This is a genomic window from Andreprevotia sp. IGB-42, assembly GCF_009848685.1.
GTDB lineage: Bacteria > Pseudomonadota > Gammaproteobacteria > Burkholderiales > Chitinibacteraceae > Andreprevotia.
The window spans coordinates 169721-214019 of the sequence record NZ_WXTX01000009.1 but is presented as its reverse complement, the minus strand read 5'-3'; the positions used below and the strand labels follow the sequence as shown (position 1 = coordinate 214019).

The following is a 44299-nucleotide window of genomic DNA, read 5'->3' as shown; positions in this document are numbered from 1 at the left end:
AGACCTGACCCCGGACATTTCCAGACATTTCTTGAGACCTGATTCCAGGCACGCATATTGATGCTGATTTTCAATCAATCCACAAAGAAAGTCTCGAGGAACTTCCTAGATATTTTAAAGCGTTCGCAGCGTGCAATTTGCCATTGCAGAGTAGCCTTTTCTTTACAGAAAGCGACTGAACCTTTTTGCAGAGCAGCCTTGGATTTTTCTACATCTCCCAACAAAATATAGATCGCGGCTGCATAAACGAAGGGATCGGCCGAGACAGGCTCGCCACCCATCTTGGTTTTTCTTGGGTAAGCTTCTATTTCAAGAAGAAATTGCGCGAGTTTTGGCAAGGGCACACAGCTTTCCAAGTAGTGAAAACCAACCGTATCCAAATCATGCAGCACACGTTGCGTGCCCAAATCGGACTTCAGTACGTAATCATCTTCATACTGCTTTTTCTTTTCAGGCTCTGCATTAATACGTAACCAGTTCAAATCCACAGATGAGACACATATACCGTCTTCCCCTTTCTCTACAGGCTCCAAGCCTGCAAAGGGCCCAACATTCTTTACCTTTATCAAAAGAGACGCTTGAAATGAACCATTAACCCAAGGGGAAAGAAGCAGTACCAAATCCAAAAATTCGCTTAACGGCTTCGTAGCGGCAAATCGTAAATCCAGCACCTTCCAGATAACTGTAAAACCTCTTTCCTCCAAAACAGAAATCAGATCCGCTTTGTTCTTCAAAAACTCTTTCTTGAAAGTCATTTCCAGACCATTTTAGTCAAGCGCTCATCATGAATCGCATCAGCATCTTGTATGTGAGCAGTGGATACCATAAGAGCGACACCCACCAAGAACTGGACTATAGAGCAGCATTTCCGCAGCAAGATTAAAACGACCCAACAATTCCATTCACATAAAACCTGCCCACAAAAAATAAGGGGATATTCCCGCCCACCGGCCTCAGCACCCAGTGCACTTCGTTTTTGGCCAGAATCCAGATCATTTTTTCTAGCATATCAAACCTTTCATGTACTCATTACCAGCAAGAACATCGCACTTTCATTTTTCATTTCTATCAAGCAATGGAGACAAATCATCAATTACACCGTCAACGATGCTTTCAATTTCTTGTCTTAGCAGTGAAAAAACCATCAAATGTGCATTCAACGCATTTAGAAACTCACCGCCATCCCTAAAAACAGAGTAGGCTTCTCCAAGATAGGGTGCAACCAAATGATATGAAATCGGAAAACCGGCTTTAAATTGACGCGGAAGTGACGCTTTGTCAAAAAATTTATTTGACAACAAAAAAGAAAGAGAAAATCCATAAACGCCCCCCGAACTATGCATACCTGCTTCAGCAAAGTCGAAACGCCAAAGCAGAGTCCAGTCATGTCTTAGACTTTTCTTCCACGTCGCATAATTCTTACTTACGCCAGCAGACTTAAAGCCAAATTGGGCCAATGCCGGATCAAGTACGTCAACCACCTCTTTCTTTCCCCACACCTCTTCAATTGGAAAGTTTCTTTTTGCTTCATTCGCCAGCTCAAAATGCCAGCGACTCAAATGCTTGTTCCTTTCCTGGTGGTATCGTGCGGCATTTTCATGCAGGACTCTCCATTGCCGCACGTGCCAAGGCAGTGGCGAAAACCAGAAACCCATTTCCTCTCGCCAAACTTCCGACCTTAATTCATTCAATAATTTCGAAGAAAAATACCCTCCCCAACAATTCAATGAAGAATGAAAATTGCCAACAGATGAAGAGATAAGCTCCTTTGAATAAGCATCATAAATCTCTGCATCACCGCTCTCAAAAAAGCGTTCGTCATTTTCAATAAAAATCTGGCATACATTGTGCTGGCCGAGCAGCAACGATGCTCTCGCCTCAGAAAAATAGCGAGCCAAGGTAGACAAATCACTGCCAAGTCGATTTATCAAGCAGATATTTTGATTCATTCATTCCCCCTCACATCGCAGCAAGAGCCAAACCAATTGCTCCCAAAACAGCGGCAGCGGCAGCTGTGGAAGTGGAATTTGAAGTTGCCGTTGTCGTCGAAGTCGATGGCTCAGACTTTTCTTTTTTTAAAGTTGCTCTGTAAGCCAATTGACCTGGCTGTCCATACTGGGAAAAAAACTGTATGTCATACTCTTTTCCCCAATGTGTCATGCTTAGATTAATCGAAAGTTCTCCGCCCAAAAACAGACTAGCATCTGCCGCGATACTCACGGGTTTTCCATTTTCAATTGATTGTTGAACATAACCCAACAATTGTTCTGCTGCCTTTTTTGCCTCACTTGCCGAAGCAAGCGAAGCCGCGGACTTAATTTCGGCAATAGTTCTCGTTTTAGGATCCATTAAATCCACCCGCCCATCAAAAGTACCTTGAGCGGTAGTATTGGCTAAAAAGCCCTTTTCTCGAGCGTACGCAAAAAACCTTTCATGTACCGCTGTGCCAAACAAGCATGCCCAACACTGCCCAGGGGATCTGCCATCCGGATCGATATACTTAAAGGGATTATTGTTTGCATATACCAAAGCGTTAAAACTGTGGATGGGATTTTTCTCGTTCCAATCTACGGGGTCCATGCCACCAAAACGGCCTAGCACAGGATCGTACCAACGGGCACCAAAGTAGCTCAGGCCAGTCTGGTCTTCATATGGCTTGCCGGTGAACCACTGCTTGTTCTTGCTGCCGTCGCCGTCCACCACCTTGTCGCCATACGGGCGATAGTTGGCACGCCACAGCAGGTTGCCATTGACATCGAATGCGCCGATCGGGCTGCCCAGCAGATCGTTATGGAACAGCGTGGTGCCGGTGCTGCTGTCGATATCCGCCACCTTGGCACGGCCCAAGTACAGGTGGCTGGTGGCCACGCCGGTCGCCAGATTCTGTTCGTAGTACAGCAGACCGTTTTGGCCGGTGAACTCCACCTTGCTCAGCGTGCTGCTTTCGCTAGCCACCCGGGTGCCGCTGCCATCGTAGTAATAGTGGATCTGGCTGCCCTGGGCTTTGTTCACATAGCCCAGGTTGCCGGCGGCATCGTAGGTAAAGGTCTGGCCATCGCCACGGCTGGTGACGTTGCCCCAGCCATCGTAGCTGAGTGTGTAGGCCTTGCTGCCACTCACACTGGTGAGCTTTTGCGTGGCGGTGTTGTAGCTTTGCGTGATGCCGAAGCTGCCGAATGACTGGCCGGTGATGTTGCCATTGCCATCGTAGGCGATGCTGCCATTGCCCCAGCTATTGGGGGCGTTGGCGGTAATCAGCCGGTCCAGGCCGTCATAAGCCAGCACGCGGTTCAGTCCCGGGTAGCTGCTGTCACTGATCGAGGTGATGTTATTGGCGCTGTCATAGCCATAGGCGGTATTGAGCGGATCGACCGTGCTGTTGCTGGTGGCGCAAGTGCTGCTATCCAGGTGGTTGGTTTCCTGGCCGCGCAGCGTGGCCAACTGGCTGTTGAAGGTCTGCCAGGTGGTGCTGTTGCGGTTGGTCACTTCCTTGGGCAGGTTCAGCATCGGCACAATGCCTTCTTCATCCCCCAGGCTGACATAGCCCACGTTTTGCCGCACCAGGTTGCCGGAGGCATCGCGCACCATCACGTAGCTGCCGGCGGCATCGCTCAGGATTTTGCTGGGCGGGTTAGCGGCATAGGCTTCGGCGGCGCTGCAGCTGCCAGCGCTGGCATTGTTGCCTACACGCACGTTTTTTGGCCGTAGGCGGCTATCCAGCGTTTGCGACATGCCCAGGCCGTTGCTGTAGGTGGCGTTGCTGATCAGGCCATTCGGGTGGTACCAGACGCCGGTAATGGCATCGCCTGCCTTGGTGGGGCGGCCAGCGCGATCCGGCGCATACGCCACACTGCGGCCATCCGGGTAGACGATGCTGTCCAGTGCGTCGTTGCTGTTGTAGTTGTAACCCAGCGTCAGCGTTTTGCCGGCGGCGACCAGTGCTTCCTGCTTGAGGTTGCCGTTCTGGTCGTAGCTGTAGCTGCGTGCTGCACTACCGTTGGTGTTGGACTTGAGTTGTCCTGCAGCATCGAAGCGCACGCAGACGTCCCCCGCACTGCCGTCGTTGTAGTGCGAGTACAGCAAACGGTTTTGCGCATCGTAGCCGTAGAGGGTGGCGGCCTGGCTACCAACCTGGCGGCTGGTCAGGTTGCCTTCGGCATCACGGCCATATTGCGTCAAGCCGATTTCCGGATCGGTACGGCTGGTGAGGAAGAAGCGGCTGTCATAACCCCAGTAGCGGGTTACGCCATTTTGCGTAACGCTCTTTACATTACCCAGCAGATCACGGTCTATGGTGGTGGTGGCAGTGGCAACCGACTGCGGTGCCTCCACCTTGGTCAGCATTTTGTTGCCCGGATTGCCATACGCCAGGAACCGGTAGATGGTTGTATAGCCGCGCTCACTGGTCACGTAGTAATCGGCATTGGTATAGCCATATACCAATGCCGAGCTATCGCTGTGGGTAACCCGGGTTGGCCGGCTCAGTGCATCATAATCGGTGGTATCACCCAGGCCGGTATTGACATAGCTCTGGAAGGTTTGCCGGCCCAGCGCATCGTAGCTTCTGATGACTGTGCTGCCATTGCTGCTACTGCTGATGGTGCGGCCAAAGCCGTCGTATTGATCATCTTCAGTATATGCATTGCCGTATGGGCCACGCGTCAGGCTGCGGCTGTTGGCAGCCCAGCTGATAGTGGTCTGATTGCCGATAGCCGGGGTGATCGTGATCAGCCGGCCCATATTGTCATAGGCAAAGCGGGTAACCCGTTGCAGCGGATCGGTGCTGTTTTCCACCTGACCATAGGCATTGATGCCGAGCGTCCAGGTGCCGCTGACATCGGTGGGCTTGCAACTGGCTGGGTCAGTGCTGCTCTGGATCGGTTTGACGATCGTACCCGGCGTACCGCGGGTGTAGTTACTGAAGGTGGTGACTGCGCCGCGTGGCGACGTCACACTGGCCAGGTTGCCGGCGGCATCGTAGCTGAAGCCGACAGTAACGCCATTTTGCGTTCTGCTGGTGGCGTTGCCGTAGATATCGAAGATGGTGCTGGAAGAACTGCCCTGCGCTTGGCCAGTAGCAGTGATTTGTTGGGTCTTCTGCAGGTCCAGCCGCCAGTATTGCGCCAGCGTTTCATAGGTATTGACGGTAGTGCGGGTTTTACCAGTGTTGAGCACGCCACCTTCCGTGGCGGTTTCCACCACCTGCAACGGGCGCAGGTAGGCATCCACGCTGCTGATATCGGTGACGTAAGTGCCGTTGCCGAGCACCACCTTGTGTTGCGATTGCCACGGGAAGTTGACACCACTTGTGCCGTCACAGCCGTTCCAGCCCACATGACTGGAATACTGGAAACCGGTAGGCACTACGAGGCGTGGCTGCCACTGGCTGGTTTCCACCTGCATATCGGCACCGCTGCCGTTCTTGATGCGCTTTTCCTTCAGCAAGCCCACGCGCCAGCGGTCGTAATTGCAATTGAGGGTATCGCCAGTACCAACAAAACTGGATACCTCGCTACTGACCAAGGTACTGCCGATGCGCACATCCATCTGGCGTGTACTGACCGGAGTGGTCAATGCCAAAATGCCGTAGCCATCAATGTTTTCATTGTCTGCCAACGTCCAGCTGCCGTTGTCGGATGTGGCCTTTTTCCAGAACACCGGGCCATTCACGTTGCGGTTGGCAAAAAACAGATCCCGGTTGGCGGCTTGGCTGCACTCGGTAGAACTAGTGCCGTGCGAACACAGATTGCGGTCTACTTCGCCGTTCTGCCAGGCAAAACGATAGGTGATCCAGCCGCCCCACGGCGTGGTGATCTGCGTGGGGATACCGCCCATATAGCGGGTGGCCGCCAGTTGGGTATTCTTCATCGACTGGCTGGGGTCCATCAGGATCTGCCAGTAGGTACCATCTGGCCGGGTAATGCGCACCGTGCGCGATGTGCCCAGGTACACTGCTGCGGTGGTTTCGCTGATTGTCCAGGTACGGCTACCGGCGGCGATGGTGGCGTTAGCGCCATTCCAGGTGCAAATAGTTACTGAAACGGTCGCAAACCAGGAGGGAAAGACTGCGGACTATAGAGCGAGTGGATTTAGGCATCAGGGGTGCAAACATCAAGGAGTATGACTTGCCTGCGCGAGCTGCGCTGACAGGCGTATGGGATTTTCGGGCGCCACACTAACACAGGCATGCCACATCGCACGAATAAGCCATAGACTGTTAGGAACAAAAGCCAACACTCTGATAGCGCGCTGGTTTCATTTCTGCTAGCCGGCCGCCCGGCATGAACGCGCCGGGCCCTTGCTGCATCGCCAGCCAAGCCAGTTGCACCCTCCCCTCTCCATAAGGAACACCGATGAAAATCCTGCTGTTCGGCGCCACCGGCATGGTGGGCCAGGGCGTGTTGCGCATGTGCCTGCAGGCGCCGGATGTGCGCATGGTACAAACGGTGGGGCGCACCGCATTGGGCCTGCAGCAGGCCAGGCTGCACGAAGTGGTTCTGCAAAACATGCTGGACTACAGCCAGATCGAGTCCGAACTGACCGGCTTTGATGCCTGCTTCTTTTGCCTGGGCGTATCGTCCGCCGGCAAGAGCGAGGCGGACTATAGCCGCCTGACTTACGACATCACGCTGGCTGCGGCAAGCACGCTGGCGCGGCTGAACCCGCAGATGACTTTTATCTATGTATCCGGCGCGGGCACGGATAGCAGCGAGCAAGGCAGCAGCATGTGGGCACGGGCAAAGGGCCGCACCGAGAATGCGCTACAGCACCTGCCGTTCAAGGCGGTGTACCTGTTCCGCCCCGGCGTAATCCAGCCCACGCATGGCGTGCGCTCCAAAACCACTGCTTACCGGGTGTTCTACGCGCTGAGCAAACCGCTGCTGCCGCTGTTGCGCGCACTGCTGCCCAATACCATATTGACCACCGATGTGATGGGTGCAGCCATGCTGGCTGCCGCCCGCCATGGTGCGCCCAAGGCGGTACTGGAGGCGGCGGATATCAATGCGCTGGCCAGCCGGGGTGGAGGCAAGGCGGGTTGAGCGGTTTACCGGCTGCAGGTGGGCGCATGCCGTCATGCAAACATTGCAAGCAGGTCTGTGATCAACCCGGCATGCCAATCCTCCGGGGTGTGCTGCAATGCGGCTTCAAGCGCATTGAAACCGGCAAGCACCTGATCTGTACCCAGCGTATCGATGGCTTGCAGCACGCCAAAGGCTTCGTGCGCGGTTTCCCAGTTACCGGCAATTACCAGATCGACCAGCTTGCTGAAATGGGGGCGGCAATCAAAGTACCCCAAGCAATGCACCAGCGTACCGCGATGGTGCTGCAGATCCGGCCGCTCTATCAGCGCCAGCAATACCGGTAAAACCTCGGGCACGCCGGATTCGGCCAGTTTGATCGCCAGCGCATTTCTGCTTGGATGATCCGTTGCCTGCAGCAAAGCAGCGATCAATGCAGACGTATCAGGCACACAACATCCTTGCTCAAGAGGGCATGACTTGCAGCCAAGGTGGCCGGGCGCTGGGCGTGAGCACGCCGCATGGGGCAATCAGTGTATGACCTTCGACGCCGCCAGCCACGGGTCTACCGCGGTCTCGATCACGTTGCCGGTGCCGGATACATCATCCACCTGGAAGGAAAAGCGCCAGATTTTTTCCAGGCCGTTGAGCGGGGCCATGAAGTTTTCGTTGAGGCTGGCGCGCAATTCGGCCAGCACATAGATATCCAGCCCTTCGATATGGTTTCTGGCCATCAGTTGCTCGCACCATACTTTTGCCGCCTCCAGCTCGGAAGGCGCACGCACTTGCGACGCATACGTGCTGTCTTCGAATTCCAGCAAAAACGTGTAGAGCTTCATGCCTGCCTTGCCAAGTAACCAGTAAGGCTGCTTGCAGTCCGGGGCCGGCCGCATGTCAGCGCAATCCTGCATTATTGCAAAGCAGCACGGCGTAACCAAGTGGCCGCGCACACGCCGGGCGTGGATGAAACACTGTTGTCACTGACAACCTGCCACGTGCTGCTTTCAGTGCTGTGCCGCAACAGCCTTGCCTGGCAACGCAAGCGGTTACCGCGCCGGCAGGAACAATGCGCGCAGCGGTTCGGCCTGACCGTCGCCGGTACCTGCCACAACCGCCTGTACGCACTCATCGTTGTGCAACAGCCAGCCGCACCAACCCGACCACCCGCTCGATCTCATCAGCGGTAGCGAAGCGCACCTCGATCCACGCCGAACCTGCCGCGCGCTTGGGGTGATGCACCGAACCAGCCGGGTGTGTGAGGCCCAGCTGCCTGATCACGGTTTTGGTCAGGCGCAGATCGAGCTCGTTGGCATTGTGGAAATGCGCGAACTCCTTGCCGAAGTAGAACAATGCAGAACCGCCCGCAACAGGTGACGGGCGATCCTCTACCCCTTCGATTTTGGCCAGCTCGGCCAGCAGTCGGGCTTTCAGGTGTGCCATCAGGACTGTACACCACGGTGAAGGCATTCCAGCTTTCAAGAAACGCAAAACAGGAGCGTGAACGCTGGCCCGGTCCGGCCGCAGGCAGCAGGCAGCAGGCAGCAGGTGCAATCGCACCGCTCGTGCAAACCGGGTGCAGACCGCACTGAATCAGCTCAGGCCTTGGATTTTTTCGCCGGCTTGGCAGCATTGAGCGCCACCGCCTGCAACACCAGCAGCTTGAACGCAGCCTCGTCCACTTGCTGCCCTTCCAGAATATCGATGGCGCGGCGGGTGTTGCCGTCCAGGCTGGAATTGAACACGTGATCGGGGTCGTCCAGCGCGGCGCCCTTGGCAAAGGTCAGCTTCACCTTGGCTTTGTAGGTTTCGCCGGTGCAAATGATGCCGTCGTGCGACCACACCGGGATATCCCATTTCCATTCTTCCTGCACATCCGGATCGGCCTCGTGGATGAGCTGGCGCACACGGGCCAGCGTGGCGCCGCGCCAGCCGCCCAGCTCGGCAATTTTGGCCGAGATGCGCTGCGTGGCGGATGGGTCTTCTTGTGTAGCCGGTGTAGTCATGTTTGCTCCATGGCGGCGCCCATTCCCGGGCATGCAGGTGCCAGCATAACGCTGGATTGCGCCACGCTGCCACATGCAGCCCGGATACAGGGCAAGGCACCCCGCTATATTAGATAGAGGGGCTTGGCCAATGCTTGCGGCGTCGGCCAGCTCGCTGGCGCAGTCGGCAGCGCCCCTTGCCCTTCAGGTGCCGAAGAAATTCACTGCATAAATCTGCTGCCATTCCTCCGGCTGCGCGTAGTCAGTGATCAGTACGCCATAGATTTTCCGTTGCAGCGTGTAGCGGAAGTCCAGCTGCTCTTTTAGCCACGGATTGATCTTCTCTGCCGCGCGCAGCGGGCCCGGGTTGGCGGTGGACGCAAAGTTGAAGAACCATGCCTGATTCAGCGGTGCCCCCAGATAACTGCCGTAGTGGGCCATTTCAACCAGCATGGCATCGATCGCGGGCTCTTTGTCGTCGCTGGCAAACGTGTACTGGTCCTGATATACGCAGTACACGGTGGTTTGCAGATCGCCTAGCTGCAAGGAAATCAGTGATGGGGAAACCTGAAAACGGCCCTGCGGCGCGCCGTTGATCGGCGCCAGGTTGAAGCCGCCAAAGAAGATGTCTGCCGGTGTGCGGACAACCGGGGCCGCATAGCGGCGCAGCAGCACGATGCGCCCGCTGGCCTGCGCCACGGTAGGAATGGCGCTGTCGTCGGTATACCAGAGGTCTGCCTTCCAGTCGCCGGCAGCGGCGTGCTGCCTGTGCCACGCGGTCAGCTCCTGGCCGAATGCATCGTCTCCACCGGGCGCTGCCCCCTCCTGCTTGATGCTCATCAGGATGGTTTCACCGGGGTTCTGCAACAGGAAGTCGGCACACCACTTCACCACGGTATCGAAGTTGAGCGATGAATCCACGTCACTTGCATGCACCACATGGAAATTGCCTTCGACGGCGTTATAGGCCAGCCGCAAATCCAGAAAGCGCACGCCGCCAGCCAGTTGCTCGTTGATCTTGTAATACTGGGTGCGCGATGGCGATCCCGCCGGAAACCCTTCCGTGCCGGAATCGTGCGTGCCGGGTATCAGTATCTCGTGCAGCTGGCGCTGCTGGATCTGTGGCTGGGACATCCAGTTCTGCGGGGTGTATGACATGGCGAGGCTCCTGGCTCTGATTTGCTTGCAAATTACTTGCGATATTAACCACTTTTCAGTCAGCAATCCATGCCAATAGCATGACGGGTGGTCGGGGCGGAAAGTGGTGTTGCCACCAGCCCGGTGGAGCGGGCCTGTTCAGGCGGTGCATGGGTCGAACACACAACGCTTTCGAGTCACGCACCACGCGTGCAACGATGCATGGTCACTTCACCGTCAGGTTGCCCAGCGAGCCATCGGGACGGCGCCATTCAGTCAACGCGCTCCAGAAACAGCACAGGCCATAGCTTGGCCAGACATGCGAGATCGGCATGCCGACGAGTAAATCAAGACGGGCTTGAAAATCGATGATGGTGTATTCCTAGCAGCGCCGCTGCTGCAATACACCAGGAGCAGGCCGCTTGCCTGCCTGCTGCCTGACGTTTCACCCGGCCTGCCGATCAAGAAGCCTCTCAAGTTCCTGCACGTGGCACATGCGGGCCAGCCCTTCACTGCCAGACGTTGCCGCGCTGGCACACCAGCGCGCACGTGCCAATGCAAATGCCAGTGCGGCGCGCCGCAATGCGCCCGGCAATAGTGCAGATGCCTTCACCTGGATGAGCAAGGCAGCGAAATCCCTATCAAACGGCCAATCCAGCTGGTTTGCTTCCGGTTCCAGCTGTGCCAGCGCGATTTGCAGCTCGTGCATTGTCTGACTGCGTAGCGCGGCAGCAACCAGCGCTTCAACCACAGCGGTATCGAATCCCGCCAGCTTCAGCGCAGCGCGCTGATGATCGATGTCATTCATCGCATCTGGCCGCCGGCAAAAGCGGCTTGAACCGGTTCAGGCCCATCAAGGTTGGCATGCGCTTTCCTCCATGGTGATCAGCATATCCAGCGTGGGCATTTCTTCCCGCAAGTGGATCGCTGCTGTTGCGCTGCCCCACCCTTCATCCCTGCAGCAAACCGGATGGCATGATGGCAATGGCAAACCCCACCGCCAGTTGCAGGAAAATGGCGATGAAAAAGAAACCGAACACGCTGCCCGCCGGTACTTTCAGGATCAGCATCTGCAACAGGTTCATCATCGCAAACGCCAGCAAGACACCCAGCCCACCGCCCACCACCGTATCCACCACGCCGGCAGCTACCGCGCCAAGCGCGACGGCCACAAAGCTGGAAATGAAATCACTGCACCCGGCATCGACAAAGCCTGCGGCCCATTTGACCGGCAGCACGATGATGGCGGAATAAAATGGCCAGGGTTTGAAAGAGGCCATTCGCTTCGATATTCAGCGCCATTGCAATCCTTGAAAAGGAACGTGGTACGGCAAAAGCCGCTTTATGCAGCCGAATCTGGGTTACCCGCCGGGATCATCATTCGGCTCCCTCGATGATCACCATATCCAGCGTTGAGACGTGTTCACGCAGGCGGATCGTCGCCTGGTATTGCGGCGAGTGATAACAATCGAGCGCCGCCTGATAGCTGGGAAATTCCACCACCGCATTACGGCTGCGGCTGCTGCCTTCGGGGTTTTCGAACTGCCCGGCGCGCACCAGGAAGCGGGCGCCGTATTGCTGTATCGGCGCGGCGTTGGCGGCAACGTATTCCTTGTATTGCTCGGCGTCGGCAATATCGACACGAACAATCCAGTAACCTTTGGGCATGTGTTCTCCTGTTTAGCCGGGGTGGTTGATAGCAGCCGGATCAGCGGCATCTTCAGCGCGCAGACAATTTAACAGAAAGAAAATGCTTGCGGCATGCGCGCATGCCTGCCTGCAACAACATGGCCGGGCAGCGTTCGGGACGACAATCATTGTGAATACCGCCCGATACCGGGGCGGCAATGCGTTGCACATGCGCCGGACATCAGCGCCAAACAGCGCAAACCAGCAGGCCGGCAGATCAGCCCACGGCAGCAGCGCCATCCAGCCGTTTTAGCGGCGCCGCATCCGGATCGTGGCCGGCATTCCGCGCTGCGAACCGGCACCAGCACGCCACGCAGGCCCGAATGGGGCTGCCCGGCGCCCCCGCCAGCCACTTATCACTCGCGCTGCAGCGCCTGCAGATACGCGCAGAACATATCCGCCATCGCATCCGCATACGCGGCGATTTCCACGGCGGTGCGCGGCGTTTCCGAAAACTGCTTGCCTACGCTACTGAGCGTGGTGGTGACCAGCTCGCCCGCCAGCGCGCGCGTGGCGTCGGTAGCAGCCGGCAATATTTCCTGCATGAACAGCGCGATGGTGCGCTCGCCCGAGGCCCTGGCTTGGTGAGCCTCCGGCGCATCGCGGTATAGCGGCGCGCTGTCGTTGAGGGCCACGCGCATTTCGGCTTCTTCGCACTCCGAGTGGATGAACGCATGCACCAGCGTGCGCAGCCGCGCCAGCGGCGGCTGGTCCATCTGCTGCAGGATGCCGCGCAGCAGCGCATTGGTTTGCTGCCATTCATCGCTCTGCAAACGGAACAGGATGGCTGCCTTATTAGGGAAGTACTGGTACACCGATCCGATGCTCACGCCGGCACGCTCCGCCACCCTGGCGGTAGTGAAACGCTGCGCGCCTTCCTTGGCCAAAACCTGAATAGCCGCCGTGAGGATGGTAGCCACCAGCTCGGTCGAACGGGCCTGTTTGGGCTGTTTGCGCGAGGAAATCTGCGGGCGGGCATGTTCGGTCATCGGTGCCTGGCAATGCGAATAGTGAAATGTGAATGATTAGTCGTATTCTAATCCGGCACTGCAATGCATTCAATTTTTCACCGGAGCACCACCCATGAACACCCTCACCACCACTCCGCTGGCCCCTTTGCTGGCCAGCCTGTTTGCCGCTGCAGATGCGGCAGCGCCAGCTACCCACGCGGCCGTTGCCGACCTGACCAGCGATACCCTGGCCCGCATGATGCAAAGCAAAACCGAATACGCCGAGCTGTATGCGCGGCTGAAGGATGTGCCGCTGGCCGTCTCGCCGCAAACCGGCCAGTTGCTGTACATGCTGGCGCGCAGCAGCGGCGCGCAACACATCGTCGAGTTCGGTACCTCGTTCGGTATCTCCACGCTGCACCTGGCCGCGGCGCTGCGCGACAACGGTGGCGGCAAGCTGATCAGCAGCGAGTTCGAACCCGCCAAGGTGGCGCGTGCGCAGCAGAACCTGGCAGACGGCGGCCTCGCCGATCTGGTGGAAATCCGCGTGGGCGATGCATTGCAAACGCTCAGCCGCGATCTGCCGTCCCGCATCGATCTGGTGTTGCTGGACGGCGCCAAGGCGCTCTATCCGGAGATACTGGCACTGCTGGCACCACACCTGCGGCCCGGTGCGCTGATCATTGCCGACAACGCGGACGACAGCCCGGAATACCTGGCACAGGTACGCGCGGTGGGCGGTGGTTATCTGTCGGTGCCGTTTGCGGCGGATGTGGAGCTGTCGATGCGGCTGGGTTGACGCGTGCACGGAAGGCCGGCGGGTGCGGTGGGGAACCGTGCGGGTGTGCGCGGTACAGTCAGCGCGCTATCAGGCGCGCCGCAAGCAATGCGCCACAGGTCGTCCATCACGCCCACTGCCGGCTTCCACGCACACGCCCCCCGCAGGGCAGATACATTTGCAACCACGTTTGCAGTGCCTGGCAGATCCGATTTCGCTCAAAAAAAACCGTCGTTACCCTGATCTGTTTCAAAGGTAAAACGACGGTTTTTCCGGATGATGCGGCGATCCATGGTCTGCACCTTCATAACGCCATCCTTGACCGAACCGCCTTGCGAACATTGGCCGAATGCGCTCCTTCAATGTCCAGCGCGGCTTCAGCGTTTCCCGGCTGCAGTGGACTTTGCCGCAGCGCTTTCTGCCATGCATTTCGCAATGATCGGCCGAAGAATTTTGCTGATTTCCGCTTTCAATGCGGGAGAAGAAACGGTCATCTTCTGCCCCAATGGAGAAGCAATAAAAGCATTGACTACCTTTGCGTCATCTGCGGTGATCTCGACGGCTGGTTTGCTCGGAGGAAAACCTGCCTGGGATTCGATCCCGCGGAATGAGTATGCAATGAATTTCTTTCCGGGCGACGTATCAAACAACTGCACGCCCTCTTTGAGTGCTGTCACTGAAATGTCTTCAGAGAACAAGGATATGAATACTGGCGTGAACAATTTTGCATCAAGCGCTGATATGCACTGAAAATAAACGGGCGACTCCTTGCCATCCGCTACAGCGCGTTTTGCCCCCAGAATCACCCCATATGCAGTCTGCTCGTTGAGCTGGGCCTTTTCTATCAATTTTCCTATCAGCCGTAATTTCTCTGCATCCTGTGCCGGTGCAGACACGGATACAAAAACCATCGGGGCAACGATGGTCGGCAACATGAGGAAAGAACGCAGCTTTTTCATGTGGCTGATTCTAGAGCAAGTGAACGGCAGCAACCATGCCTTCGTCATGTGAAAGCCGGTGGCCATGATCAGCAAACCCGCTAAACCAGTACCTGCCGCGTTTCGCGGAAAAAACGGTGTATCTGTGCCACCACATCGGGCTCGGTCATCTCTTCTGGCCCGCAGCCATTCGGGCATGGCAGTGCCGGGGTGGTGCCGAACAGCCGGCAGATCAGCGGGCGCTCGCCATACACTTCGCAGCCGTGCGGCCCCAGGTGCGGGCAGCTCAGATCATCCAGCGCCTGTGCGTGTTCCGCTGCGGTTTTCACCGGCAGGCGGGCCATTTCCTCGCTGGAGGTGGTCACCGGCCCGCAGCAATCATGGCAGCCCGGCTTGCAGGCAAACGCGGGAATGCGCGAGCGGAAGAAGCGGATTTTCTGGCTATCGGGGCTCATGGTGTCCTTGCCGGGTTCGCCGGCCACATGCTGCATTGTGCAGCAAAGCGCCAGCCATGCGCTGCCGACCGGGCAATCCTTCTGCGGTGTTGCACTGGCTCTCGGCAAGCAAGTGCGGCTTCAAAGCACCACCCGATCCCGGGATGGTGCGCCTGCAGACACAACACTACCAGCACGCTCATTGACAGCAAATGCAAGCAAAATGCTAAGATGAATCAGACTATAGCTGAGTACTAAATTACCAGCCAAGTCATGGATATTGCCCAGCAGGGTGATATCCGATCAAGGCCATAGCGCATCATCACCACAATCATTTATTTCACAGGACGAGTCATGAAAAAATTGTTTGCATTGGGTGTAGTGTTGTTCAGCGTCATGCAGAGTGCTTCTGCTCAAACTTATGCTTTCTCGCTTGCGAATAACGCGCAGGATCCGAATGGCCAGGACTACTGCTTGCGGCATGTGCCGGGCTCGCAATTCCGTGGTTTCCAACCAGGTAATAGTGATTATCACTATATCTTGTGCGTGCTTTGATGCCGGCCATGTGCATGCGGCCTGAACGAAAAGGTTGCTGACTTCATACGTTGAACGCACATGCGGCATCCCCGGATAGCCCAGCCCTGCTGGGCTATCTGTTTTTCTGCCTCTGTTCCAGCCACCTGCGGATGCCCGCGTCCGCGGTGGCCCACCAAGCCACGCATTTGCAGCCTGCCGGGTCATACCGGATCTTGGCGGGCGCTCGGGAACCCAAGCCTGCAACCGGTATCGCCGTCGGCATCATATCCGGTGCAAATCGGTATTCTTCCTACAGGATGTCCGGCCGGTATCGCTGATAATTGCACCCATTACACCAGTGATAAAACACCCGGCCTGCGTGCCGGGCAATCAGGCAGCGCACAAAGGCATGGGAGCAACACGGTGAGCGATGATCAAACCGCAGTGATGTCGGCAGCAGAGGCGTGGTGCGCGCAGGAGCCTATCCGCGTGCCCGGCAGCGTGCAGCCGCATGGTTTCCTGCTGGTGATCGACGATACCGAGCTGCGCATCCGCCAGTTGAGCCAGAGCGTGCAAACCTGGCTGGGGCATGCTGCCGAAGCGCTGCTCGGCACACCGCTGGTGGCATTGCTGGGTAGCGATACGCCACTGGCCGCCAGGCTGACGGGCGACTATGGCGAGCCGCACCACCTGGGTGTGATCACACTGCGCCATGCCGATGGCACGCTGCGGCCATTCGAATGGGTGGTGCACCGCCAGGCGCAGCTGCTGGTGCTGGAGTTCGAGCCGGCCGATGGCAGCAGCGAGCAGGCATTCAGCGGCATGTATCCACTGGTGCGCACCTTCGTCAACCGCATCCACGAGGCGGTGGATGTGCAAACCATGTGCGCGCTGGCAGTCAGCGAGGTCAAGCGCATTACCGGCTACGGCCGTGTGGTGGCCTACCGTTTCGATGCCGATGGCCACGGCCACGTGATTGCCGAAGAAGTGGATGACGGCTACGACCGTTACCTGGGCCTGCACTTCCCTGCCAGCGATATCCCGGCGCAGGCACGCGCACTGTATGTCCTCAACCGCATCCGCGTGATCCAGGATGCGGACTACACCCCATCGCCGTTGCTGCCCCCAGTCAACCCGGAAAACGGCGCACCGCTGGACCTGAGCCTGGCCATGCTGCGCAGCGTCTCGCCGGTGCATCTGCAATACATGAAGAACATGGGCACGCAGGCATCGATGTCGGTTTCCATCGTCATCGACAATGCACTGTGGGGGCTGATTTCCTGCCACGATCATGCGCCATCGCCGGTGCGCTTCCACACCCGCACCGCGTGCGAGCTGCTGGGCAATATCCTGTCGCTGCAGATCGAAGCCAAAGAGGCGCACGAGGTTGCCACCCACATGCTCAGTCTGCGCCAGCAAGTGGTGCATATGCTGTCCGCGATGGCAGATCGCGATAGCGTGCACGAAGGGCTGCTGGCCATGCCCGGCGTGCTGCTGGGCTTTGCGCGCGCCAGCGGTGCGGCCATCGTCACCGCCAGCGGCATCGAGCGCGTGGGCGTGGTGCCGCCACTGCACAGCGTGGCGCAACTGGTGGCATGGCTGGCCGCCAACCATGCGGCAGAGGTGTTTACCAGCGACTGCATCAGCCGCGATCTGCCGCATATCGATGGCTTGGCCGAATTCGCCGGCGGCGTGCTGGCGGTATCGATTTCCGAGCTGCACCCGCACTACCTGATCTGGCTCCGCCCGGAAACGGTGCGAACCGTATCGTGGGCGGGCGAACCGGTGAAAGTGCAGGCGGAATCCGATGGCCAGCTGCGACTGAACCCGCGCGCCAGCTTTGCCAGCTGGCAGCAAACGCTGCGTGGCTTCTGCATCCCGTGGTTGCCGGCAGAGATCGATGGCGCGCTGGAACTGCGCGGCGCGGTGCTGGGCATCGTGCTGCGCAAGGCGGAAGAGCTGGCGCAGCTGGCGGACGAGCTGAAAAAGAGCAACCGCGAGCTGGAATCATTTTCCTACAGCGTATCGCACGATCTGCGCGCGCCGCTGCGGCATATCGCCAGCTATGCCGAACTGCTGGTGGATACCGAACAGCAGGCATTGACCGAACGCGGCCAGCACTTCCTCGACAACATCAGCGAATCGGCACGCTTTGCCGGGCAGCTGGTGGATAACCTGCTGACGTTCTCGCAGATGGGCCGCTCGGAAATCCGCCCGACACGTGTGGACGTGGGCGAGCTGATCGCCACCATCCAGCGCGAAATGCTGCCCGACTATGCAGACCGCCAGATCGAATGGCAGATACACCCCATGCCCAGCGTGTGGGCGGACAACACCTTCCTGCACCTGGCGCTGCGCAACCTGATCGCCAACGCCATCAAGTACACGCGCCTGCGCGAGGTGGCGCAGATCGAGATCGGCGCGCAACAGGAAGGCGACGAAGATGTGATCTCCATCCGCGACAACGGCGTGGGTTTCGATCCGCAATACGCCAGCAAGCTGTATGGCGTCTTCCAGCGGCTGCACCGCATGGAAGAGTTCGAAGGCACCGGCATCGGCCTGGCCAATGTACGGCGCATCGTGGAGCGGCACCACGGCAGGACCTGGGCTGAAGGCCAGCCGGGCGCAGGCGCAACGTTCCATATCGCCTTGCCGCGCCGCATTACCAACAATACGAAAAACAACAGGTGAACCATGCTCAAGCCTATTTTCCTCGTCGAGGACAACCCCAAGGATCTGGAGCTGACGCTGATCGCGCTGGAGCGCAGCCAGCTGGCCAACGAAGTGATCGTGCTGCGCGATGGCGCAGAGGCGCTCGATTGCCTGTTCCGCCGTGGCAACTATGCCAACTGGCAGGACGGCAACCCGGCGGTGATCCTGCTGGACCTGAAGCTGCCCAAGGTGGACGGGCTGGAAGTGCTCAAGGCCATCCGCGAGACGCCGGAGCTGCGCAGCATCCCCATCGTGATGCTGACCTCATCCAAGGAAGAACCCGACCTGATGCGTGCCTACGAACTGGGCGTGAACGCCTACGTGGTGAAGCCGGTGGAGTTCAAGGACTTCGTGTCCGCGATCACCGAGCTGGGCATCTTCTGGGCGGTGGTGAACGAACCACCGCCGGGCTCCACCCGCTACCGCGCCATCGGCCAGCCGCACCGGCACGAGCGGCTGCGCACCGGGCGCAACGATGAGTGAGGCCACAGATACAAACTGTGACAGCCGCAACCTGCAGGTGCTGCTGATCGAAGACAGCCCGCTGGATGCGGAGCTGACGCAGATCATGCTGGAGCGCGCCGGCTACCGGGCCAGCTATGTGGTGGTGGACAGCGAAGCCGGCATGCGCGCGGCATTGCAGGGGCAGCCTTTCGAGCTGATCCTGTCCGACTTCGTGTTGCCGGGTTTTTCCGGCTTGGCGGCGCTGGAGATTGCCCGCCTGCACTGCCCGGATGTGCCGTTCATTTTTGTATCCGGCGTAACCGGTGAGGAAACCGCTGTCGACATGATGCGCCGCGGCGCCACCGATTACATCCTCAAGCAGCGGCTGGCGTTGCTGCCGAAATCGGTGGAACGCGCGCTGACGCTGGTATGCGAGCGGTCACGGCGTTACCAGGCGGAGCGCGCGCTGGCCGCCAGCCAGATCAATGTGCAACTGGCGGTGGCTTCCGGCCAGTTCGGCATGTGGGATTACCGCCCACCCACCGGCGAGCTGATCTGGGATGCGCGCTGCAAGGAGATGTTCGGGCTGCCGGCGGATGCCCATGTCGATCTCGACGTGTTCACGCACGGCGTGCACCCGGACGACCGCGCGCGCATGGCGCAGGTGGTGGCCGATACCACGCGCTCGCCCGAGCAATCGGAATGCAATACCGATTACCGCGTGCAGTTGCCCAACGGGCAGATTCGCTGGGTGAATACCTGCGGCAAGGCCTTCTTCGACCGGGGCATCTGCACGCATTTCGTTGGCCTGCTGATGGATGTGACCGAGCGCCATGCGGCCAGCGCGGCCATGGTGCGGCTGAACGACGTACTGGAAGAACTGGTGCTGATCCGCACCCGCGAGCGCGACCGCATCTGGGCGCTGTCGCACGACATGCTGGCGGTGATGCGCGATGACCTCACGCCGATCACGCTCAACCCGGCTTGGTCCGATACGCTGGATGTGCCGCACGATACGCTGCTGGCAGGCTCCATCTACCGCTTCATCGACGACGAAGACATCCCGGGCACGCAAGACTGGCTACGCAGCCTGGCGGAAGGCCATGCGGCGGTGCGCTTCAAGACCCGCGTGCACGGCGGGAAGGGTGAGAAGGGCCGGCAATACTGGCTGGCATGGACGGTGGTGCGTGCCGACGGACTGCTGTATTGCGTGGTGCGCGACGATACGCAGGAACGTGCGCGACTGGAAGAACTGGCCGCCAGTAACCAGCAGTTGCTGAGCCAGATCGAGCAACGCGAACGCGTGGAAGCCACGCTGCAGAAAATGCAGCGGCTGGAGGCAGTGGGCCAGCTGACCGCCGGTGTGGCGCACGATTTCAACAACCTGTTGACCGTGGTGCTGAGCAACGCGCGCTTTACCGAACGCGAATTGCGCGCGTTCGAGATTCCGGACAAGACGCTGCAGCGGCTGGCTACCATCAGCAGCGCTGCGCAGCGTGGCGGCAAGCTCACCACGCAGTTGCTCACCTTCTCGCGCCAGCAACAGCTGGCGCCCAAGGCGGTCAATCTCAACCGGATGGTGGACACCATGCTGGAGCTGCTGCGCAGCACCATGGGTGGCAGCGTGCAGCTGGACACCGCGCTGGCAGACAACCTGTGGGCGGCACTGGTAGACCCCACACAGATCGAAATGGTGATCCTCAACCTGGCCATCAATGCACGCGATGCCAGCGATGTGGGCGGCACCTTGCAGATATCCACCCGCAACGTCACCGTGGAAACGCAAGCCCCCGGACCGGGCGCGCCGGAACCGGGCGAATACGTGTGCCTGTCGGTGCAGGATTCCGGCCGCGGCATGAGCGCCGCCGTGCTGGCGCGCGCGTTCGAGCCGTTTTTCACCACCAAGGAAGTGGGCAAGGGTTCCGGCCTGGGGCTGGCGCAGGTCTACGGTTTTGCCAGGCAATCGGGCGGCGGCGTCAGCATCGACACGCGCGAGAACGTTGGCACCACTGTCTCCGTTTATCTGCCGCGCATCAACGCGCCCACACCCGAGGCGGCGGCAGAGCCAGCGGCCATGGCAGGCGCGCAGGCAGATCAGCATATGACCTTGCTGGTGGTGGATGACGATGCCGCCGTGCGCGAGGCCAATACGCAACAGCTGGCGGATTTCGGCTATCAGGTGATCGAAGCGGACAGCGGCACGGCAGCACTGGCGTTGCTGGGCAACAATCCGCAGATCGACGCGCTGGTGGCAGACTTTGCCATGCCGGGCATGAATGGCGCAGAGCTGGCGGGCGAAGCACGCAAACTGCGCCCCATGCTGCCGGTGGTGTTCGTTACCGGTTATGTGGAACTGGGCCGGCTGGACCTGCCCAACTCCGGCATCGTGCAGAAACCCTATTCGCCCGAGCAACTGGCCAACAGCGTCAGCGAACTGCTGAAGGCCCAGCCGGCCACGTTGCTGCAATAACACGCCGCGCACTGCCCCCAGCCCTGATCCGGCTTGCCCTGATCTGACCCGGCATGTGCCAATCAGTTGCAGCGGATCCGTGGAACCGGATCAGGCAGTCTGGCCCTGCACCGCCTGGCTGTGGCGGGCAGCTGCGATGAATAGCGCAAACGCGTGCTGTGCGCCGGCATGCACCAAAGGTGCATCCGCTTCATCCACCTGTTCCAGCCCGGTCAGGAAGGTCTGCCAGAACGGCTGCCCGCTACCGTGCTGCAAAAAGCTGCCGGCGGCCTGCAACGCCGGGTTGCCACTGGCCTCCAGCTGGCGCGACAACAAACGCGCGCCCAGCCGCGATCCTTCCAGCACATAAGCGTAACCCCAGCGGCTGGCATCTGCGGCAATCTGCGGTGGCGCATCTGGCGCCCCCGGCACCTCACCCAGTTGCGCCAGATCGGCCTGCAGCACGAAGCGGCGGCAGCGCGCGGGCCAATCCGGCAACAGGGTGTCGATGCCGGCTGCTTCCAGCGCGGCTTCCAGCGGCACCAGCGCCGCCGCTTGCGCCGCCAGAAAACGCCGGTATTGCGCGACACCGGCAAAGGCATCGCTGCTGAGCAGGTCATCGAGCTCGGCGTGCAGCGCTGCGGTGGCAGAACGAAGTGACAAGCGCAAAGACATGGGCAGCCCGGGAAGTTGGTGGAACGGATGTCGTGTGGTTTGCGCGCTGCCCGCGGTGGCGGACGGCAAACCATTCAGGCTGGTATCTGATCACGTGAACGTGGCGCTGATCAAGGCGCTATGGCGTGCAGAACGCGCGCAGCCGGCCGTGCCTGACCACACCAGCATGCTGCATCACACCAAAAACGTGACCCGCAAGCATGCGTACAGATTTGAAAGAATTTTCTTACATATAAACATTTTGTTTCATATGAAAAAAGAAAGAAACGCTTGCCATTCATCATGCATCCAAAGATAATGAGAGTCAATCTCATTTGCATATCAGCAAGATTCGCTCTTGCCATGGCAATGCCGGCATCTGCCGGCCCCCGGGGGCCAAGCCATTCTGTCTTCAGCCAGGCCATCCTTTAGTCCCGCATATCATGCCCCGCTGCATGGTGTGCGCCGCAAGGAAGCTCACACCATGAACGACATCCTCCACGATTCCCCAGCAGCGCTGCCCGCTACCGCCAACGCCCTTCCCGCCGAAACCGGTTTGAAGGCGCTGCCTTCCGCAACAGAGCTGCTCGCCCGCTACCACACCGGCGCCAGCCTGTTCTCTTCGCCACGCCAGACCGTGCTGGGCGAAGGCATAGCCGCAGTATTGCCGCCCTGCCCCGCCAGCGAACTGGCTGCCAATGCCACCATGCTGCTCAACGCGCAACGTCAGCCTGGCCAGCCGGCACCCGTGCTACTGGGGGCGATTCCCTTCCAGCTGGATGCACCGGCCCGGCTGTTCATCCCGGCGCATTGCGAGCTGGGCAGCGGCGTGAGTGCCGCAGCCGTGGCCCGCACCGTTGCCTATGCCGTGCCGGCCGAGCAACCCAGCAACCTGCGCAAGCCCGGCCGCGTGCAGATGCAGCCGTGCCCGCAGGGCTATCAGGACAACGTGAGCAGTGCGCTGCTGCGCATGCGTGATACCGCGCTGGATAAAGTGGTGCTGTCGCGCTCGCTCACCGTCGAGGCCGGCATCGATGTACCGGCCTTGCTGCAACGGCTGGCCAGCCGCAACCCGCGTGGCTATACCTTTGCCATTTCGCTGGGTGAAGAACAGCCGCGCACGCTGGTGGGCGCCAGCCCCGAGCTGCTGCTGACGCGCCAGGGCACGCGGGTGGTTTCCAACCCGCTGGCAGGTTCGATTCCGCGCAGTGCCGATCCGGCGGAAGACCGCCGCCGCGCCGAAGGCCTGTTGCAATCGGCCAAGGACAAATACGAACACGCGCTGGTGGTGGATGCCGTCGGCGCTGCGCTGCGCCCGTTCTGCAGCACTTTGCACGTGCCGGCCCAGCCGGTGCTGCTGGCCACGCCCACCATGTGGCACCTTTCCACCGAGGTGTATGGCGAGCTGGCCGACCCGGCCACCACCGCGCTGGAACTGGCACTGGCGCTGCACCCCACGCCGGCGGTATGCGGCCACCCCACTGCGGACGCGCGTGAATTCATCCAGCAGGTGGAAGGGTTCGACCGCCGTTTCTTCACCGGCCTGACCGGCTGGTGCAATGCCGATGGCGATGGCGAATGGGCAGTAACCATCCGCTGCGCCGAAGTGGGCGAGCAATCGGCCACGCTGTATGCCGGTGCCGGCATCGTGGCGGGCTCAGAGCCGGTGCTGGAGCTGCGCGAAACCAGCGCCAAGCTGCGTACCATGCTGGGTGCGATGCAGCTGGAAGCACAACTTGAAGCCATCCTGGAGGGCCAGTCGTGAGCACCACGCCATTGCCCGGCTTTACGCCGTGGCCAGCGGAATTTGCCGCCCGCTACCGCGCCAGCGGCTACTGGACCGGCCAGACCTTTGGCGCGCTGCTGCAACAGCGGGCGGATGAACACCCGCAGCGCGAAGCCATCGTCTGCGGCCAGCGCCGCTGGACCTACGCCGAGCTGAACCGGCGTGCCAACCAGCTGGCCGCCGGCTTCACCCGCATCGGCCTGCGTGCGCAAGACCGCGTGGTGGTGCAGTTGCCCAATATCGCCGAATTCTTTGCCGTGTGCTTTGCACTGTTCCGCATCGGTGCACTGCCGGTGTTTGCGTTGCCCGCACACCGCCGCACCGAGATCGGCCACTTCTGCGCATTTGCCGAAGCGCGCGCCTACATCATTGCCGATACCGACCAGGGCTTCGATTACCGCGAACTGGCGCGCCAGGTGCTGGCGGCAGGCAGCCAGCCGCTGCAGGTGATCGTGGCCGGCGACGCCGCCGAGTTCACCGCGCTGGACAGCCTGTATGACACGCCGTGCGAAATCGCCGGCCCGGCTGCGGGCGATGTGGCGTTCTTGCAGCTCAGCGGCGGCAGTACCGGTTTATCCAAACTGATCCCGCGCACGCACGACGATTACCTGTACAGCGTGCGCGCCAGTGCCGAGATCTGCGGGCTGGATGCCGCTACTGTGTACCTGTGCGCATTGCCGGTGGCCCACAATTTTCCGCTCAGCTCGCCGGGCAGCCTGGGCGTGCTGTACGCCGGCGGCAAGGTGGTGCTGGCGCCGCAACCCAACCCGGCGGTGAGCTTCCCGCTGGTGACGGCCGAGCGCGTCACCGTCACCTCCCTGGTGCCGCCGCTGGCCATGATCTGGCTGGATGCCGCCGCGGCACGCCAGCATGATCTGTCCAGCCTGCGCATGCTGCAGGTAGGGGGCGCCAAGTTTGCTGCAGAAGCAGCCAGCCGCGTGCAGGCCGAGCTGGGCTGCCGGCTGCAGCAGGTATTCGGCATGGCCGAGGGCCTGGTGAATTACACCCGCGATGACGACAACGAAGAGATCGTCACCACCACGCAAGGCCGGCCGATCTCGCCGGATGATGAAGTACGCGTGCTGGACGACGAAGACCAGCCGGTTGCCCCCGGCGAGCTGGGCCATTTGCTGACACGTGGCCCGTACACGATACGCGGCTACTACCTGGCGCCCGAGCACAATGCGCGTGCATTCACCGCTGACGGCTTCTACCGCACCGGTGACCTGGTGCGGCAACTGCCCTCCGGCCACCTGATCGTGGACGGCCGCGCCAAGGACCAGATCAACCGCGGCGGCGAGAAAGTGGCCGCCGAGGAAATCGAGAACTACCTGCTGGCCCACCCGGCGGTGCACGACGCCGCCGTGGTGGCGATGCCCGATGCCTATCTGGGCGAGAAGACCTGCGCCTTCATCATCCTGCGGGGCGAACCCGGCAACCAGGCCATCCGCCCGGCGCAGCTCAACGGCTTCTTGCGTGAACGCGGCATCGCCCAGTTCAAGATTCCGGACCGGATCGTGTTTGTCGACCGCTTTCCCAAAACCGGCGTGGGCAAGGTGAACAAGCGCGCACTGCGCGAACACATCAGCCAGCAACTGGCGGAAGCCGCCCAGTAGCCGTTGATGGCCCGGTACGCATGTGCCGGGCCGGCCCAGCCGCTCCCGGTATCCCGACCCCAGTCCCATTCCTCTCCATCCATCAGAGACGCAACCGCATGACCATTCCCCGTATTGCCACCTACCCGATGCCGGAAGCCGCCGCGCTGCCATCCAACCGCGTGGACTGGCTGCCAGACCCGAAGCGTGCCGTGCTGCTGATCCACGACATGCAGCAATACTTCCTGGATTTCTACGATGCCAGCGCCGCGCCGGTGCCCACGCTGATCGCACACATCCGCCAACTGCGCGACGCGTGCGATGCCGCCGGCGTGCCGGTGGTGTACACCGCGCAACCGGTAGATCAGCCGCCCGCGCACCGTGGCCTGCTGAACGACTGGTGGGGCCCGGGCATCACCGCCAAGCCCGAGCTGTACCCCATCGTCGCCCCGCTGGCGCCGCGCAGCAGCGATACCGTGCTCGACAAGTGGCGCTACAGCGCTTTTGCCAAAAGTGACTTGCTGCACCGGCTGCAAACGCAAGGCCGTGACCAGTTGATCGTCTGCGGCATCTACGCGCACATCGGCGTGATGATGACAGTGGCCGAAGCCTTCATGAACGACATCCAGCCCTTCCTGGTGGGTGATGCGGTCGCCGATTTCTCTGCCGAAGAACACGCCATGGCACTGAGCTATGTATCGCGCCGCTGCGGCGTGGTGCTGCCCACTGCCGGCGTGGTGAGCGCGCTGCAACCGAAAGCGGCCGCTGCCGAAATACCCGCCAGCCTGGATGCGCTGCGTACCGAAGTGGCCAAGGTGCTGCAGGTACCGGCGTCCGACTTGCATGTGGATGACAACCTGCTGGACTACGGCCTGGATTCGATCCGGCTGATGAGCCTGGCCGAGCGCTGGCAACGTGCCGGCGTGACGCTGGAATTCGTCGCGCTGGCCGAGCAACCCACGCTGGCGCAATGGTGGGCACTGCTGAGCGCGCAGGCACGCTGAGCACGGCGATTGCAGGCTGGTGTGCGGCGAGTTTGCCAGCGCGCAGGCGCCGATGATGCGGCGGACCGGCCGGGCTTGGCGGTGGCAGCTTGTGTTCTGCACCTCGCCGGCCGCACCTCGCCAGCCATACCTCGCGGGCCGCACCTCGACCACCGCACCGCGATGGCACCCCTTTGCACGGCCCGCACCTCATCGCTGGCGCGGCACCGTTGCACAGGTCTGGTCAGCAGTGCCAGCCACGCCGCATCGGCACTGCAGCAGTGCAGCTGGACGGGGTGGCATGCCGGGCAAGCGGTCTTGCAGGTGTGTGGTTCTTGCCTGCCCACGGCAGCATCAGTAGATGCGTGCTGGCTGGCGTCGGCCGCACATTCAGCCAGCACCGGGCACGGCCAGCACAACCAGCCATTGCAAACGGATCTTTCCCCTCTCACCTGGATAACACGATGGAATTTCACAATCAGATCGCCGTGGTGACCGGCGCCGGCACCGGCATCGGCGCAGCCGTCGCGCTGGCACTCGCCGCACAAGGTGCACACGTCGCGGTGCTCGATCAGGACGCTGCGAGCGCGGCCGATACCGTCGGCAGCATCACCGCAAACGGCGGCCGCGCACTGGCGCTGACGGTGAACGTGCGCGATGGTGCCGCCGTGGAAGCCGCCATTGCCCGCATCGAAACCGAACTCGGCCCCATCGCCGTACTGGCCAACGTGGCCGGCATCCTGCGCCCGTCATCCATCCTCGATCTGGACGACGCCGACTGGGAAGCCACCTTCGATGTGAACTGCCACGGCACCATGCGCGTCTGCCGCAGCGTGGCACGCCGCATGGTGGCACGCCGCGCCGGCAGCATCGTCATCGTTGGCTCCAACGCAGCCAACACCCCGCGCATCAATATGGGTGCCTACGCCGCATCCAAGGCCGCCGCCGCACAATTCGGCCGCTGCCTGGCACTGGAACTGGCCGAGTACGGCATCCGCTGCAACCTGGTCTCGCCCGGCTCCACCTACACCGCCATGCAGCGCCAGCTCTGGACCGGCCCGGAAAGCGAACAGGCCGTCATCGACGGCGCCCTCGCCAGCCACCGCCTGGGCATCCCGCTACGGCGCATCGCCACCCCGGAAGACATCGCAGACGCCGTCTGCTTTCTCGCCTCCCCCCGCGCCCGCCACATCACCATGCATGACCTGCGCGTAGATGGTGGTGCGACGCTGGATGCGTGAGCGATGATGTTTGATTCATGAAGCGAAGCGGCCTGATTCAGTTGGCATGACAGGCATGGAATGGGTTTCGTACCGGATTGATGCATGCCGCTTCAATCACATCGGCGAGCAGCGCGATCCGCATCTGCGCTTCACCGTGCTGAACCACCTCTCGCCGGTGTCGTAAACCGGCTTCAAAGGCTAATCCCCGGCCGTATCTGCCGCCTGATCCCACAAGGCCAGCGCCCCCGCATACCCGGCGGGCACCGGCAACACCCATGCCCGCGTGGCTGGTGCTGCGGCGGCAAAATCCACCTCGCCCACCTGCCCGCTGGCGGCCAGCACATAGTGGCCTTCTGCATGCGGCAAAGCGGACATTGCATCCATATCATCACCGATGCCCACGCCCCACGCCTTCAGCACCGCTTCCTTGCCGGCCCAGATTGCATAGAAGGCGGCCGCATCACTGCCACTGGCGCAGTGCGCACGCTCGGCGGCGCTGAATACGCCATGTACCAGCTCGGTAAGATCCAGCGCACGCTGCGCCTCGATATCCACCCCTACCGGGCAATGATCGGATAGTGCGATCAGCGCGTAATCCCCCGCGTGGGAGACATTGAAAAACGGCCATGCCGCGCCTGCAGCGATCAGGCTGTCCGCATCGCTGGCCGCCGGCATGTTGTCCGCCCCCGGGCGGATGGTGACCAGCCCCTCTACACCCAGCATGGGCTTGCCATGCGGGCCGGCCACCAGCGGCACCGCCAGCGGCGTTACGCCCAGCCGCCCGGCCAGCAACTGGCGCAATGCCAGCCGCGTCAGCGCAAAGCGCAACTGGTCGGCACGCTGCCGGTAGCGCAGGCAGCGCGTGTGTTCATCCGGGGTGAGCATCGCCCACTGCGCATCGTCGGGTTCGCCCAATGCCGGCAGCGGCAACTGCCACACCTTTACACCGGGCGGCGCCGTGGGCACCGCCAGCAAGGTCAGCGCGGGCAGGATGGAGCCGGCTTCAATCTGCGGCATATTCAGCCACCCTTGCATGCGGACATGGCATTGTCAGTACCACCAGCGCATAAGGCAGCAGCAATACCGTACACACAGGTAGCGCAACCCAAAGTGGAAACAGCACGAGCACACCAGTGCACAACAGCACACAGGCAATCGCGCTGCGCCGCGTAATCAGCCAGCACAGCAACATCCCCAGCAGGCAAACACCGCTGCGGATGAGCATGCTGGTCAGGTCGAAATGCATGGCCGGCAGCGCGGCCTTGACGGGTGCGGAAAACGGCAGGATCAGCACCACGCACACCAGCACGAAGCCACCCAGAAAGCAGCCCAGCCAGCCACAGAAGTCCGCCACCGCAAACAGGCCTCGCGCCAGCCTGGCATTCGCTGTTTGAGCGCTCACCGGCATGCTCATCCGCGTGCCAGCGCCGGGGCTCTGGCAGTGGCCAGCACCAGGCTCATCGGGTTGTAGGGCGAGCCATACCAGTACAGCGTTTCGCTGGTGCGCTGGAAGCCATTGCGCGCGTAGAAGCCGATGGCATTGTTGGATGCATACACGGTGACCTGCGCGGTGGGGTAAGCCGCGGCCACCGCGCCGATGGCCGCATCCAGCAAGGTCCGGCCGATACCGGTTTTCTGCAGCGCATCCACCACGAACAACTGGTGGATATGCGCGGCAGGCGAGATCGAAATGAAGCCGGCAAAGCGCTTGCCCAGCCACGCCGCCAGATATACATAGCCCTGCTGCTGCAACCACAACGCCTTGGCCAGCGAGTTTTCCTGCAGGAAGGCCGCGCGCGCAGCGTCATCCATGTCCGGATAGAAATGCTGCTCGGCCGACAGCATCAGCAAATCGATGGCGGCGATCAGGTCGTCGGGGCTACAGGGGCGGATGGTCAGATGGGCGGACATGGCTGCATGGGTGGATTCAAGATCCGCTCTCGGTTCATATCAATCAAAGCATCAGCATGCTGACGCAGATAGTCAAGCATCAGGACAGCGGATTGATCATCGCCCTGATGAAACCTGCTGTCCAGTAGGAGCCGCCAACAAACCCAACTGGCAAGGTTGCCCGGGCGTGCCGAGCTGGCGCGCATTCCACCGCGTCCTGTCGGCAACGCCAAAGCCACGCGGTGCGGTGCATCCGGGCAAGCAGCAATCAACCGCGTTCACTTGCGCCAGTCCAGCAAGCCGGATATCCAGCGCGCCCTGCCATTGATCGTGGTTTCACCCAACGCCTGCGTCAGCACACGTACCAGGCTGAAGCCGTCCGTTGCCGCCCATTTTTCGTCGTAGCGCTCGAGATAGGTAGCACGCAGCGCGCGCTCGTCACAGCGCTCCCACTGGTTGATCAGTTCTGCTACCACGTGGATGGCATCCTGCAGATCGGCGACCTGCTGCAGGCACTGCGCCATGCGTTCCGGCGGGCTATCGCTCAAGCTGCAAGCGCCGGCAATATGGCGGGTATGGATGATTGCGGCATGCATCACGGCAAGGTAGCCACGCTGGTACGGTTCAGAGGGCAGCATGATTGCGGGGTACTCCGGATGTTGCTGCCAGATAGTGTTCGGCTGCGGCAGTCGCTTTGAAAACCGGCCGCGTGCCCCGGTCATGCTGCTGTGGCCAGCGACTACTGAAATGGCGCTTGCCACGCCAGCGGTATTGCCAGCGCAGCATGCGTTGCCGTGCCAGCCGGCCCAGTGCATGGCGCAGCAGCAGCGGATCGATCCGCCGGCCGTACCCGCTTTGCAGGATGCGCAGCGCAACGGGCAAGCTCATATTGTCGCCCACTGCCATCGCCAGCAGGCTGTCTTCGATTGCGGAGCAGGCAAACGGTGCGTTCATGCCGGGGCTGGCGCGCTAGCGCACGTCAAACTCGAAGGTGCGCAGCACCTTGTCTTCCACCAGCACGCGGATGCGGTAGCGGCCGGGGGGATCGCCCGGCAGTACCGACCACATATTGCTGATGACGCCATTCTTGCCCGGCACCACCGTGCGTTCCAGCACCGAGGTGGTGCCACCGCCGGAAATCGTGCGCTTGCCGAGGATTTCATCCACCCCCCAGTTGGCTGGCGGCGCCGGCAGCGTGAATTCCTCGCGCCAGCGCACGGTCTGCTTTTGCGTACGCAGCTGGATCATCCAGCCATACGCCTGGTCCGGTTTCAGCGGCACCACGTTGGTGACGGTGAAGCCGGGCAGATGTGCATCCGGATTGTCGATCAGCCCGAAGGACGCAGCAACAATCTGCACACCACCGGCGATGCCCGGCGACGGATAGATGGCCTTGGCCTGCGCCTGCAAGGCCGTGGCGACGATCGCCAGTGCCAGTGCAGTGCGGCATGCCAGCGGCCATGCTGGTGCGGACCGCGATGCGGGTTCAGCTTTTATGGCGGAAAACGTATTCATCGAGCTTGGGTTTCAATCGTTCTATATGTTGTTCAAACAGGCTGTTGCAGGCGGTAAGCTTGCGATCCAGGTACGCCCAGTAGGCGCTGGGATCGCCATTCTTGATCGTCTGCCTGGCCACGGCAATCTCTTGCTGCGCCAATTGCTGCATGGCGGATTTGGCCTCGTCTTCATCGGTGAGCACGATACCCATCATCAGGTACACGCCGATCATGGTTTGCGACACCATGCTCTGCTCCGGCGTGATGATCTCGAACTGCTCACCCGCCTGCTTGTACATCGCGCTTTGTGCCGAGCAATCGAGAAACTGTTGCGCCAGCTCGTGGCCGGGCTCCGGGCTGGCCTGCGCGGTACCGCCCAGCAGCGCCAACGCCAGCACATACGGTGAAATACGCATGTTGCTCTCCTTTGTTCGCGGCGCCGGCCCGGCTTGGCGGCAGCTCAGCGCGCATGCAACTCGTAGCGCACCGATACCTGCCCGGCAATTTCCTTGCGTGCGGTTTCCTTGAATCCCAATGATTTCACCAGCCGGGTACTGCGCGTGTTATCGATGAATGCATAGGCGGTCACCACGCGGATTGCCGTGCTGGCAAATACATGGGTCAGCAGCGCGCTCGCGGCCTCGAACGCAATGCCCCGCCCCCAGCACGCCGGGTCAACCACCCAGCCGATATCGAATTCATTCAGTGTATTGCGGGCAAAGTAAATCCGCCCGACGATGTGGCCGTTTTCCAGCACCGTGATGCTGCCGGCACCATGCCGCTGCCAGCAGTCATTGCCATTGGCAATCGAGCGCGCCAGCCCTTCTACCGTCACGTTGTGATTGAAATCGGGGCAAGCCAGCACTTGCGGGTGCTGCAGGATATCCAGCAATGGCCCGATATCATCCGGTTCGCACAGGCGCAGCAGCAAGCGCCCGGGCTTGCCTTGCACCCCGGCCGCCAGCATCTGGCCCGGCACTGTATCGCAAGCGGCCAGCAATGCGTCAATGGCACCATTGTTGTTCACAAGGCTCACCATCGTTGTTGCCATCCATTTTCACATCGGGGCAATGCGCGAGGAAAAACCGCGCCTCGGCACAGGAGGTCATTTGCGAGCAATGGGTACGCCCATCGCAGCGCCAGTTGCCGGTCTGCTGCAGGCCATCACTGCCGGCCGTGTGCGCTGGCGCCATGGTTTCTTCAGCCGGCGCTGCGAAGGCAGTGCGCTGCTGGTAACGCGCATACCCCTGCCAGCCCACAACAACCAGAATGATCAGCACGATGATTTTCTTCATTGCAAAACGCCTCAAAACGCCAACGCGCAGGCAGCAATCGCCGCGAAGTACGCCGCGCCCATCCATTTCAGCCGGTGCAAACGGCGGAAAACCATCAGGCCCCGGGCTGACAATGCATCGGTTACGGCCCCGGAAACCACGAAATCGTCCCCGTCGCTGATGCTTTGATCAATGTTGGTGGCCAGGGCAATTCCCTCCTGATCGCTTTTGCCATCCGCATCGAAAAACTTCGGGGGCGCCCGCAGGATCAGCGCGCGAGCGCGGCGGCACTGATCCATATGAAACCACAACAGCAAGGCCCGCCCGGACCGGTGGTCGTTACCCGGAACAGGTTTACTCCTGTTGCGAAGTCACCGTGTTCCGCGTGTCGGTACGCCCTTTGAGGGTAGCAGCAAATGGCATCATTTCCGGCAACATGGCAGCAACCCTCCGCACCGGATTGATCGGTAAAGCTGCATGGGAGCACCTTTCCCTGCACGGCAGATGCACATTGCCCCGCGTCAGCCGCGCAGGCCCCGTCTACTGAGGTAGCGATCTGCATGCGCATCGCATGCATCAAAAACCGGCATGACATACGTGATAACAACGACGAAAAAACCCTTAAAATAATCACGTTCGTGTTGACAATGCACAGACACAAATGTGATAATAGCCTCGTAACATCGCAACCGCCGCCGCTTTTCCCAATCAGTACAGCGTGATGTTGCAATCAATGAGGATGGGGAGTTCAGCCAGTCATGAGCACGTTCACTATTGCCATCAACGAGCGCGCCTTTGCGGTCGATTATGACTATGTGCCTGCACTGGCGCAGCGCCAGCAACATGAAGACATGGCCATCAACGCCGCCTGCGTGGGCGGCGTTGATGTCTGGGACATGCTGGCACCGTACTGGCAGGAACAAATAGAAGCCGCCGCGTGGCAGGAAGCGCGCGACGTCCACAATAGTTATGCAAGGAGAGCAGCATGAATACCCAGAGTGTGCTTGATATCCTGGCGCGCAGCTGCGCCGATCTGGCCGAATGCAACGCCGAACTGGCACGGCGCGAGCGCGCCACCGTGATTGCCCATCCGGCCATCAGCGGTGATCTGCGCCAGCTGCGTGAAGTGGAAGCGCGTACCGGGCTGATCTTCCGCCGCCGCAATGGCCAATGGCATTTGCTGGATGACTGAAACACAACGCACAGCCGCACACGGCACCACCGTTTCATCTGCATGATCTACAGTGGCAGCCATGAAAAACCGGCTGTCACTGCCCCCCTCCCCCGCCGCTGCGCCGGCACCCTGCGCGCGTCACCCGCTGGCGGTACTGCAATGCAGTGCCGCCGGGTTTCCACAGCCCCTTTGCCCCGCACCACAGCAACCGCAATGGGCAGGCCCGCTCAGGCAGCGGGAGGTTACTCATGCAACACCATGACACCCCTGCGGCCTTAGCTGCACCGCCAGCGGCGGTTTCCTTCTGGCAAGCGCTGCTGTTCTGGCTGAAGCTGGGCTGCGTCAGCTTTGGCGGCCCGGCCGGGCAGATTGCGCTGATGCATCAGGAGCTGGTGGAGAGGCGGCGCTGGATATCGGAGCGGCGCTTCCTGCACGCGCTCAACTATTGCATGCTGCTGCCGGGGCCGGAGGCCCAGCAGCTGGCCACCTATATCGGCTGGCTGATGCACCGCAGCCGGGGCGGCATCGTGGCAGGGGTGCTGTTCGTGTTGCCGTCGCTGCTGATCCTGATTGCGCTGTCGTGGGTGTATATCGCATTCGGCAACGTACCGGTGGTGGCCGGGGTGTTCTACGGCATCAAGCCGGCCGTTACCGCCATCGTGCTGCATGCCGCGCACCGCATCGGCGGGCGGGCGCTGAAAAACCCGGTGCTGTGGGGCATCGCCGCATTGTCGTTCGTGGCGATCTTTGCACTGAACCTGCCGTTTCCGCTGATTGTGGCGGGCGCAGCGGTGATCGGTTATTTTGGTGGCCGTATCGCGCCGGACAAATTCAAGGCCGGGGGCGACCATGGCAAGGCCGGCAAATCGTACGGCGCGGCGTTGATCGATGACCACACGCCAACGCCGCCGCATGCACGGTTTACGTGGGCAGGCCTGCTGCGCATTGGTGTGATCGGCCTGCTGCTGTGGGTGCTTCCCATGGGGGTGCTGACCGCCCTCTTTGGTTGGCAGCACGGTTTCACCCAGATGGGCTGGTTCTTCACCAAGGCCGCGTTGCTGACTTTTGGCGGTGCGTATGCGGTGCTGCCCTATGTGTATCAGGGCGCCGTCACCCATTACGGCTGGCTGAGCGCCACGCAGATGATCGATGGCCTGGCGCTGGGCGAAACCACACCGGGCCCGCTGATCATGGTGGTGGCCTTTGTCGGTTTTGTCGGTGGCTACGTGCAGGCCAGCTTCGGGCCGGAGCTGGCGTTTGCCGCCGGCGTACTGGCCGCCGTGCTGGTGACCTGGTTCACCTTCCTGCCGTCGTTCATTTTCATCCTGGCAGGCGGACCACTGGTGGAAGCCACGCATGACGATCTGACCTTCACTGCGCCACTCACCGCCATCACTGCGGCGGTGGTCGGCGTGATCCTGAACCTGGCGCTGTTCTTCGCATATCACGTACTGTGGCCCAGCGACTTTGCCGGTGGCTTCGCGTGGATACAGGCGTTGATCGCACTGGCGGCGGCCATTGCGCTGTTCGTGTTCAAGCGCAATGTGATCCATGTGCTTGCCGGCTGCGCACTGGTGGGCTTGCTACTGAAAATACTGCAGCACTGAGCGCTGGTCACGGCGTACCCCGATACGGCTGCAGGCATTAACCGGGGGATGAAAAGAATTAATCACCCCGTAAGAAACAAGGTGCCCAATGCTATAGTGAGGCGCGCCGTCGGCAGTGCCCACACCGTATGCGCAAAGTCCCCATTCGCAGGAACCCTGCCATGAAATTTGGCTACACCATCATCTACGTGCCGGACGTTGCCGCATCGCTGGCGTTCTTCGGGCAGGCATTCGGCTTTGCCACCCGCTTCCTGCATGAATCGGGCACCTATGGCGAGCTGGAAACCGGCGCCACTGCACTCGCCTTTGCTGCACACGAGCTGGCCACCGGCAACTTCAGCGCCGGCCATGTGGCCGCAGATACCTCCCCGCAGCCGCTGGGCATGGAAGTGGGCTTCATCACCGGCGATGTCGCCGCCGCGCACGCACGCGCACTGGCTGCCGGTGCCACCGAACTCTCTGCCCCCGTCACCAAACCCTGGGGCCAGCAGGTATCGTATGTGCGCTGCCCGGATGGCACGCTGGTGGAACTTTGCAGCCCGATCGGCCACTGAATGGACTGATCCCGCGGATCAGCACATCCTTCCTCTTTCAAGAACAGGTACGCCATGACCAACGATACCCTCGCTGCGTTCCAGCAATCCATCTTCAAGAATCAGCCCATCCCCGCCGATGTGCAAACGCTGTTCGCGCTGCAAAGCGCACGCGTGCCCAATGATGACGAATATGCCGATGCCTTCGAGGCCATCCAGTGCCGGCTGATCGGCCCGGATGACGCCATCGCCTTGCTCGATCACTCGTACCTGAGCGAAGAAGAGCTGGCCAATCCCGACATCGCCGCCAACGTTGCCGCCACCAAGGAAGTCTTTGCACTGATCACTTTCGTGGTGCAGAACGACAACAGCGATGTCATCGGCTACTGGCACGGCCCGGAAGGCACGCCGATCGGGCAGGCCGCCATCGTGAAGTACGACAGCGAAGGCCAGTTCAGCCTGCTGCAGGGCACTACGCTGACCGAAGCACTGCTGGGCGATTACGTGTTCGACGACGATGAAGAATTCACCTCGCTGCGCGACTGGTTTGCCGAGGATGGCATCACCATCACCGCCAGCAACTGGGACGACCTTGCCAGCCCCGAGCCCGCCAGCACGCCGGATGATCTGCACGAAACACTGTACAACCAGCACCGCACCGCCGCCGGCTTGCCGCCGTACCAGTAAATTGCAGCCGACTTCATGCCGCCGACCATCCGCCCCGAAGCCGCTGCCGATATCCCCGCCATCGCGGCCCTCACCCGCGATGCGTTTGCCGATCAGCCCTACAGCAGCCACACCGAGCATTTCATCATCGCTGCGCTGCGGGACAGCGGCGCGCTGAGCATCTCGCTGGTGGCCGAGCAGGATGGCATGGTAGTCGGGCATATCGCGTTTTCGCCGGTACGGATCAGCGATGGCGCCAGCGGCTGGTTTGGCCTCGGGCCCATTGCCGTGGCACCTGCGCAGCAACGCCAGGGCATCGGCAACGCGTTGATGCAGCAGGGGCTGACCGCCTTGCGGGCGCTGCCAGCCAGTGGCTGCGTAGTGCTGGGCGACCCGGTGTTTTACCGCAAGTTCGGCTTTGCCAACCACCCGGCACTGGTGCTGGCGGATGTGCCACCGGCCTACCTCATGGCGCTGTGTTTTGATGGCACATTACCCAGCGGGCAGGTGCGTTACCACCCCGCATTCAACGCCACCCGCTAATCACTCGCCATGCTGGCGCATCACGCCAACGCGCTATCCGGCAGCCCATCAGGAGATCACGCATGACCACGCAAACCGATCCATTGCTGCAAGTGCTCGATGCCTACGCAGCGGCGGTACTCACCAAGGATGTTGCTGCCTTCGCCGCGCTGTACGACGCTGACGTACATCTCTTCGACATGTGGGGTAGCTGGTCGATGCAGGGCATTGCCGCGTGGCGCGACATGGCCAGCGGCTGGTTTGCCTCACTCGGCGACGAACGGGTGGTGGTCAGCAGCCAGCAGGCGCAATCCACCCAGCTGGGCGATCTTGCCATCGGCCACGCCATCCTCACGTTCACCGCCATCGCCGCAGACGGCAGCAAGCTGCGCTCACTGGATAACCGCCTCACCGTGGCACTCCGGCGCAATGACGACGGTTGGAAAATCATCCACGAGCATACATCCGCCCCGATCGAGCATGCGTCGATGAAGGCTGTTCTGCAGTATCCCGCCGGCGGCTGAGCATCGGTCCGCTGCGCATCACTGCAGCGGAGATCACTGCCAATGCTTGCCTGAAATCCGCTGCACCGCTACGGTGGTGAACCGCCAGATCACCGTTACCGCCAATCAATCCATGCAAGCGCAACACGCCATCACCATCCGCCCTGCCCGGCTGCCTGCCGACCATGATCGCCTGCTGGCAGTCATTCACGAATACGTGCAATGGCTGGACATGGATTTGTCCTACCGTGGCTTTACAGCGGAAATGGCCCAGTTCGATACGCTGTTCACGCTGCCCAGTGGGCTGTTCCTCTTTGCGGAGCACGCCGACGATATTGCCGGGTGCGTGGGCCTGCTGCGCCACGATGCCCACACCGCGGAAATCAAGCGCCTGTACGTGCGTCCGCCATACCTGGGCAGGCAGTTGGGGCAGCAATTGCTGGATGCGCTGGTCAGTACCGCGATGCAGCTGGGCTACACCCGGCTGGTGCTGGATGCGGTACCGCAAACCGTCGTCGCGCAGCAGTTGTATCTGGCGTACGGCTTTACCGAAATCGCACCGTATTACGCCAACCCGTTGCCGGGCACGCGGTTTTTCGGCCTGGGCTTGGGTGAGCATGCCGGCCCGTTCAGTAGCGTTCGTGTCTGAGCAGCGCTTGGGCACTAATGCCAGTTGTAACCAGATCGGGGCTGGAATGGCTAAACTGACAGAGTCAGCACAACCGACTTGCATGGTAGCAGCGCAGCCTATCGCGTCTAGGCAGCTCCGGCGGGCTGGATGCCAACAATACCAAGCCGCGAACTTCCAGCAGTAAAGGCCTGTCGACCAAATAGGAGCCGCGGTTTCACTGCCCCATTCCAGACCAGGAATCATCATGAAAACAATCATTGCTGCACTGATCGTGATCTCGGCAGGATATGCGCAGGCGGATACCACCTTGCTGACGTGCAATGGCGCGGGCTGGGTAACCGATGCGCAAACCACCAACAGCATGGAATACAACTACAAGACGGAAAGCTACGACAAAAGCACCAGCAGTTCGACCATCGTGCACAAGCCGTTCTCCGGTGCCGCCACGGTGGAGCTGGCGCAGAACAGCGTGCGGCTGAAGTTTCCGCATGATCTGGTGCCGCCGCTCAGCGACGGGCGCGATGCGTGGTACGCGCTGAATGATTCGTTCGTTGGCGACAAGGAAATCACCGGCGCGGTGAAGTTCAACCTGTTCAACAAACCCAAGGTACGCATCGACCGCATGACCGGCCAGCTCTCGGTCATCAGCGGCTTTGGTGAATTCAATGCCAGTTGTGCGGTGGTGGATAAGGCCGCCGGGCCGAAGTTCTGAGTGCCCGCTTGCAACGCAGGCCATGATTGCCCGCAGCAGCAAACGGCATTGCAGGCCGCTGGCTGATACGGAATAGCTACCATGCATCTGGCCCATTGATCACCAAGCCCCAGAGCAGGCAGGCATGAAAACCGACAGACCGATCCTGTATATTTTCTCCGGACTGCCCGGCAGCGGCAAAACCACGCTGGCCCAGGCCATCACGCAACAGCTTGAGGCCGCATATTTGCGTATCGATACCATCGAACAAGTGCTGCGGGATCTGTGCGCGATCAACGTGCAGGGCGAGGGCTATCAGATGGCCTACCGGATAGCGGCAGACAATCTGCAACAAGGCATGAGCGTGATCGCGGATTCATGCAATCCCATCGCACTCACCCGCCACGCATGGGCTCAGGTTGCGCAGGATGCACACGCGCATTACATCAATATCGAGGTGATCTGCACCGATCCCGTCGAACATCGCCACCGGGTGGAAACGCGCGCGGGCACCGTGCCGGGGCTGACGCTGCCAACATGGCAGGACGTAGCAAATCGTGAGTATCACGCATGGGCCGGGGAACGGATCATCATCGATACGGCGGGGAAAAGCATCGCGGATAGCGTGGATGCGTTGTTGTACAGGCTTGCTCACCATGTGCAGACTGACCACACCCTGTGCAGGCCGACTCAGGTATGAAAACCCATGACGAATGCCAGGAATGCCGCCAGGTACGCCAGCGTGCCGGTCACTGCCAGGCCGGCAACGGCATAGCCGAGTAGCCTCTTTCTTGATTGCCCTTTGCGGACACCGGCGCGGATGAACGCTGCGCTGGCAGCCACGCCAAACACCAGCACCGCAAGCGGCAAGATCGTCTCTGCCGGTACGCTACCGGCTGCAATCAGCATGACACTGGCAAAAGCCAGCGTCACAAACAGGAACAACAGTTTCATCGATTCAAGCCGGCAGGTTGCAGGAGCTGGATAAGCAGTATTCCAGATGCACGCCTGTACCGGGGGCGGAATTGAGCAATGCAACACGGCGTGCTCACCCATCACGGCCCTGCCCGGCATTGCCCGTAGGCGTCCGCCCATGCGAGGGTTGCACCCGGTCGTCACCTGGCAACCGGCGCTGCGGTCCCGCCAGCAACGGCGGCATTTGTACCCGTGGCATCCGCGCCAATCTGCCAGACAATGCAGCAAGCCCCGCAACGCGACAGCGACAGCGACATCATTCCGGGCACCTGCCGCGCCCATCGCAAAGCCGTACAGGAGATATGTCATGAAACCTGCCATCACCGTCATCACCCTGGCCGTTGCCGATCTGGAACGCGCACTGCATTTCTACCGCGATGGCTTGGGCTTTGCCACCGACGGCATCGTCGGCACCGAGTTCGAGCACGGTGCTGTCGTGTTCATCGATCTGCAGCCGGGGCTGAAGCTGGCGCTGTGGCCGCGCAGCAGCCTCGCGCACGATACGGGGCTGCCGGTGGGGGTGCCCAGCCCTACCGGGCTGAGCTTGGGGCACAACGTGGATTCCCGCGCGGCCGTGGACGATGTGATGGCACAGGCGCAAGCAGCCAGCGCCACCCTCATCAAGCCCGCGCACGATACGTTCTGGGGTGGCTACTCCGGTTACTTCCAGGATCCGGATCAGCATGTGTGGGAAGTGGTGTGGAACCCGGCTTGGGCCGGGGCCAAGGATGCATGACTGGCGCTCAAGCGTCCGCAGCGTCCAGAAAACGTGGCGCAAGGCCAGCGCGGCCGGGATAAAACTTGAACCAGGGCCGGGCCTGTTCGATGGTAGCGGCCACGGCCGGATGTGCCAGCAAGCGTTCGAAGTAGGCCGCCAGCAGCGCATGCGCTGCCGGTATCGGCACATAGGTCACCGCGTAGAACAAGGCGGGCGCGGCAGCGCAATCGGCCATGCTGAACGCATCGCCGGCCAGCCAGTCTTGCCCCGCCAGTTGTGCATCCAGCATGCGGTAGGCCATCAGCAGGCGCTGGTGCGCCTGTAGCACGCTGCCGGCATCGCGTTCGGTTTCCGGTTTGAGCAGGTCTGCGGTGCAGGCCTGCATCGGTGTCATCACATACAGGTCGCACAGGCGGTCCCACAGCCGCACGTCCAGAGCCTGCGCCGGGTCAGCCGGGATCAGCGCGTGGCCGCTGCGCGCATGACGCTGCTGCAGGTATTCGATGATGATGCTGGTTTCCGCAACCGGCCGCCCCTGATCGACCAGCAACGGCATCTTGCCGGTAGGCCACAACGCCAGGAAGGCGGCCCGCTCGCTGGCATCACCCAGGTTGAGCAACTGCCTGTCGGCGTCCACCCCCAGCACATCGAGCGCGATCAGCACCTTGTGGCAATAGGACGAAAGCGGGTGATAGTGCAGTGTGAGGTCGGCCATCCGTATTCATCCATCAAGCGGTCTGCGGGCATGCCGCAACAATGCATCACGATGTTGCCGCGGGCTGGCGAAGTCAAGCGCCGCACGGCCGGCCAGCAGGGTCGGCTGCTTTCCTGCAACCGAGCACCGGGGCCGGGCTTTCGGCGCCGCGGGCCGCAGCTACCTTGTATCCTGTATCCATAACAGCAACAGAAAAGCGGCAGCAGCAAGAGCCGCTAACAAAACCCTGCTGGCGGCGTTACGCTCACTGGCCGTACGCTTTGTACTGTCTGCGTTTCGCGTGCCTTGCCAGCATCGCTACACTGGGCTTTGTTAGCAGCTCTACGCGCAACAGCCCATACATAGCTAACGATCAGGCCGCCGACCACGTACCCGGCAACCCTTACCCTCGCTCTTCCGCTGTGGAATTCACGCCAGGCCAGCATGGTGGTGGTGACAAGGCCGATGATGAAAGTCAGGCCAAACGTCGCGGCCAGAAAGTAGGTCCACTGGTAAACATCCAGGCGGAACGAGCCCGCAGCCACAACGGCCAGCGCCAATCCCAACAGCAAGCCTGATCCGATAAAAACCCGGTAAACCTTCATCGTCAGGCCAGTGCATCCGGCAGGATGTCACGCAACTGCTGCTGGCGCAGCCCGTCGTATGCCCACGCATGGTATTGGTGGAACAGCTTGTGGTGTTCGAACGCATCCGGGATGTTGCCTTGCGCCTCGCACAGCTGCGACAGCGCGTGATGGATATCCTTGAGCGTATGCGCAAGGCCCAGGCTCTCGGCATCGTGCAGCGCCAGCTCCAGTGCTTGCCGTGCCTCCGCCCACTGGCGGGTGCGCATCTGCAGCCGGCCCTGCTGGATCAGGCAGAACACGCGCGCCCAATGGTTGTTGGCGCCTGCGGCCAGCGCCAGCGCACTGTCGATATGGTTGCGTGCCGCGGCCAGATCACCGGCCTCGCCCGTGGCAATGCCGGCATACATATGCCACTCGGCCAGGAATGGCTCGCCGGGGGCGGCGGCAATCAGGCTGCGCGCCTGCGCCAGCCAGTCGGGCATCTGCGCGTAGCGTTGCAGCGTATTCAGGCTGGATACCAGATTGAGCACCGCCATCGCCTGCAGGCGTGCATCCATCCCGGGCATAGCCAATGCACGCTGGTTGTAGCTGAGCGCGGCATCGGCGCGCTCCCACACCTGGCAGATGCGCCCCAGCCCCACCAGTGCCTCGCCCTGCATGGCGGTATCGCCGGCGGCTTCGGCCAAGGCCAGCGCCTGTTGCCAATCGGCCAGCGCCAGTGCGTAATCGGCATGCGCGTAATGCAGCGCCGCACTGCCAAGGCAGGAGCGGCACAACAGCGCCTGCGCCCACGGGCCGGGTTCGTTGCTGATCAGTTGCCGGGCGTCGTGGTAGGCCTGCAGCGCCAGTTGCGGTTGCCACAATGCCTCCAGGCAGCGGCCGCGCTCGATCAGGCCGGCCGCCACGCCCAGTTGGTCGGCATCATTGGTGGCCTCGCGCAGGTGCGCATCGGTCACGGCAAGCTGTTGCTGCGGGCTGGTGTACCAGCGGTCGTCGCTGCCTTGTTGCAGTGTCATCGTGCCCTCCTCGGGTCTGTCGCCCTTGCATGTCACCTTACTATATCGAAGCCGCCGGATACCGTCTGCAGCGCGGCAGCAGAACAGCAATGGCCGCGTCATGCCGGGGCTGCCACCACCCGCAGCGCAACGAAAAAACCCCGCCAGCCAAACGCCCGGGCGGGGTAAATACTGGCGCGCAGGGTGTCCGCATGCCAGCCTAGGGGAAGCACTGGCGGCAACCTGCCGGTGCGCGGGCTTATTGCCAGACCGGCAGGGTATCGAGCAGGTTCACCAGCTTACCGGAAATCGCCTGGTGGTCTTTCACCGACGGATGCCACTGGCAACCCAGGCTGTCGAGGCCGTCGTAATAGAAGTAGGCGACGCGCGTATCGCCTTGGGCATTTGCTTCGTTGACGATCTCTTGCGCCACTTCGCGCAAGGTATTGTCCGGCCACAGCGCGGTGGCGCTTACCACGATGTACGGATTGCCGTAGCGCTGGCGCAACTGGGCAATGAAATCGCGGTAGGCACTCTTGTAGGTGCTGCGCAGCGTGGCGGTGGTATACACCTCGCCCGCATTCACCGGCGTGGAGAAATCATTGATGCCAAGGCCGATCACCACCACTTGCGGCCGCCAGTTGCCCGGGTTCTGCCACACGCTGCCGGCATCGCCCAGCAACACACGGTTGTAGTAAGTGCGGTAGTTCACGTCGGCCAGGTTGCCGTTGTAGTTGCGCACCAGCCCCAGGCCCGAATACCCGTTGATCTGGTACGCGGCACCGTAATGCCTGGCGGTAAGCGCGCCAAACGCGGCATCGGCGTTCGACGTGGCGGTGATCTCGGCATCGGTGCATTCACGCTTGCCCGATTCCGCACCCAGCCCTGCGGTATACGAATCGCCGATAAACTCGATCTGCCGCAGCGGCGCTGCCGCCGGCGGCAAGATCTGCCCGCCCGCCGCAGCCACCAGCCCGCCAAAGCGCGCACTGCTCCAGGTGGTTTCGTTGCGCTTGCTCAGCCGCAGCGTATGGTTGCCTGCCGGCAAGCCGTTCACCCAGTAGGTGGTCTTGCCCGGCTGGGTGATCTTGCCCCAGGGCTGACCATCGATCTCCACGTTGTACACGCCCACGCTGTCGTCCAGCACCAGGCCCACACCGCTGCCGCTGAAGCGGCCCTCTAAGTACACGCCCGGCCAGCTGAAACTGACCTGGTCCGGTGCATCCTGCTGCAGGCGGCCGCCATAGGTCACCTGCGCCAGCACGCCGGCCGGCGTGGGCAGCGTGGTCGGTGGGATGGTTGGAATGAGCGTTGGAATGGCGGTTGGCATGGGGGTGGGAGCGACTGTGGGCACCACCGTCGGTACGGGTGTCGGTGTAGCGGTATCGCAACTGCCGATGCGCTTCCATGGTCCCCATTCACCCGAATCAGCGGGAATATCCCTCTGCGTCCACCACTTCGCTTCATAACGGTTGCCCAGGTAGCTCACCCGCTGGCCGCCGCTGTAGGCAGTTGCGCTGTTCCATGCGGCATCACTGCATGTGCCCGGGTTGGCGGTTGGCTGCGGCGTTATCGATGGCTGCAGCGTGGGCGGCACCGGCGTTGACGTGGGCTTGAGGGTGGGCGATGGTGCAACGGTGGGGCGCTGCGTGGCCGGCACCGGGGTGATGGTGGGCTGCGGGGCAAGGGTCGGTACCGGCGTGATCGCAGCGCAGCTGCCACCGGCGCGCCACAGGCTGCTGCCGGTTTGCGGATACCAGTTGGTGCCCGGATAGGCGGTATGCGTAATCAGCGCCGTATATGCCTGGTTCTGGTACTGCACCACGCTGCCGGCAGCGTAAAGCTTGCCCTCTGCCCAATCCGGGCAGGCGGCCTGCACGGCGCCGCTGAGTGCCAGCAGTGCCAGATAGCCCCAGCGGGCTTCGATTGTGTGTTTCATGCGGTTCTCCAACCATCTTCGATAGGGAAGGTGCAAATTTGTATTCTGTTTTCAATTTGCAAAAACTATTGAAAAGGCAATAAAGCCCCATAACGGCAAAAAATGGCCGAGCGGT

The 44299-nt window shown here is 61.3% G+C and carries 51 protein-coding genes; 21 read left to right on the top strand and 30 right to left on the bottom strand.

Annotated features, from left to right (window positions below):
• Nucleotides 1-74: 74 nt before the first annotated feature.
• From IGB42_RS15150 to IGB42_RS15140, 3 genes are all read right to left on the bottom strand, one after another.
• The gene (locus IGB42_RS15150; protein ID WP_159673100.1) at nt 75-755 is read right to left on the bottom strand and encodes a hypothetical protein; all 681 of its coding nucleotides are present in this window, start codon (nt 753-755) and stop codon (nt 75-77) included.
• 297 nt (nt 756-1052) lie between these two features.
• Nucleotides 1053-1949 (bottom strand): hypothetical protein, encoded by an 897-nt coding sequence (locus tag IGB42_RS15145; RefSeq protein WP_159673098.1) that lies wholly within the window; start codon nt 1947-1949, stop codon nt 1053-1055.
• Between the two features lie 10 nt (nt 1950-1959).
• Nucleotides 1960-5952 (bottom strand): RHS repeat domain-containing protein, encoded by a 3993-nt coding sequence (locus IGB42_RS15140; protein ID WP_159673096.1) that lies wholly within the window; start codon nt 5950-5952, stop codon nt 1960-1962.
• Between the two features lie 401 nt (nt 5953-6353).
• Here IGB42_RS15140 and IGB42_RS15135 point away from each other — a divergent pair, with 401 nt between their 5' ends.
• Nucleotides 6354-7040: an epimerase gene (locus IGB42_RS15135; RefSeq protein ID WP_159673094.1), complete on the top strand. Its 687-nt coding sequence runs from the start codon at nt 6354-6356 to the stop codon at nt 7038-7040.
• Between the two features lie 32 nt (nt 7041-7072).
• Here the strand turns inward: IGB42_RS15135 and IGB42_RS15130 are convergent, their stop codons facing one another.
• From IGB42_RS15130 to IGB42_RS15090, 9 genes are all read right to left on the bottom strand, one after another.
• A complete protein-coding gene (locus IGB42_RS15130) occupies nt 7073-7471 on the bottom strand; it encodes a hypothetical protein (protein WP_159673092.1) in 399 nt (132 codons plus the stop codon).
• 78 nt (nt 7472-7549) lie between these two features.
• Nucleotides 7550-7912, bottom strand: a complete 363-nt coding sequence (locus IGB42_RS15125; protein WP_159673090.1) for a hypothetical protein — start codon at nt 7910-7912, stop codon at nt 7550-7552.
• A 232-nt stretch (nt 7913-8144) separates the two neighbouring features.
• Complete coding sequence (locus IGB42_RS15120; protein WP_159673088.1) at nt 8145-8459, bottom strand: luciferase family protein; 315 nt, start codon at nt 8457-8459, stop codon at nt 8145-8147.
• A gap of 155 nt (nt 8460-8614) precedes the next feature.
• The gene (locus IGB42_RS15115; RefSeq protein WP_159673086.1) at nt 8615-9022 is read right to left on the bottom strand and encodes a DUF1801 domain-containing protein; all 408 of its coding nucleotides are present in this window, start codon (nt 9020-9022) and stop codon (nt 8615-8617) included.
• A gap of 183 nt (nt 9023-9205) precedes the next feature.
• On the bottom strand, nt 9206-10159 hold the full coding sequence (locus tag IGB42_RS15110) for a phosphatidylinositol-specific phospholipase C domain-containing protein (protein WP_159673084.1): 954 nt from the start codon (nt 10157-10159) through the stop codon (nt 9206-9208).
• Nucleotides 10160-10583: 424 nt separating this feature from the next.
• A complete protein-coding gene (locus tag IGB42_RS15105; RefSeq protein ID WP_159673082.1) occupies nt 10584-10946 on the bottom strand; it encodes a hypothetical protein in 363 nt (120 codons plus the stop codon).
• A 142-nt stretch (nt 10947-11088) separates the two neighbouring features.
• Nucleotides 11089-11418, bottom strand: a complete 330-nt coding sequence (locus IGB42_RS15100) for a hypothetical protein (protein WP_159673080.1) — start codon at nt 11416-11418, stop codon at nt 11089-11091.
• A 97-nt stretch (nt 11419-11515) separates the two neighbouring features.
• On the bottom strand, nt 11516-11806 hold the full coding sequence (locus tag IGB42_RS15095; protein ID WP_159673078.1) for a DUF1330 domain-containing protein: 291 nt from the start codon (nt 11804-11806) through the stop codon (nt 11516-11518).
• Nucleotides 11807-12183: 377 nt separating this feature from the next.
• A complete protein-coding gene (locus IGB42_RS15090) occupies nt 12184-12816 on the bottom strand; it encodes a TetR family transcriptional regulator (protein ID WP_159673076.1) in 633 nt (210 codons plus the stop codon).
• Between the two features lie 94 nt (nt 12817-12910).
• Between IGB42_RS15090 and IGB42_RS15085 the strand changes: the two genes are divergently transcribed.
• A complete protein-coding gene (locus IGB42_RS15085; protein ID WP_159673074.1) occupies nt 12911-13576 on the top strand; it encodes an O-methyltransferase in 666 nt (221 codons plus the stop codon).
• Nucleotides 13577-13932: 356 nt separating this feature from the next.
• Here the strand turns inward: IGB42_RS15085 and IGB42_RS15080 are convergent, their stop codons facing one another.
• Nucleotides 13933-14514: a hypothetical protein gene (locus tag IGB42_RS15080; RefSeq protein WP_159673072.1), complete on the bottom strand. Its 582-nt coding sequence runs from the start codon at nt 14512-14514 to the stop codon at nt 13933-13935.
• Between the two features lie 80 nt (nt 14515-14594).
• A complete protein-coding gene (locus tag IGB42_RS15075; RefSeq protein WP_159673070.1) occupies nt 14595-14948 on the bottom strand; it encodes a YkgJ family cysteine cluster protein in 354 nt (117 codons plus the stop codon).
• A gap of 333 nt (nt 14949-15281) precedes the next feature.
• Between IGB42_RS15075 and IGB42_RS15070 the strand changes: the two genes are divergently transcribed.
• The 4 genes from IGB42_RS15070 to IGB42_RS15055 all read left to right on the top strand — a co-directional run bounded on the left by IGB42_RS15070 (nt 15282) and on the right by IGB42_RS15055 (nt 21069).
• Nucleotides 15282-15482: a hypothetical protein gene (locus IGB42_RS15070; protein ID WP_159673068.1), complete on the top strand. Its 201-nt coding sequence runs from the start codon at nt 15282-15284 to the stop codon at nt 15480-15482.
• Between the two features lie 384 nt (nt 15483-15866).
• Nucleotides 15867-18134, top strand: coding sequence for an ATP-binding protein (locus IGB42_RS15065; RefSeq protein WP_236822599.1), 2268 nt, complete (start codon nt 15867-15869; stop codon nt 18132-18134).
• 3 nt (nt 18135-18137) lie between these two features.
• Nucleotides 18138-18638, top strand: coding sequence for a response regulator (locus IGB42_RS15060; protein WP_159673066.1), 501 nt, complete (start codon nt 18138-18140; stop codon nt 18636-18638).
• A complete protein-coding gene (locus tag IGB42_RS15055) occupies nt 18631-21069 on the top strand; it encodes a response regulator (RefSeq protein ID WP_159673063.1) in 2439 nt (812 codons plus the stop codon). The genes IGB42_RS15060 and IGB42_RS15055 overlap by 8 nt, the downstream gene beginning before the upstream one ends.
• A 90-nt stretch (nt 21070-21159) precedes the next feature.
• On the opposite strand, the gene IGB42_RS15050 is transcribed toward IGB42_RS15055, so the two are convergent.
• Nucleotides 21160-21711: a biliverdin-producing heme oxygenase gene (locus tag IGB42_RS15050; protein ID WP_201799955.1), complete on the bottom strand. Its 552-nt coding sequence runs from the start codon at nt 21709-21711 to the stop codon at nt 21160-21162.
• 475 nt (nt 21712-22186) lie between these two features.
• On the opposite strand from IGB42_RS15050, the gene IGB42_RS15045 reads away from it, so the two are divergent.
• From IGB42_RS15045 to IGB42_RS15030, 4 genes are all read left to right on the top strand, one after another.
• Entirely contained in the window at nt 22187-23467 is a 1281-nt protein-coding gene (locus IGB42_RS15045) for an isochorismate synthase (protein ID WP_159673059.1), read from the top strand.
• Entirely contained in the window at nt 23464-25104 is a 1641-nt protein-coding gene (locus IGB42_RS15040) for a (2,3-dihydroxybenzoyl)adenylate synthase (protein WP_159673057.1), read from the top strand. The genes IGB42_RS15045 and IGB42_RS15040 overlap by 4 nt, the downstream gene beginning before the upstream one ends.
• A 98-nt stretch (nt 25105-25202) precedes the next feature.
• On the top strand, nt 25203-26087 hold the full coding sequence (locus IGB42_RS15035; protein WP_159673055.1) for an isochorismatase family protein: 885 nt from the start codon (nt 25203-25205) through the stop codon (nt 26085-26087).
• Between the two features lie 443 nt (nt 26088-26530).
• Complete coding sequence (locus IGB42_RS15030; protein WP_159673053.1) at nt 26531-27307, top strand: 2,3-dihydro-2,3-dihydroxybenzoate dehydrogenase; 777 nt, start codon at nt 26531-26533, stop codon at nt 27305-27307.
• Nucleotides 27308-27487: 180 nt separating this feature from the next.
• On the opposite strand, the gene IGB42_RS15025 is transcribed toward IGB42_RS15030, so the two are convergent.
• The 10 genes from IGB42_RS15025 to IGB42_RS14980 all read right to left on the bottom strand — a co-directional run bounded on the left by IGB42_RS15025 (nt 27488) and on the right by IGB42_RS14980 (nt 32248).
• Entirely contained in the window at nt 27488-28306 is an 819-nt protein-coding gene (locus IGB42_RS15025; RefSeq protein ID WP_159673051.1) for a 4'-phosphopantetheinyl transferase superfamily protein, read from the bottom strand.
• Entirely contained in the window at nt 28293-28691 is a 399-nt protein-coding gene (locus tag IGB42_RS15020) for a hypothetical protein (RefSeq protein ID WP_159673049.1), read from the bottom strand. The genes IGB42_RS15025 and IGB42_RS15020 overlap by 14 nt, the downstream gene beginning before the upstream one ends.
• Before the next feature lie 8 nt (nt 28692-28699).
• Nucleotides 28700-29200: a GNAT family N-acetyltransferase gene (locus tag IGB42_RS15015; protein WP_159673047.1), complete on the bottom strand. Its 501-nt coding sequence runs from the start codon at nt 29198-29200 to the stop codon at nt 28700-28702.
• A gap of 257 nt (nt 29201-29457) precedes the next feature.
• Nucleotides 29458-29817 carry a hypothetical protein gene (locus IGB42_RS15010; protein ID WP_159673045.1) on the bottom strand — a complete coding sequence of 120 codons (360 nt, stop codon included), beginning with the start codon at nt 29815-29817 and terminating at the stop codon, nt 29458-29460.
• Nucleotides 29804-30133, bottom strand: coding sequence for a hypothetical protein (locus IGB42_RS15005; RefSeq protein WP_159673043.1), 330 nt, complete (start codon nt 30131-30133; stop codon nt 29804-29806). Before IGB42_RS15005 ends, IGB42_RS15010 begins: the two co-directional genes overlap by 14 nt.
• Before the next feature lie 15 nt (nt 30134-30148).
• Nucleotides 30149-30694, bottom strand: a complete 546-nt coding sequence (locus IGB42_RS15000) for a hypothetical protein (RefSeq protein WP_159673041.1) — start codon at nt 30692-30694, stop codon at nt 30149-30151.
• Entirely contained in the window at nt 30666-31091 is a 426-nt protein-coding gene (locus IGB42_RS14995; RefSeq protein WP_159673039.1) for a hypothetical protein, read from the bottom strand. The genes IGB42_RS15000 and IGB42_RS14995 overlap by 29 nt, the downstream gene beginning before the upstream one ends.
• Nucleotides 31092-31135: 44 nt before the next feature.
• Complete coding sequence (locus IGB42_RS14990) at nt 31136-31702, bottom strand: GNAT family N-acetyltransferase (protein WP_159673037.1); 567 nt, start codon at nt 31700-31702, stop codon at nt 31136-31138.
• On the bottom strand, nt 31680-31970 hold the full coding sequence (locus IGB42_RS22450; protein ID WP_159673035.1) for an excalibur calcium-binding domain-containing protein: 291 nt from the start codon (nt 31968-31970) through the stop codon (nt 31680-31682). Before IGB42_RS22450 ends, IGB42_RS14990 begins: the two co-directional genes overlap by 23 nt.
• 11 nt (nt 31971-31981) lie before the next feature.
• Nucleotides 31982-32248, bottom strand: a complete 267-nt coding sequence (locus IGB42_RS14980) for a hypothetical protein (protein WP_159673033.1) — start codon at nt 32246-32248, stop codon at nt 31982-31984.
• A gap of 459 nt (nt 32249-32707) precedes the next feature.
• On the opposite strand from IGB42_RS14980, the gene IGB42_RS14975 reads away from it, so the two are divergent.
• From IGB42_RS14975 to IGB42_RS14930, 10 genes are all read left to right on the top strand, one after another.
• A complete protein-coding gene (locus IGB42_RS14975) occupies nt 32708-32938 on the top strand; it encodes a hypothetical protein (RefSeq protein WP_159673030.1) in 231 nt (76 codons plus the stop codon).
• Complete coding sequence (locus IGB42_RS14970; RefSeq protein ID WP_159673028.1) at nt 32935-33141, top strand: hypothetical protein; 207 nt, start codon at nt 32935-32937, stop codon at nt 33139-33141. The genes IGB42_RS14975 and IGB42_RS14970 overlap by 4 nt, the downstream gene beginning before the upstream one ends.
• A gap of 230 nt (nt 33142-33371) precedes the next feature.
• A complete protein-coding gene (gene chrA / locus IGB42_RS14965; RefSeq protein ID WP_159673026.1) occupies nt 33372-34730 on the top strand; it encodes a chromate efflux transporter in 1359 nt (452 codons plus the stop codon).
• A 161-nt stretch (nt 34731-34891) separates the two neighbouring features.
• Nucleotides 34892-35284 carry a VOC family protein gene (locus IGB42_RS14960; protein WP_159673024.1) on the top strand — a complete coding sequence of 131 codons (393 nt, stop codon included), beginning with the start codon at nt 34892-34894 and terminating at the stop codon, nt 35282-35284.
• A gap of 54 nt (nt 35285-35338) precedes the next feature.
• Entirely contained in the window at nt 35339-35950 is a 612-nt protein-coding gene (locus tag IGB42_RS14955) for a hypothetical protein (protein WP_159673022.1), read from the top strand.
• Between the two features lie 15 nt (nt 35951-35965).
• Nucleotides 35966-36472 carry a GNAT family N-acetyltransferase gene (locus IGB42_RS14950; protein WP_159673020.1) on the top strand — a complete coding sequence of 169 codons (507 nt, stop codon included), beginning with the start codon at nt 35966-35968 and terminating at the stop codon, nt 36470-36472.
• A gap of 62 nt (nt 36473-36534) precedes the next feature.
• Nucleotides 36535-36975 carry an SgcJ/EcaC family oxidoreductase gene (locus tag IGB42_RS14945; protein WP_159673018.1) on the top strand — a complete coding sequence of 147 codons (441 nt, stop codon included), beginning with the start codon at nt 36535-36537 and terminating at the stop codon, nt 36973-36975.
• A gap of 46 nt (nt 36976-37021) precedes the next feature.
• Entirely contained in the window at nt 37022-37603 is a 582-nt protein-coding gene (locus IGB42_RS14940; protein ID WP_201799954.1) for a GNAT family N-acetyltransferase, read from the top strand.
• 226 nt (nt 37604-37829) lie between these two features.
• Nucleotides 37830-38297, top strand: a complete 468-nt coding sequence (locus IGB42_RS14935) for a hypothetical protein (protein WP_159673016.1) — start codon at nt 37830-37832, stop codon at nt 38295-38297.
• Between the two features lie 124 nt (nt 38298-38421).
• Nucleotides 38422-38976 carry an AAA family ATPase gene (locus tag IGB42_RS14930; protein ID WP_159673014.1) on the top strand — a complete coding sequence of 185 codons (555 nt, stop codon included), beginning with the start codon at nt 38422-38424 and terminating at the stop codon, nt 38974-38976.
• On the opposite strand, the gene IGB42_RS14925 is transcribed toward IGB42_RS14930, so the two are convergent.
• Nucleotides 38967-39560, bottom strand: coding sequence for a hypothetical protein (locus IGB42_RS14925; protein ID WP_159673012.1), 594 nt, complete (start codon nt 39558-39560; stop codon nt 38967-38969). The two genes, IGB42_RS14930 and IGB42_RS14925, sit on opposite strands and share 10 nt — an antisense overlap.
• On the opposite strand from IGB42_RS14925, the gene IGB42_RS14920 reads away from it, so the two are divergent.
• Complete coding sequence (locus tag IGB42_RS14920) at nt 39559-39987, top strand: VOC family protein (RefSeq protein ID WP_159673010.1); 429 nt, start codon at nt 39559-39561, stop codon at nt 39985-39987. The two genes, IGB42_RS14925 and IGB42_RS14920, sit on opposite strands and share 2 nt — an antisense overlap.
• Before the next feature lie 7 nt (nt 39988-39994).
• On the opposite strand, the gene IGB42_RS14915 is transcribed toward IGB42_RS14920, so the two are convergent.
• The 4 genes from IGB42_RS14915 to IGB42_RS22560 form a co-directional block, all read right to left on the bottom strand.
• On the bottom strand, nt 39995-40684 hold the full coding sequence (locus IGB42_RS14915) for a glutathione S-transferase family protein (RefSeq protein ID WP_159673009.1): 690 nt from the start codon (nt 40682-40684) through the stop codon (nt 39995-39997).
• Between the two features lie 215 nt (nt 40685-40899).
• A complete protein-coding gene (locus tag IGB42_RS14910) occupies nt 40900-41268 on the bottom strand; it encodes a hypothetical protein (protein ID WP_159673007.1) in 369 nt (122 codons plus the stop codon).
• Nucleotides 41269-41270: 2 nt separating this feature from the next.
• The gene (locus IGB42_RS14905; protein ID WP_159673005.1) at nt 41271-42266 is read right to left on the bottom strand and encodes a hypothetical protein; all 996 of its coding nucleotides are present in this window, start codon (nt 42264-42266) and stop codon (nt 41271-41273) included.
• 238 nt (nt 42267-42504) lie between these two features.
• Nucleotides 42505-44184, bottom strand: coding sequence for a carbohydrate-binding protein (locus IGB42_RS22560; protein ID WP_159673003.1), 1680 nt, complete (start codon nt 44182-44184; stop codon nt 42505-42507).
• Nucleotides 44185-44299 lie beyond the last annotated feature (115 nt).

Excerpts from the sequence above, each read along its gene's own strand:
- IGB42_RS15125 (WP_159673090.1), bottom strand. The coding sequence starts at position 7,912 with ATGCGGCCGGCCCCGGACTGCAAGCAGCCTTACTGGTTACTTGGCAAG.
- IGB42_RS14920 (WP_159673010.1), top strand. The coding sequence starts at position 39,559 with ATGAAACCTGCCATCACCGTCATCACCCTGGCCGTTGCCGATCTGGAA.
- IGB42_RS15100 (WP_159673080.1), bottom strand. The coding sequence starts at position 11,418 with ATGGCCTCTTTCAAACCCTGGCCATTTTATTCCGCCATCATCGTGCTG.
- IGB42_RS14930 (WP_159673014.1), top strand. The coding sequence starts at position 38,422 with ATGAAAACCGACAGACCGATCCTGTATATTTTCTCCGGACTGCCCGGC.
- IGB42_RS14915 (WP_159673009.1), bottom strand. The coding sequence starts at position 40,684 with ATGGCCGACCTCACACTGCACTATCACCCGCTTTCGTCCTATTGCCAC.
- IGB42_RS15045 (WP_159673059.1), top strand. The coding sequence starts at position 22,187 with ATGAACGACATCCTCCACGATTCCCCAGCAGCGCTGCCCGCTACCGCC.
- IGB42_RS14995 (WP_159673039.1), bottom strand. The coding sequence starts at position 31,091 with ATGCGTATTTCACCGTATGTGCTGGCGTTGGCGCTGCTGGGCGGTACC.
- IGB42_RS15055 (WP_159673063.1), top strand. The coding sequence starts at position 18,631 with ATGAGTGAGGCCACAGATACAAACTGTGACAGCCGCAACCTGCAGGTG.
- IGB42_RS15150 (WP_159673100.1), bottom strand. The coding sequence starts at position 755 with ATGACTTTCAAGAAAGAGTTTTTGAAGAACAAAGCGGATCTGATTTCT.
- IGB42_RS14950 (WP_159673020.1), top strand. The coding sequence starts at position 35,966 with ATGCCGCCGACCATCCGCCCCGAAGCCGCTGCCGATATCCCCGCCATC.
- IGB42_RS15085 (WP_159673074.1), top strand. The coding sequence starts at position 12,911 with ATGAACACCCTCACCACCACTCCGCTGGCCCCTTTGCTGGCCAGCCTG.
- IGB42_RS14905 (WP_159673005.1), bottom strand. The coding sequence starts at position 42,266 with ATGACACTGCAACAAGGCAGCGACGACCGCTGGTACACCAGCCCGCAG.
- IGB42_RS15105 (WP_159673082.1), bottom strand. The coding sequence starts at position 10,946 with ATGAATGACATCGATCATCAGCGCGCTGCGCTGAAGCTGGCGGGATTC.
- IGB42_RS14960 (WP_159673024.1), top strand. The coding sequence starts at position 34,892 with ATGAAATTTGGCTACACCATCATCTACGTGCCGGACGTTGCCGCATCG.
- IGB42_RS15025 (WP_159673051.1), bottom strand. The coding sequence starts at position 28,306 with ATGCCGCAGATTGAAGCCGGCTCCATCCTGCCCGCGCTGACCTTGCTG.
- IGB42_RS14980 (WP_159673033.1), bottom strand. The coding sequence starts at position 32,248 with ATGGATCAGTGCCGCCGCGCTCGCGCGCTGATCCTGCGGGCGCCCCCG.
- IGB42_RS15060 (WP_159673066.1), top strand. The coding sequence starts at position 18,138 with ATGCTCAAGCCTATTTTCCTCGTCGAGGACAACCCCAAGGATCTGGAG.
- IGB42_RS15015 (WP_159673047.1), bottom strand. The coding sequence starts at position 29,200 with ATGTCCGCCCATCTGACCATCCGCCCCTGTAGCCCCGACGACCTGATC.
- IGB42_RS14970 (WP_159673028.1), top strand. The coding sequence starts at position 32,935 with ATGAATACCCAGAGTGTGCTTGATATCCTGGCGCGCAGCTGCGCCGAT.
- IGB42_RS15145 (WP_159673098.1), bottom strand. The coding sequence starts at position 1,949 with ATGAATCAAAATATCTGCTTGATAAATCGACTTGGCAGTGATTTGTCT.
- IGB42_RS15115 (WP_159673086.1), bottom strand. The coding sequence starts at position 9,022 with ATGACTACACCGGCTACACAAGAAGACCCATCCGCCACGCAGCGCATC.
- IGB42_RS22450 (WP_159673035.1), bottom strand. The coding sequence starts at position 31,970 with ATGAAGAAAATCATCGTGCTGATCATTCTGGTTGTTGTGGGCTGGCAG.
- IGB42_RS15120 (WP_159673088.1), bottom strand. The coding sequence starts at position 8,459 with ATGGCACACCTGAAAGCCCGACTGCTGGCCGAGCTGGCCAAAATCGAA.
- chrA (WP_159673026.1), top strand. The coding sequence starts at position 33,372 with ATGCAACACCATGACACCCCTGCGGCCTTAGCTGCACCGCCAGCGGCG.
- IGB42_RS14910 (WP_159673007.1), bottom strand. The coding sequence starts at position 41,268 with ATGAAGGTTTACCGGGTTTTTATCGGATCAGGCTTGCTGTTGGGATTG.
- IGB42_RS15095 (WP_159673078.1), bottom strand. The coding sequence starts at position 11,806 with ATGCCCAAAGGTTACTGGATTGTTCGTGTCGATATTGCCGACGCCGAG.
- IGB42_RS14955 (WP_159673022.1), top strand. The coding sequence starts at position 35,339 with ATGACCAACGATACCCTCGCTGCGTTCCAGCAATCCATCTTCAAGAAT.
- IGB42_RS15080 (WP_159673072.1), bottom strand. The coding sequence starts at position 14,514 with ATGAAAAAGCTGCGTTCTTTCCTCATGTTGCCGACCATCGTTGCCCCG.
- IGB42_RS14975 (WP_159673030.1), top strand. The coding sequence starts at position 32,708 with ATGAGCACGTTCACTATTGCCATCAACGAGCGCGCCTTTGCGGTCGAT.
- IGB42_RS15030 (WP_159673053.1), top strand. The coding sequence starts at position 26,531 with ATGGAATTTCACAATCAGATCGCCGTGGTGACCGGCGCCGGCACCGGC.
- IGB42_RS22560 (WP_159673003.1), bottom strand. The coding sequence starts at position 44,184 with ATGAAACACACAATCGAAGCCCGCTGGGGCTATCTGGCACTGCTGGCA.
- IGB42_RS15075 (WP_159673070.1), bottom strand. The coding sequence starts at position 14,948 with ATGAGCCCCGATAGCCAGAAAATCCGCTTCTTCCGCTCGCGCATTCCC.
- IGB42_RS14945 (WP_159673018.1), top strand. The coding sequence starts at position 36,535 with ATGACCACGCAAACCGATCCATTGCTGCAAGTGCTCGATGCCTACGCA.
- IGB42_RS15005 (WP_159673043.1), bottom strand. The coding sequence starts at position 30,133 with ATGAACGCACCGTTTGCCTGCTCCGCAATCGAAGACAGCCTGCTGGCG.
- IGB42_RS15135 (WP_159673094.1), top strand. The coding sequence starts at position 6,354 with ATGAAAATCCTGCTGTTCGGCGCCACCGGCATGGTGGGCCAGGGCGTG.
- IGB42_RS14935 (WP_159673016.1), top strand. The coding sequence starts at position 37,830 with ATGAAAACAATCATTGCTGCACTGATCGTGATCTCGGCAGGATATGCG.
- IGB42_RS15000 (WP_159673041.1), bottom strand. The coding sequence starts at position 30,694 with ATGAATACGTTTTCCGCCATAAAAGCTGAACCCGCATCGCGGTCCGCA.
- IGB42_RS15110 (WP_159673084.1), bottom strand. The coding sequence starts at position 10,159 with ATGTCATACACCCCGCAGAACTGGATGTCCCAGCCACAGATCCAGCAG.
- IGB42_RS15010 (WP_159673045.1), bottom strand. The coding sequence starts at position 29,817 with ATGCTGCCCTCTGAACCGTACCAGCGTGGCTACCTTGCCGTGATGCAT.
- IGB42_RS15090 (WP_159673076.1), bottom strand. The coding sequence starts at position 12,816 with ATGACCGAACATGCCCGCCCGCAGATTTCCTCGCGCAAACAGCCCAAA.
- IGB42_RS15070 (WP_159673068.1), top strand. The coding sequence starts at position 15,282 with ATGAAAAAATTGTTTGCATTGGGTGTAGTGTTGTTCAGCGTCATGCAG.
- IGB42_RS14925 (WP_159673012.1), bottom strand. The coding sequence starts at position 39,560 with ATGACATATCTCCTGTACGGCTTTGCGATGGGCGCGGCAGGTGCCCGG.
- IGB42_RS15035 (WP_159673055.1), top strand. The coding sequence starts at position 25,203 with ATGACCATTCCCCGTATTGCCACCTACCCGATGCCGGAAGCCGCCGCG.